Below are 54,826 nucleotides of genomic sequence, written 5' to 3'. Positions count from 1 at the left end.
GATGACATCACCCATGGTGTAGTTGCGCACATGGCCCATATGAATGCGGCCTGACGGATACGGAAACATTTCCAATACGTAATATTTTGGCTTGGATGGGTCGCGCTCTGCCTTAAACGTCTGCGCAAGTTTCCACGCCTCTTGCCATTTCGCTTCTATTGAGGTGGCGTCGTAACGTTGCATGAGTGAGTCCTTATTGCGCGAGGGTTGCGCCTGAAAATATCGTTGAAACTGTGATAGGCGATGCCCTTTAAAGGGTCCAGTACCAACACCCCCATCAAATCGCCATTGGCCTGCCACATTGGTGTTTCTATAGTGCTTTCAAAATACAAACGGGCTTTGAGCGATGCAGATTCTTATTATTCACCAGAATTTTCCGGGACAGTATAAACATCTAGCGCCGGCTTTGGTCGAACAGGGGCATCAGGTTTTCTCTCTGACACCGAAAGTTGAGAAGCGCACAGTTTGGAGAGGCGTGCAATTACTGCCCTATAAGATTGCGCGCGCGTCTTCCAAAGATGTGCATCCATGGCTCGCTGATTTAGAGACGAAGGTCATTCGCGCGGATGCGTGTTACCGACAGGCCCTTGCATGGAAAGAAAAGGGGCTGAATCCTGATGTGATCCTCGCGCATCATGGTTGGGGCGAGCCGATGTTTTTGAAAGACGTTTGGCCAGACGCAAAGATGGGAATTTATTGCGAGCTCTATCACCTCGATTCAGGGGACAGCGTAAATTTTGACCCTGAGTTTGAGACCAAGGATTTGCGCAGCAACGCGCTGCGACTGCGGTTGCGCAATCTTAACAACTCCTTGCATTTTGATGCTGCGGACGCAGGAATCAGCCCGACCGAATTTCAAGCAAGTACATTTCCAGAGCCGTTTCGCAGTGACATCAGCGTTATTCATGACGGGATCGATACAGAGCTTGTAAAACCCAACCCTGATGCTGTTCTGAAAATCTCTGATGATTTAAGCCTGACGCGTGATGATGAGGTGATTACATTTATTAACCGTAATCTGGAACCGTATCGCGGTTACCACGCCTTTATGCGCGCTTTGCCAAAGCTGTTGAAAGCGCGACCAAATGCGCAGGTTGTTTTGCTTGGGGGGGACGAAGTCAGCTACGGTTCCAAACCGCCAGCGGGCAAAACGTGGAAGCAAATCTACATTGATGAAGTACGCGATCAGATATCTGACGAAGATTGGGCGCGGGTGCATTACTTAGGGCGCGTGCCCTATGACACCTTCCTTGCCATGATGCAGGTCAGCCGTTTGCATATTTATCTGACCTATCCATTCGTGCTGAGTTGGTCACTGCTGGAAGCGATGAGCGCAGCGGCGGCGATTCTTGCCTCTGACACAGCGCCCGTACTGGAAGCGATCCGCGATGACGAAACCGGCGTGCTCACTGATTTCTTCGATGGCGATGCTTTGGTTGAGAAAGCGAATGCGTTGCTGGATGACCCAGATAAACGCGCGCGACTGGGCAAAGCAGCGCGTGAGTTTGTTCTCAAAACCTATGACCTCAAGACGCATTGCTTACCCAAACAACTTGAATGGGTTGCTCGGCTTGCTGCTAAGTAACTTGGATTAAAGACGACCGTCCGCAATACGCAACTGGCGCGCACGGGCGAGAATGGCATCTTCAACTGCGCGCGCGGTGCCAACACTTACGGGGCCGTTTCGCGTTTGCAATGCGACATTCAAAGACCGTGCTTCGAGCGCGACGTCATTCACTAGGATCGTCGCACGATATGCGCGGCCACCACCAGGTGGGCGACCATAACCGGTTGTGATGACGCCAGAGAATGGATCAACTGATTCTACTGGCAAAAAGCTCAAAACATCGAGCGACGCATTCCAGATATATTTGTTAACGTGTACATTTGTATTTGCGTCGGGTCGGCGAAGGACATCCCAGATAGAAGAGGTGTTTTCCAGACCGTCACCGTCATTCGCTGCAGACGCAGCGCTTGAAGACAGACCGCCGCCAGAACCAATGCCACCGCCGCACGCGGACAGTGCTGTACAGGTTGCTGCAATTATAAAAAGTCGAGCGGAGCGAATGGGTGTCATTTTCCTGCCTGCGTCTTTGTTTTCTTTGTCCTAAACGGCGAAACAATAGGGAGCAAGTGTTTTTGCTTCTATAATACTGTCTGTTAGGCGCTGGATTGCCGAGGTGGCGCACCCACAAGCGCGGTAAGACTTGTCTGTTGAGGGGACTTTTAAGTCGATGACATCACTGTGGCAAAGCTGCACCATTTTGCAGGCCTTTCTCGAACCATGATTTCGCAGGCTTGCAAAGCGACCCCGAAAAGAGCGAAACACCAATCAGACCTAGTACGGATTCCCCGGGCTAGGCACGAGAATAGAAACCCCGAGGTAAAAACAATGAAAAACGTTCTTTTCGCTACAACAGCTCTGATCGCAGCCGCTGGCGTTGCATCCGCTGACGTAACAGTAGGCGGCAACGCATTCATGGGCGTTATATACAACGCCGGTGACGCAACTACCGTTGCTTCAACTGACGTTGCACACAGCGTGCGTGTAACATTTGGTGCATCTGTTGAGACAGACGCTGGTGTAACATTCGGTGCGTCTTCGCGTATCACAGAGTCCAACAATGGCAACAACGGTCAGATGGAACACGGTCAGGTCAACATGTCCTCCGGTGGCTTCACATTGCGTGTTGGTGCAACACACGGTGCGATGCGCAACACAGCTCGCGTAACAACGTATCTCGGCTTCAACCGTGGTGGTGTTGTTGGCAACGACAACTCAACTGCTAATACACAGACCGACGGTGGAAACAACGTTTTGGTGATGTACAGCATGGGTGATTTGACTCTTGCAGCATCTACTGATGCAGCTGGTAACGCCCAAGAAGTTGGTGTTGCATACACTATGAATGGCTTTACATTGGGTCTAGGTGCAAACGCTGATAATGATGCAGCTACAGACACCGAGTGGATGTTCAAAGCTGGCTACAACGGTGGCAACTATGCGGCTAACATCGGTCTAAACAGCGACAATGATGCCGTAGTCACATTCTCTTACGACATCTCTGATGCTACTGCCCTAGCAATCGGTGCAGAGTTTAGCACAGCTAACGGTACGACAACTACAGATTACATGGGTGTTCAGGTTTCACATGATCTTGGTGGTGCAAGCCTCGTTGGTACTCTAGGTCAGAACAACAGCGTAACAGTTGCTGGTCTTGGTGTAAGCTTCGGCTTCTAATCCACTTCGGATTTAGAGTAACGGAAAGAGCGGGCCTTGGTCCGCTCTTTTTACGTTTTGGGTATGACTTTGTGTAAGAGCGGCACTAACTCTCCAACTACAGCCGTATACTCAGCTACATACAGTACGGTAATAAGTGCGCTCGGTGCTGTTGTGATGTGCTTCGTCTACGAGCTACTCAGCGCTCACGCCCTGCTGAGCAGCACAATGCTCACAGCTGTATTGGGTAACGCAGATCAACTGTTAACTATATAAGCTCCACTGCCTGTGCCAACTGAGCGTCATTTACATCAATATAACGCTGCGTGGTTGAAATGTGTTGATGACCAGCGAGCGCTGCCAACAAGCGTACATTGATGCCTGTGTTGGCCAGTTTTGTAATAAATGTTCTGCGTCCACTGTGACTGCTGGCTCCTTTGAGCCCAAAGTCAGAGTATATGTTTAGAAACAGCTGGCACATTGTGTTGGCTGAGAAGCTGCTGTGCTGCTGTGTGAGGAACAGGGGTGCATCAGCTGTGCGACCTGATACACAGGCGTGATAGTGTGTTAATACACGCTTGAGCTTGTTGCTCACATATATAGCTCTGGTGTTGCCGCCTTTGGTCTGTGTGCCTGTGATGTTGAACTGACTGCGCACTGCACCAGAACTATCATACACATCAGCAACAGTCAGCGCTGCTATCTCCATAGCACGTAGTCCTGCCAGAAAGCTCATATGTATGATGGTCTGATCACGCAGCGTGTGTTTGCGTGAGCTGCAGAATGCAATCACTTGTCGGTACTGTGTGTCTGTGAGTGTAAGGGCTTGTTTCATATGCGTATCTCTCAGCTAATCTGTGTGTACAGCATAAGTTCTGAGACTATGGATGGGCGACCGAATATGTGATCAACTGCAAGCTCAATGATCACAGTGGGTTAGGGCGATATGTCAGCATATACTTATTATGTGAGAACTGATCTGCTGAGCATAAATCGTTGAGAAACGCAGAATATATCGCGCTCAGTTTTTTTACGGAGATAGCACAGAGTGGATAAATAACTGTGTAAGGCAAAACAGGCATTTTTTTCGATTTAGGGTAGGCACTGCACAACGCAACTGCACCAGAACTTAGGCACACAAGGCAAATACAAACTGGATTAAGGTTAGCACGCCGACTGAGATAGTGCTGCAAATCCGTTCTGATGTGAGACGGTGAGCAAATGTAGTGCCAGTTATACGCTTCAATCAACTACCCCATCCTCGTAGGTGGGATGCTTTAAGTGGCGAAGGTATAAATGTTCAACCAGCCTGCCGCTTTGATTGTCGTAATAGTGTGGTGAATGAAGCTGCTGACGTGTGAGCGTTGGTGAGCTTCGCAAGTGAGATGGATGACAACCTCGTAATGAGATCCATCAATGTGTAAGGTAGCCTGTCTGTATGGGTCTTACATATGCGTGTGATATGCCAATAATAGAGATGATAGCAAAACCTGCTCTTCCAGCAATGGTTTGGTAGTACAGACTAACACAGCGACGCGAATGCGTGAGTGTTTTGATCAGCGCCTTAGGGGGCGTTGATCTAACTGCTCTGCGAATGAGCTTAGATTATAGCTTATAAATCATTAACAAGACATCGACAGATCACCAAGCACAGCGAGCTGAGTGAGAACGAAGTGAGATGTGTGAAGGTGATACACAGACACGAAGTGGATGTGTTGAAGCAATCAATAATCATACAAGCACACAGCAACTGACTGCGTTGATAAATACATCACACGAGGAGATATGTGATGGGACTACAGGTATTGCAGGAAATACGAGATCAACTAAAGCAATGCCGAGCTGTGAGCAGTGAACGTGAGTTCTGCGAGCAATGGCTTGGCAAGAGCGAGTGTTATATGCGCACATTAAAGTATGGCGAGCTGACACCAAGTGCTGATGCTCTAATGACCTGTGCAAGCAAGCTCAGTTGGTATGCAGGTGAGCTGGCGAACAGCACTCAAGCACATCATAGGCATTGGGCTGAGGTGTTTGAGCGCTTGCGTATGCAATGCGTGAACACAGTTGAGCTGCAGGCACAGCACAACTGGCAGAGCAGATCAAAAGGGTCTGCAGCTGAATGATTTATCTGCGCAGGAATCTTGTGGTGGAGTACTTATCAAAGGGGGGTGGTGATTTAGTAACCCCAGCTGCAGGTATGAGCCAATGACAGCTATCACAGACATACAGCGCTCATTGAATGCTATACGTGCTATAGAGCGAGACAGTAGTGTTGATGTGAGACTTGCAGCACTGGCACTGATTACAGCGACAAGTGCTGATATTGCCAAAGAGCTGCGCGGTGCAGAGCCAAAGTCAAAACGCAAGCAAGCACCAGCTCCAACAGCAAATAAGGCTCCAAAGCCAGCTGTAGCTGCACCACCGCCACAACCACAAACACCAGATGTGCGAGAGCCGCGTCCATTTACAGAGCCAGAGTTAGTCCAAAAGCGAGACTGAGTGCTTGACATAGCTGTGAGTGTTTTTAACCTTTGTAAGTATCATTGTGTAACAAAGGAGACAGCAATGCCAACGCTTGACGAACTACTTAAGAAGTACAACATCGATGCAACTGTAAACCCACAGAGCGGTCCACGTGCAAAGCTACTGTCACAAGCAAATCGTATGCTTGAACAGCTGGCCAAATATAAGACTGAGCAAGAGCTTGATGGTGTGACAACGCAATACTGGTGGGCACCACAAAGTGTTGATGGCAAGCGTAGAGTATCAGCACGTTACAGTGGCAAGGTGGTTGAGGGTATGGCTGTGTATGCAGACAACACACTTGAGGCTGTCAAAGCTGCTGTCGACACGTTCCGCAAGCTGATTGAAGATAGTGACGATGCGACTTGGGCACACGAAGAAGAGCGCCGCAAAAAAAAGTAATAAGACGTGTTGTTAGAATGTATGAGCAAGTGAACACTGGTCCACTTTATGACGAAGTGGTCCAGTGGATGAGTACCTTTAGATCACTAACAGCACGTATGGGTGGGGCGAGATACAGCACACAAGTCAAGTTGGACCGTACGCTTGAACGACTGGGGGAGCGTATAGATGAGCGCTTAAACGAGCTAACAGCTCAAGAACTGTCAGCGCTTGAGTGTGTGAAGGATGGCATACTGCCTGGCACATATGAGATGGATAGAGAAGCGCTGATGGAGCGGCCTTACTGCAGTATAAGATTGATACACCGATGGGATGAAGAATACGATGTGGAGGAACGTCGACAGCAAATACGAGATGCAAAGAACAGCGCTAAAGACCCTAATAGTAGTGGGGAGCTGCGCAAGTTCCTTGATAGCTTATACAACGACGACCTATAAGCGCACACACGGCACCATCTTTGTATCTATGAACCAAGCACTGCTCAACACATCATTGATGCGTGTATGCGTGTTTTAAGCGGTATATCCACAGATAATACGTGTTTGCGTTTGTGCTTGCAGAAGTGACTGACAGGCATAGTGATGCTGGTATCAAATACTATTGCGTGTAACCACAGCACTCATCAGCTCAGTGTGCTCGTGCAGTCTATTAGGTTCAAGATGTGCGTAGCGCTGTGTCATCTGTAAGCTGCTGTGTCCCAACAGCGTCTGTACTTCATACAAGCTCACACCATTGTTAATAAGTGTACTGGCATAGGTGTGACGTAAATCGTGTATGCGCAAGTCTTCAAGCTCAGCCAAGTCACGTGCTACAAACCAAGCCGCATAGAAGCTTTGATAGGCAGTTTGAGTGCGCGGATTTGTAAACACATAGCACTCTTGTGTTGTTGGCAGGTTCAACTGTTCAGCTCGTGTGCGCACATCAAACAATACACCCACAGCTGCAGCACTGAGCACGATGCGGCGTGAGCGTCCATTCTTGCTGCGTGGCACAGTCCAAACACGCTTGTGCAAGTCAATGTCACGCCAACGTGCAAGTCTTGCTTCGCCTTTGCGAGCACCAGTGAGCAACAACAGCTGTACGAACAGATACAAGAAAGGATGGCGATTGGCACGGCAAGCTCTGATCAAGCGCTCTATCTCAGGCTCACTTAAAAAGCGCTGTGTATAGTCACCAATGCTCAAGCGCTTGATGTTCTGCTGGTATGCGTTGTGGCTGTCTATATGTCCCCAGTGCCGTGCCAAGTTCAGCATTCTGTTCATAAGATAGATGTGCTTGTTGATGGTGCTGTTCTGGTACCCTCGCAACACCTGCTCACGCACCCAAACGTCAAGCACAGGGTTGGTGAGATCAGCTAACAAGTATGATCCAAGCTGTGTGCGTAGATGAGTGTTGTAGATGCTCCAGTCGTGATGTGACTGTCGCTTACTGACTTTTGCGTGTGGGAAGTAATGCTCATCAAAGAACAGATTAAGCGTTAAGTGCTGTACGTTGCTACGATGCTTGTATTTGTGGTTTGCGCTGTGATTGAAGAATGAAAACACGATTAGCTCCAGTATTGTAGAGCCAAACAGTATTGTCACTTGAGCACGTGGACGAGAGCCAAACTATCGCCAAGCTGTCGTTGTATGCAGACATCGACTGTGGCTCTTTGTAAGAATAAGGTCGTGTTTTCGCTACAACAGCTCTGATCGCAGCCGCTGGCGTTGCATCCGCTGACGTAACAGTAGGCGGCTACGGCTTCCTAGGTGTCAACTTTGACGGCTCCGCAAACACAACAACAGTTGCTCACGCAACGCGTCTGACATTCAGCGGTTCCGTGGAAACAGATTCTGGTATCTCTTTCACAGCGTCGTCACGTATCACGATCTCTGACAACAACGACAACGGTCAGCTTGGTCACAACAAAATCACTATGTCTTCCGGCGGCCTGACATTGGCAGTTGGCGCGACACACGGTGCGATGAAAACAACGGCACGTATCGCTACGTTCCACGGCTTCAACGACGGTGGCCTTTACTACACAGCTGGCGGCTCAGGCGTTGACAACAACATCTCCACGCACAACGACTCCGGCAACAATGTATTGATCAGCTACGCAGCAGGCGACTTCAAAGTTGCAGCATCTGCTGACGTTGCAGGCACAACGCAAGAGATCGCGGCGTCCTACACATTCAACAGCTTCACAATCGCAGCTGGTGTTGACTCCTCCGCGGGTACACGTTGGATGCTTGGTGCGAAGTACAATGGCGGCAACTGGAATGTTGGTCTTGGTACAAACAGCAACTCCGACATCGTTCTGACAGCTGGCTACGACATCTCCGACGCGACATCCATCGGCTTCGGTGTTGACGCGGCTTCCGGCGGCACAATCAACGCTGTTGGTCTTCAGGTTAAGCACGACCTCGGTGGCGCGAACCTCGTTGGCGCAGTTGGCCAGGTTGGCGGCAACAACACAGTTGCTTCCTTGGGCGTAATCTTCAGCTTCTAATTTTCGAAGTGAAGCACTGCTTAAGAAGGACGGATCCCTCGGGGTCCGTCCTTTTCTTTTTGGGCGATGCGTACTACCTGATATAAAAATCAGAGGGTCACAGAATGTCGCTTCAAGAGATTCAAGAAAAATTTGCCAGAGCTGAAAAAGATGCGGGTCGCTCCGTCGGAAGTGCACAGCTTATCGCTGTGTCCAAAGTCCAGCCGAATGAGCGCGTTCATGCGGTTTTGGCTCAAGGACATCGGTTGTTCGGCGAGAATCGCGTGCAGGAAGCCGCTGGCAAGTGGCCGACATTCAAAGAAGAATTTCCTGACGCTTCTGTTCATTTGATCGGTCCTTTGCAAACCAATAAAGCGCGTCAAGCGATGGAATTGTTTGATGCGATTCATACGCTAGACCGTTCAAAGTTGGCGAAAACAATTGCGCGTCTTGCGCAAGAATTGGGATATTGTCCTGAGTTGTTTGTGCAAGTGAACACGGGCGAAGAAGAGCAAAAGGCTGGCGTCGCCCCGCAGGATGCAGACGCGTTTATCGCTGACTGTCGCGCGCTAGATTTGCCGATTCAGGGACTAATGTGCATTCCTCCTGCGGATGAAGAGGCGTCATTGCATTTTGCTTTGCTTGGAAAAATTGCCGAGCGTAACGGTTTAACAGGTCTCTCGATGGGCATGAGTGGCGACTTTGAGCGCGCGATTGCGCTGGGAGCGACACATGTGCGTGTCGGATCAGCTATATTTGGTCAGCGCGCATACGAACTGTAGAACGGGGGCTTGCCCCCGAACCCCCAGGATATTTGTAGAGAGAGGAAACGCTCAGTCAGCGTACGATTAGGCGTGTTTGGGGTGTGATCCGAGCCGCAATTTGATGCAGATGATCGCGCCTGAAAGCAATGCACCCTTCAGTTGGATAGCCTGCTCGCCGCCATTGATGGATGAAAATTGCTGAACCTTTGCCTGGCGTCGCGTGTGGCCAATTCCAGTCTGTGACGAGAATCAAATCATAAAGTGGATCAGCGCGGCGCAGCCTTTCATGGCTATGCAGGTAGGGCGCGCCGACAAGCTGGTTGTAGTGTTTATCCTTGGCATCATCAGACCAAAGATCGCGGGGACCAATCTGTACGGCCTTTGCGTTCGGGCATTTAATTCGATCAGGCCGATAGAGCATTCCGACAATCTTGTGAATGCCACGGGGCGTTGCGCCATCACCTTCCCGCTTATTGCTTGTGATGCCCCCTTTTCCGATGCTGCAAGGAAACACCTGTCCGGCAAATCGGACGCCCAGTGGCGTCACTACCATATCATCGGGAGTCACAAGAGATGCCCTGATTTGTCAGCCTTTGTCTGAAGGTAGTCCTTATTGAACCGGTTTTCACCCACTTTCAAAGCGACCCGTTCGCTGACGGTGATGCCTGTTTTTTGCATCATATCAATCTTTGCAGGATTATTTGTCAGTAGGCGGACCCCACTAATATTCAGTTGTTTTAAGAGTGCAGCACCGATGCGGAAGTCGCGTTCATCATCCTCAAAGCCTAGGCGATGATTGGCTTCAACCGTGTCGAACCCTTGGTCTTGTAGGGAATAGGCGCGCATTTTATTTGCAAGTCCAATGCCGCGCCCTTCTTGGTTCAAGTAGAGCAACACGCCAGCCCCCTCTGCACCCATCTGCGCTAGGGCACCGCGCAATTGAGGACCGCAATCGCATTTGAGTGATCCCATAAGATCACCTGTGAAACACGCTGAATGAAGGCGCGTGAGTACAGGTCTGTTCCGATCAGGCGTGCCGATGACAATCGCGTAGTGTTCTTCGCCGCCATCATTGGGGCGGAACACATGCAATTTGCCAGTCTCGCTGACCTCCATAGGAAGGCGGGCATGTACAATATCGTTGTAATGGGCAGATTTGCCCAGCAAAGGTGCGATTTGCGCGGTGAACAACAGGGTCAACTGATGATCTCGAGCGAAATGCACAGGGTTTTCGAGCTCTGTGATCAACGCGGATGGCAGCAGTCGCGCGTCTTTGGTAAGCTGCAGGGCAATACGATGAGGAACTATGTTGCCGTCACGTGCAGATTTGAGCGGCCCTTTCATAGGTGTGCGCAAGTCATCGGACGGGTCAGCGAGCGCTTTGATCCAACGCAACTCAGCATCATTTGGTACGATAATTCGGGCGAGATCACCATCATATGCGCGTGCTTTGAGCGTTTCGGCGCGGCGGGATGTGATCGTTAGAACGCTTTCGCCGACAAGGGCGCGCGCAGCATTTGCACGTTCGAGTGTCAGGGTTTCAGTGGCAAGTACCAAAACCCCTGACGTTCCATCGAAAATCACAACAGGCACCCCCATACGTAAATCACCGCGCGCGCGGGCGATTTGTTCGGAGGGATCAGGTGCAAAGCTCATGATGTTGGGACCGCTCTTTGAAACACTTTGTTGATTTAGCCCCTCAAAAGGCGGCGAATATGAAACATTACACCGCTCGATAACACATGGACGTGAGGGAGTGCCACAAAACTTGTCTCAAGCGCCTTAGCGTCACATCTCTAAACCAAGCAACAAAGTGGAGAAGATCCAATGGCCCAGTTAAAGAATATCCTTCTTGTCGATGATGACGATGATCTGCGCGAGGCTTTGTCTGAACAACTTGTAATGACAGAGGATTTCGAGGTTTTCGAAGCCGATTGCGGTGCTCAAGCGATGGAGCGGATCAAAGATTCGCTTTATGATCTGATTATTCTGGATGTGGGCCTGCCCGATACGGATGGGCGGGAATTGTGTCGCCTCATGCGCAAACAAGGCGTTAAGAGCCCGGTTCTGATGCTGACGGGGCATGACAGCGATGCGGACACGATCCTTGGCCTAGATGCCGGCGCGAATGATTACGTGTCCAAACCTTTCAAATTTCCGGTGCTTCTGGCCCGCATTCGCGCGCAGTTGCGCCAGCATGAACAGTCCGAAGATGCAGTGTTTGGCCTTGGCCCCTACACATTCAAGCCGTCGATGAAGATGTTGATTACAGAAGAGGACAAGAAAATTCGTCTTACAGAGAAAGAGACGAACATCCTGAAGTTTCTCTACCGTTCATCCGAAGGCGTGGTGCCGCGCGATATCCTTTTGCATGAGGTCTGGGGTTACAATGCTGGTGTTACTACACACACTTTGGAAACACACATTTACCGCCTTCGTCAAAAAATTGAACCAGATCCGTCAAATGCGCGCCTTCTTGTGACCGAATCTGGTGGCTATAGATTAGTGGCTTAAGCGTTAAAAACTCGTGAAGCGCGTCAATTTTGATCCAAATCAAGGATTAACGTCGTATTCATAGTTAGATGATTAAGTAAGGTACCCGCGCATATTCGGGTTATGATATGCACCTCCCTGTTGGACTGGCCCGGGCTTTGCCCGGGCATTTTTTTATGTTTCTTTTTGCATCGAAATAATTGGCCCAGTCCCGCGTTGGGACAGTTTATCCTCTGGATTATAAAGCGCACAGGCATCGAGCGAGAGACAACCGCATCCGATGCATCCGTCAAGACTGTCGCGCATGCGTTCCAGCTTAGCGATCCGCTCATCAAGGTGGATACGAAGCCCCATAGATATGTGTGCCCAATCTTTTGCGGTTGGTGTTCTATTTTCTGGTAACTCATCCAGTACCGCTTTGATTTGTGGAAGCGTCAATCCAAATTGCTGAGCAATCAAGATGAATGACACGCGCCTCACTTGTGCTCGGGCGAACCGGCGATGCCCGCCGCGATTGCGGTTGGCTGTAATGAGGCCTTCTGTTTCGTAAAAACGGATTGCAGAGACGGCAAGTCCGGTGCGCTTTGCCATTTGTCCGATGGTGATTTCAGAATGTTTGCTGTGCATCAAAAAACCTCTTGATCTAAAGTTAACTTTAGAAATTACAAAGAGGTTAGATCAAGGACAAAGGAGAGATCTCATGGCAAAATTAGAGCATGCGAATATAAACGTCAGCGACGCTGGAAAAACTGCAGCATGGTTTGGCCGCGCGTTTGGTTGGCGCGTGCGGTGGGAAGGCAGCACCTTTGACGGGGCGGGCTACACCATGCATGTCGGAGCAGACGACAGCTATATTGCGCTGTACGAGCCCAAGGCATCGAAAGCTGGCGTTGAAAGGGACTACAAAACGCAGGGCCAATTGAACCACGTTGGAATTGTCGTGGACGATTTAGCAGCTGTGGAAAATGCGATCCGAGCTGAGGGGTATGAACCGCATTCTCATCAGGACTATGAACCCGGAGAGCGGTTTTACTTTAAGGATGAAAATGGCGTTGAATTTGAAATCGTTGCATATGATTGAGAGGGGTTCGGGGGCTAGCCCCCGTCGCCTATAGCGGCGACTCCCCCGGAGTTTTCTCGGAAAAATGAAGAATTACGTTGCGGCGAAGTGGGTTACCTTGCTTCGCCGCAAAGGCCATGCTGGGTGAATATTTCACAGGAGCGTTGAGCATGTCTAACACAGTAAAACAGGTCGTTTACTCTGAATTTGGTGACCCCAGCCAAGTTTTGCGCGTGGAAGAAGTTGCGCGCGCTGATTTGGGCGAAGGGCAAGCCCGTGCTGATGTTTTACGAGCACCGATAAATCCTTCTGATGTGATACAAGTTGCTGGAAACTACGGTGTGCGTCCGCCTTTGCCAGCGATTGCAGGGAATGAGGGCATAGGGCGCATTACAGAAATCAGTGGCGATGCGCGTGGGCTTCAGGTTGGTCAGCTTGTATTGCTGCCTGCGGGCGCGGGAACTTGGCGCAGCGAGGTCGTTGCATCCGCAGGCGCGTTTGTTCCAATGCCCGAGGGTGATGTTGATCAACTTTCGATGATGATGGTGAACCCTGCAACCGCTCAGCTTTTGTTGACGGATTTTGTAGAGCTAGCTGAAGGGGATTGGATCATTCAAAGCGCTGCGAACTCTGCCGTGGGTACATATATTGTGCAGCTCGCCAAGACGATAGGCGTGAAAACCGTGAGCATCGTGCGCCGTGAAAGTGCGGTGCAAGGGTTGCTTGATCAAGGCGCGGATGTTGTTCTGGTCGATGGCCCTGACTTGGTGAAACGCGTCATTCAAGCGACGAACAAGTCCAAGATCAAGTTGGCCTTGGATGCAGTCGCGGGGGAGACATTTGGCCGTTTGGCGGATTGCTTGGAGGTAGGCGGAACGCTTGTGAATTATGGCGCGATGTCCAATGAATCCGCTTCGATGCAAGCGGGCGCTATGATCTTTCGCGACATCCGCGTGCGTGGCTTCTGGTTGGTGAACTGGTTTGAACGTGCAAGCAAAGAAGAGCGCATGGCTGTATACGCAGCACTTACCAAAGCGGTGGCGACAGGTGCGTTGCATGCACCTATCGACCGTGTCTTTGCGCTTGAGGATGTAAGCGAAGCTGCGCGTTATACGATGGCTGGAGAGCGCACCGGCAAAGTGCTGCTTGCGCCGAACGGCATCTAGGCTAGTTTGGCGCGATCTAATCTCGAAAAGGACGCGCCATGAGCTTCACTCTTGCCACTTGGAACATCAATTCAGTGCGGTTGCGCGCGCCAATCGTGTGCAAATTGCTCGAAGAGGAAGCGCCCGATGTGCTGTGCTTGCAAGAATGTAAATCCCCTGTCGAATTGATCCCGATGGAAGCGTTCGCGGCGCTTGGCTACACCCACATGGTTGCGCGTGGGCAAAAGGGGTACAACGGTGTTGCGATCTTATCGAAACTGCCAATCAAAGAGGTCGGTGCAGAGGACTTCGCCAGCCTTGGACATGCGCGCCACATTGCGGGGCAGCTAGAAAATGGCGTGACGATCCACAATTTCTATGTGCCCGCAGGCGGCGACGTGCCGGACCGCGAGAAGAACGAGAAGTTCGGTCAAAAGCTCGACTATCTGACCGAGATGCGCGATTGGTTTAAGGCCACTCCTCCGAAAAAATCGATCCTCGTGGGGGATCTCAACATCGCGCCACGCGAGGATGATGTTTGGGATCACAAGAAGCTTTTGAAGATCGTCTCGCACACCCCGATTGAGGTGGAGCATTTGGATGACGTCATGCAAGCAGGCGATTGGGTTGACGTCACGCGCGCGGATAGTCCTGAGGGCAAGCTTTATAGCTGGTGGTCCTACCGCGCGAAGGATTGGGATGGGGCTGATAAAGGCCGCCGTTTGGATCATGTCTGGGCGACCGGGGATATTGCTGCTTCAGCGCATTCTTCGCGAGTTTTAAGGGATGCGCGCGGATGGGAGAAACCTTCCGATCATGCGCCTGTGTTTGCGACGTTTGATTTGTAGGAACCTAGCACCCAAGCAGTGTCCATTTTTTTAACGAAACACTCCGGTTGCTATGCCTTTTCTAGCTCCTACCGCTGGAGCTGTTCTCGCGGGGCAACCTGGGCCCGGGCAGTCGTCAAATCGCAACCCACCCGAGCTTTTACGAGCAGGGTTTGACGCTGCGCGCCTACCACTCGTTCGTTTTGCTTTTATGGACCCAATCGGATTTCTTACAGACGGTTTAGGCCGCGTTTTGCAGGTGACAGGATTACTGCGTAGTATCTCAACCAGTTCATCGACTGGGGTTTGGCTTGTCACCTTCGCGCTTGCGGGAGCAATCGCGATGTAATGTGACAATGCGCTCCGCGAAGCGGGTCCCCAAGCGCCATCGACAGCCAGATTGTAGCACTTGTAGTCCTTCAAGACGGTCTGAAGTGCGCGTGCATTTTCTTTAGGCACAACAATTTTTAACGGTTTCGCGGGTTTCTTTTTCTGGCGTTCCAGACCCGATTTCGGGGCAACGTTCTTCACAATGTTACCTGCAGACACTTGCGCCTGAGTACTGGTGCAGATCACTAGCGCAAGGATTGTTGCGAGACTGCTAAGAGCTTTCTTTCCCATAGTCGCCAATCCTTTAAAGTGGGTAAGTCTTCTAGACTTTTTGTAACCTGAGCCTCGTCCCATCTCAAGTAGTCTTCAATTATAGATTGTTCATTTTCATCGCAGTACAATCGACAGCGAGAGAGAGAGCTGTGCAGCTTGTCTCTGCAAACATTTCGACTTTCAGCAAATGTCGCCATACGTTCTGCACAGGCGTCAAGCTCTGCTTCAGCGGAAGGAGAAAGGTTACCGTCACTTTCCTCAAGCAATTCGTTTTGACGCTGGTGTGCATAGTTCGCAGTATCAACAAGTCGTCGCCATGACGTAATATAGGTGTTCATTTCAGCGGCTATATCTTCGGCAATGAGGCTTTTGCGTTCCGTAAATGCCTTTTTCCTAAGATAACGATCTTGTACTCTTGGATAAATGACATTGGCAACAAACCCGCCAACGATGACGAGAACGCTAGGAAACACCAAAAAGCGAAGTGAGATGTAGGCCAGAGAAGTTTGCGTCGAAAGATCACTTAGAAACATGTCCAAAGGTGCTTTCCTTAGATGGAATCTGGGTCGTTATGATGATAGATTGAAAATGGTTGGTAATTCTAGCATAGAGCCCAGTTTTTGAGCATTCATAGCTTGGAAGTTAGGACCGAGACGTTCATATGTCTCATAAACGACACCTTTACGGAGTAACGAATGATTGAACTAGGCGGGGGCGCACAGGCGCCAGTGGGTGATTTGATCAAGGACGTGGATGAAAGCAATTTCATGAAAGACGTCGTGGACGCCAGCCAAGAGGTTCCTGTTATCGTTGATTTTTGGGCACCTTGGTGTGGTCCTTGCAAAACGCTTGGTCCTGCCTTGGAAGCAGAAGTGACTGCGGCAAACGGCGCTGTGAAGATGGCAAAGATCGATGTGGATCAGAACCAGATGATTGCAGGGCAGATGCAAATTCAATCTATTCCTGCAGTGTTTGCCTTTTACAAAGGACAACCGATTGACGGGTTTCAGGGTGCTTTGCCACCCTCTGAAATTAAGGCTTTCGTGGACCGTGTTATCGAGGCTGGGGGCGGTGATCCCTCCGGTGGATTGGACGACGCGATTGAGGCTGCAGCCATGATGCTTGAAGAAGGCGATGCGAGCGATGCAGCGCAAACCTTCGCGGCGATTCTTGAAGAAGATGATCAATGCGTTGCCGCTTATGCAGGGCTTGCGCGGTCCTATTTGGCGATGGACGAAATGGATCAGGCAGAGGCCGTTTTGAACGGCGTTCCAGCGGAAATTTCTTCTGATGCAATGATTGAAGCCGCCTTTGCTCAACTCGCTCTTGCGCGACAGGCGGCTCAAGCTGGGCCCTTGGCCGAACTCACTGCTGCAGTTGAGGCCAATCCTGATGATTTACAAGCACGCTTTGATCTGGCGACCGCGCTCAATGCCAACGCTCAAACGCAAGAGGCTGTAGATGCGCTACTTGAGATTTTCCGTCGCGACCGCGAATGGAATGAAGGTGCGGCCAAAACCCAGCTCTTCACGATTTTTGACGCGCTAGAAGCGAAAGATCCAATTGTCCTTAATGGGCGTCGCAAATTAAGCTCGATGATATTTGTCTAACGCGGCACACGGGCTACGTCATCTAACATGATAAAAATCGGTGATCTCCCGGACATGCTTCCGGCCTTTCCTCTGCCCGGTGCGTTGCTTTTGCCGCGCTCGCGCTTGCCCTTGCATATTTTCGAGCCGCGGTATCTCGCGATGATCGATGATGCGCTTAAAACTCAAGGGCGGCTCATTGCGATGGTCCAGCCCAATCCAGGACGTGCTGGGGATGATAAGGGTCTTCACACTATCGGGTGTGCAGGTCGCATCACCCAGTTCTCGGAGACAGAGGATGGACGCTATATGCTGACGCTGTCAGGTGTGTCGCGCTTCCGTCTTGTCGGTGAGGTTGACGGCTTTGCTCCGTATCGTCGTATCGAAGTGAACTGGGACGGATTTGATCAAGACCTGAAAGCGTCTGAAACAGATGTTGCATTTGATCGCGAAAAATTCCTGAACCTGCTCTCAAAATATTTCACATATCGCGATCTAAGTGCGGATTGGGAAACCTTGAAAGATGCTGATGACGAGTTGTTGGTCAATTCACTTTCGATGATGCTTGATTTTGAACCCGAAGATAAGCAAGCGCTTTTGGAAGCGCCAAGCCTATCGACGCGTCGCGAGACGTTGGTGACATTGATCGAGTACTTCTTACGTGGTGGAGATGCAGAGGAAATGATGCAATGACAGATCACCCGATCTCTGCGTTCGATCCGCATATGCTAGAAGCATTGATTTGCCCGCAAACGCAGGGCCGTCTTGAATATGATGCAACTGCTCAAGAGCTTGTTTCGAAGAAAGCAGGGCTTGCTTTCCCTATTCGCAATGGCATTCCCGTTATGCTGATAGACGAGGCGCGTCGGCTCGATTAAAGCGCGCGCCCTGTCATCAGTTGGGGGAGATCACCGGTCAAACCAGCGGCTTCGCGCATGAAGTTGCGACGCAGACTAGGGACGGAATTGATTAAGCCCATACCCAGATCACGACCCATTCGCAGAAGTGGGTTATCGTTTGAAAACAGCTTGTTAAAGGTGTCCGTCGCCACCGCGAGCGTAGCCGTGTCGAAGCGGCGCCATTGCTGATATCGCTCTAACACCAAAGGCGATGCAATATCTTCACCGCGGCGAGCGGCCATCGTCATGACTTCAGCCAGTGCAGCAACGTCCCGCAAACCAGCGTTCAACCCTTGTCCCGCAATTGGATGTACGCCATGTGCTGCATCACCGATCAGCGCGAGACGTTCACCGATAAAGCTATTCGCGATCGTTAAGTTCAAAGGATAGGTAAAGCGCGTGCCTGTTAGTTTGATTTCCCCCAGAAAATCTCCAAAAGCAGGGCGAAGCGCGTTCAAGTAATCTGCGTCATCTAAACCATTGATGCGTTTGGCGTTGTCTTCAGTTTCACTCCACACGATAGAGCTGCGATTGCCTGTTAGTGGCAAAATCGCCAAAGGCCCCGAGGGCATAAAGAACTGATGCGCAATGCCGCCGTGTGGTTTTTCATGCTCAATCGCGCAGACCAGTGCTGTTTGGCCGTAGCCCCACCCTGTGCGCTTGATCTTTGCGCGCTCTGCTGTTCCTGAGCGCCGCCCGTCCGAGCCAACCAGAACGCGCCCTTTTAGCACCTCTCCGGAAGCCAATGTGACCGATGCGGCTTTTGTCGTGTCCTGAGCGACGACTGTTTCGCTATGGCGCAAAGTGATCAATGGCTCCGCCTCCATCGCGTCTAAAAACGCGCGGCGCAGATAACGATCCTCAACCAAGTAACCCATGGGTCCTTCTTCGATCTCTGCGTGATCAAAGTGCAGGAAAAATGGCGATGGGCCTTCGCCTGCGCGCCCGTCGGTGACCTTGATTTCCAACATTGGCTGCGCGTTCGTTGCGAGGCCATCCCACAGACCAATCGCATGCAGCAATCGTTGTGACGCAAGCGCAAGCGCGTAAGAGCGCCCATCGAAGTCGTGCGCTTTGCGATTATCCACCGGCAATGCGTCGATGACAGTGCTGCTCAAGCCCCCTTGAGCCGCTGCAAGCGCCAAAGCAGGGCCGTTTAAGCCGCCACCAACGATGATCAGATCACTATCAAATTCCATGAGTTTCAATATGGGTGCGCGCGCAGGATTGTCCATGCGCGTCTCTGTCGCTACCCTAGCATCAAAGGGAGAAATACGATGCAAGAATGGTTAAAGATGAGCGCAGCTGCGCTGGGTCGTGGTATTGAAGCAGGTCAGATTGACCCTGTTGATTTGGCGCAGACATATCTTGATGCCGCTGCTGCACATCCCTTGAGCACTCGAATCTATGCCCGCCTTACGCCAGAGCGTGCGATTGCTGAAGCGACTGCAGCTAGTACGCGTGCAAAAGCAGGGCAGCGTTTGTCACCGCTTGATGGGGTGCCGATCAGTTGGAAAGATTTATTCGATACTGCAGGGATTGTGACCGAGGCAGGCAGCGCGTTGCTAAAAGATCGCGTGCCAAGTGAAGATGCAGAAGTCTTGCAGGCTGCAACCATGATGGGCACAGTTTGCATTGGTAAAACTCATATGAGCGAACTGGCGTTTTCGGGCCTTGGGTACAATCCGATCACACAAACCGCTCCTTGCTTGCATGATCCTGATGCTGTCTCTGGCGGGTCGTCATCAGGTGCTGCGGCTTCGATTGCCCATGATATCGCGCCGCTTGCGATTGGCTCAGACACGGGTGGTTCTGTGCGCTTGCCTGCGGTTTGGAACGATCTGGTGGGTCTGAAAACCACGGCTGGGCGGGTATCACTCAAAGGTGTCGTGCCTTTGGTGAAAAGTTTCGACACTGTCGGCCCCTTGGCGCGCACTGTTGAAGATGCGGTAGTTGCCTTGAGCGTATTGGAAGGGCAACGCCCAGCCGATTTACGCGGTGCAACGCTGAAGGGCGCACGTTTTGCGGTGCTCAAAACGCTGGCGCTAGACGAGGTGGAACCGCAGCCGCTGGCAGCCTTCCAAGCGGCTTTGGTGAAACTAGAAGCGGCAGGTGCTGAGCTCATTGAAATTGATGCGCCTGAAGTTGTTGAAGCGATTTCGCACGCTGGTCCACTTTATCCGGGCGAAGCTTATGGGATGTGGCGCACCGAAATCGAAGCGAAGCCGGATGTGATGTACGCGCAAGTTTTGGGTCGTTTCCGTGCAGGTGCCAACTTCTCCGCACCTGATTTCGTTGCTGCTTGGGAAACCTTAAGCGCCCTGCGCGAGATTTGGGACGCGCGGATCGCTGGATTTGATGCTGTGCTTATGCCGTCTTGCGCAATTATGCCGCCGAAAATCACTGATCTTGAGGCAGATGAGGCATTTTATGTCGAACGTAATCTTGCAGCACTCCGTAATACACGCATCGGTAACCTCATGGGATGTTGCGCTTTAACGCTTCCGACAGGGGTGCCGAGCTGCGGAATCATGCTCAATACATTGCCAATGCAGGAAGAGCGTTTGCTACGCATCGGCGCGGCAGCGGAAGCAGCGCTGGCTTAAATGCCACAAGTTGTTCTGAAACTTGCGATTTTTATTGGACGCGAGGCACAGCCTTAGGTTACTTTACTCTCAACGGGGCGAAAATGATCCCGACATTGAGGCAGTTACCTATGTTTCCCGAGCGGTTCTCGAACCTTCCGGCATACGCGTTTCCGCGTTTGCGTACGCTTTTGGACCATCACACACCGGGCGGTGATGTGGTGCATATGACCATTGGTGAACCAAAACATGCTTTTCCTGACTGGGTTTCTGGCATCATTGCTGAAAATATAGCTGGCTTTAACAAATATCCCGCGAACGACGGCAGCCCTGAATTGCTAAGCTCTATCGCGGGTTGGATGAAACGCCGTTTTGATGCGGATGTTGATGCAGACACGCAAGTTATGGCGCTGAATGGCACGCGAGAGGGGCTTTATAACGCTTCGATGGCGCTTTGCCCTGAGACGAAAAATGGCGCACAGCCGCTCGTTCTGACGCCAAACCCATTTTATCAAGTCTACATGGTTGCGGCTATTTCGGTCGGTGCCAAGCCACACTTCGTGAACGCGACTTCTGCGTCTCATCATCTACCCGATTTTACGTCGTTGTCTGAAGACGTACTAAAGCGCACTGCGATTGCTTACATGTGTTCGCCCGCGAACCCGCAAGGGGCTGTTGCGGATGAACAGTTCTGGCGTGACTTGATCGGTCTTGCCGAACAATACGATTTCCAAGTTTTCGCAGACGAGTGTTATTCCGAAATTTACCGCGATGCTCCGCCAACGAGCGCGATAAAAGTCGCGCAAGAGATGGGTGCCGATCCTGAGCGGGTTGTTGTGTTTCATTCACTCTCCAAGCGTTCCAATTTGCCCGGTCTGCGTTCTGGCTTTGTGGTGGGCGGTCCTGAGAGCATCAAACGTATCAAGCAATTGCGCACCTATTCCGGCGCGCCGCTTCCTTTGCCTTTGCAAAAGGTGGCAGAGCGCGCTTGGGCAGATGACGCGCATGTCGATGAAAATCGCGCTTTGTACCAAGAAAAGTATCGCATCGCTGATGAGATTTTCGCCAATGTCCAAGGCTACCAAGGGCCAGAGGCGGGCTTTTTTCTATGGCTTCCAGTCGACGACGGTGAAGAGGCCGCGTTAAAGCTTTGGAAAGAAACAGGCGTGCGCGTTCTACCGGGCGCATATCTAAGCAAAGACACAGATCAGGGAAACCCTGGCAAAGAATATATCCGGGTCGCCATGGTGGCCCCAAAAGCCGAAATGCAGCGTGGATTGATTCAAATCCGCGACTGCCTATTCGCATAAAAACGAGGAACGGGAATGGCATATCAAGCACGGGGACGCGATCCGCTTTTGGATAGTAACATGCAGGCCATGATTGAAAAGCGTGGCAAAGAAATGATCGGCGCAGCGCTGATTGTTTTTGGCATTTTGGCTGCAATGGTTGTTGGATCTTACACGCCAACTGACCCAAGCTGGTTGTCCGCGACAGATGCGCCCGTGCAAAACTGGCTTGGCCAAATGGGCGCGTCTATTGCTGCGCCATTGTTTATGATCGTTGGTAAGGCCGCTTGGGTTATTCCTATTGTCGCGATTTCTTGGGGCGTTCGCTTTGTTTTGCACTTTGGTGCAGAACGTGCGCTGGGCCGGATCATTTTCCTCCCCATCGCTGTTGTCATCTGCGCTGTCTACATGTCCTCGCTTGTTCCCGGCGCGGCATGGACACACACATTTGGTCTTGGTGGATTGTTTGGTGACACTGTCCTTGGCGCTTTCCTTACATTCTTGCCGTTCAGCGCGGCATTCGGCTTGAAGTTTGTGGCTTTCTTCCTTGCGATTGCGACAGTTGTGATGCTCGCCTTTGTGCTTGGCGCGACCCGTTTTGAAGTGAAAGAAAGCGCGCGTTTTCTCGCGATTGGCGTTGTTGTGACGTATATGATGGCGATGCGTTTGATCGGTAAGGGGGCAAAAGGGGCTGTTGGCGCTGCGAGCACGATGCAAGCGCGACAGACTGAGAAGCGCGAAGCCTTGCGCGCCGAAGAGGAAGCCCGTGCTGCGCGCCGTCTCGCCGATGAACCAAGAATGACCCATGTTGTGCCCGAGCCAGTTCTGGAACCTGTGTTCGAAGAGCCAGAGCAAGCACCTGAAAAAGAAAAGGTCGGTTTGCTGGCGCGTATGCCGTCCTTGATCAAACGTGCAGATCCGATGCCAGAGCCTGAATTAGTAGAGCAAGAGGCGCTGGAAAACTATGCGGAAATGCCAACTGATGATCGCATCAAGAGCAAAATTTCCAACGTTATCAAAAGCCGTGCGCGCAATCATATGGTTACGCAGCCACCTGTTACGTCGCATCCCGCCAAGGCTCGTAACCGTGGCCCTATCCCGCTCGTAGTGGATACCACTCAGCCAAACATGCGTGTGGAACCCCCTTTGAGTGCGACTTTGGTGGCTGAACCGCCTTTAAACGCAATGGCTGAACCAAGTGCGCTGGCCTTTACATCGGCACGTATGGAAGCAGTATCCGAGCCGGTTGAAGCGCCTCTTATGCAAGAGCCGGTTGCGCCTGCGCCCGCCTTTTTGAGCGCGTCTTTTCAAACTCAACCACCGCTTGAGCAGCCTGTGCCGCAAGAGCCAATGGCCTATGTTGCTCCGTCAGTTCCTTCAGCAACTGCGCCTGAACCTGCGCCAGCACCGACCCCCGTGACAGATTTTGATGCGATGCCAACGGAGGATTTGCCAACTGCAACTCCTATTGATGCGCCAAGCTTTGAAAGTGCGCCGCAGGTGAGCGAAGAAGAGGTCGCAGCATTTGCACCTGTTCCCGATCCGATACCGACACCTGCCCCCAAAAGCGTTGTGCAACATACGCAACGCAAGCCTGTTCAACCCTCAACGCGTGCAAAGGCCGAAGCACAGCCGACGTTGAAATTCGCAGACAGCGCGGAAGCGTTCGAGCTTCCTCCGCTCAACTTGCTTGAAAGCCCGGCAACAGTGCAACGCCATCACTTGAGCGATGAAGCGCTTGAGGAAAATGCGCGTATGCTTGAGGCGGTTCTCGATGACTATGGTGTTAAGGGCGAAATCGTTTCCGTCCGTCCAGGCCCTGTTGTCACTATGTACGAACTAGAGCCCGCGCCGGGCTTGAAAGCGTCCCGAGTGATTGGTCTATCAGACGATATCGCGCGTTCCATGTCAGCTTTGTCTGCACGTGTGTCCACCGTTCCGGGCCGCTCTGTTATTGGTATCGAATTGCCAAATGAGAATCGTGAAAAGGTTGTCTTGCGTGAGATTCTCTCAAGCCGTGATTTTGGCGATGGTCAGCAAAAACTGCCGCTCGCACTTGGAAAAGACATTGGTGGTGATCCTATCGTGGCAAATTTGGCCAAGATGCCCCACCTCTTGATCGCGGGTACAACCGGTTCCGGTAAATCTGTCGCAATCAATACGATGATCTTGTCGCTGCTTTACAAGCTGACACCGGAAGAGTGTCGCTTGATCATGATCGACCCTAAAATGCTCGAGCTTTCCGTTTATGACGGCATCCCGCATCTTCTGAGCCCTGTTGTGACAGACCCGAAAAAGGCTGTTGTCGCCCTCAAGTGGGTCGTCGGCGAAATGGAAGAGCGCTATCGCAAGATGTCCAAAATGGGTGTGCGTAACATTGATGGCCATAACAGCCGTGTTGCGGATGCGCTGGGCAAGAACGAAATGTTCTCGCGTACGGTGCAAACTGGTTTTGATGATGAGACGGGTGAACCGATCTTTGAAACCGAAGAGACGCAGCCAGAGAAAATGCCTTATATCGTCGTTGTTGTTGACGAGATGGCAGATCTGATGATGGTCGCGGGCAAAGAAATCGAAGCCTGCATTCAGCGCCTTGCGCAGATGGCGCGTGCGTCTGGTATCCACTTGATCATGGCGACGCAGCGTCCGTCGGTTGACGTCATCACAGGTACGATCAAAGCGAACTTCCCAACGCGTATTTCGTTCCAAGTGACCTCTAAAATCGACAGTCGTACAATTCTTGGTGAGATGGGTGCAGAACAACTGTTGGGTATGGGCGATATGCTCTACATGGCGGGTGGCGCGAAGATTACGCGTTGTCATGGCCCCTTTGTTTCTGACGAAGAAGTCGAAGAAATCGTCAACCATCTCAAGGCCTACGGTCCACCCAATTATATGAGTGGCGTTGTCGAAGGTCCGTCAGAAGAGGCTGCCAGCAGCATCGACACGGTGCTTGGTCTTGGTGGTAACACGGATGGCGAAGATGCGCTTTATGACACTGCAGTTGCGATTGTGATTAAGGATCGTAAATGTTCGACCTCCTACATCCAACGCAAATTGGCGATTGGCTATAACAAAGCCGCGCGCTTGGTTGAGCAAATGGAGGACGAGGGCCTTGTTTCTCCTGCAAACCATGTGGGCAAACGTGAGATACTCGTACCAGAAGCGCAATAACGGCAGTCCTTCGCCGCTCTCTTATTCGTGAGAGTGGCGTGGGGTGTACCTGTGCGTTGGAATGGTTAAATAGGTCTTATGAATATTAGAACACTCCTTCCCGCTGCCGCGATTATGATCGCTACGGCCATTCCAGCCGCTGCACAGCAGATTTCGCTGAATGCAATATCAAATTATCTGAACAATCTTCAGACCGCCAAAGGCGCGTTCACACAGGTGAATGATGACGGTACGATTTCTACGGGAACGATCTTTATCAAGCGGCCAGGGCGCATTCGGTTCGAGTATAATCCGCCTGATAAGCAGCTTGTTCTCGCAAGTGGTGGCGCGGTTGTGATTTATGATCCTAAGACCAATGAACCGCCCGAGACATACCCGCTCGCGCGTACACCCCTGTCGATTATTCTTGCGAAAAACGTGAACCTGTCACGCGCACGGATGGTTGTCGGTCATACAAGCGATGGCAAATCCACGACAGTTAAAGCGCAAGATCCAGAGCATCCGGAATATGGTAACATCGAGCTGGTGTTCACCGCGAACCCTGTTGAGTTGCGCCAGTGGGTGATCAATGATGATGGCGGAAATCGCACAACCGTTATTTTGGGTGAGTTGGATAAAAAAGCGCGGATGAACAATTCCTTGTTCAATCCTGATTCCGCGCTTCCAAGGGGTGTTGATCGCTAAACGCGACAGCCGCGAAGCTGGTTTTTATATTTAAACGAGCGTTCGTCGATTTCACCTGCAACACGCATCAGCCAGCTTTTGCCATAAAAGCTTCCGCGCTTATAGCCGGTGTGACCCTCGTGATAGGCAAGATACTGATTGCGCGCATCGCTCAAAGAAATGCCGTTACGATCGCGTGATAGGTTCATATACCAACCCATAAAGTCGGTCGCATCCTCAATGCGATCGCGCCTTGCAGAACGCTTGCCTTGATCAACTTGATACTCTTTCCAAGTCGCATCAAGAGCCTGCGCATAGCCGAACGCGGAACTTTGGCGCCCCATCGGAATAACGCCAAGCGTGTATTTAAGCGGCGTGCGCGCATCGCCAATAAATTTGCTTTCTTGATACATCGCAGCCATCTGCACATGAATAGGAACGCCCCATTTGCGCTCTGCCTTGCGAAAGGCTTTCATGTAAGCAGGTCGCTCTTTCGCGATACTGCATGCGTTATCAAGGTTTCGGGGAGCAGAGAAATTTCCTCCGCCTCCACCGCAAGATGCGACCAAGCTCAAAATCACCAGGGCGCGAAAGAATCTGCTCATTGGCCTCTCGCTTTGTTCTATTTTTATGTTTTCCCTATAGTAGCGCAAATTGCTGCGATGCAAAATGACTTTCGCTTGAGGTTTGCACGCTAAAGCAGAAACGTCAGCAAGAGCGGTATTGCGGCAACGGACATCAAGGTCGATACGACGACGAGCCCTGCAACTGCCTCTGAATCCCCACCATATTTTTCCGCAAGCAAGTAAGCTGTGACTGCGACGGGCGTCGCCGTCTGAAGAATCAAAACAGCCAAGGGAATTTCGCTTAGTCCAAGTGCGCGCCCAATCATCAGCGCGATACCGGCACACACAACGTATTTCACGAATGACAGAACGAAGGCTTGGGTAATACGTCCGGGTTTGAGCCGCGCAACTGCAACCCCAAGTGTGATCAGCATAAGCGGAATCGCCATTTGGCCGATCAGATCAAGCGTATTGGTAAGAACATCAGGGGTGCGCCAGCCTTGCCACAAAAACAAAGTTCCAAGCAACGTTGCACCGACCATCGGTTCTTTCAGCGCTTTCATCAGACTGCCACCGCCTGACACGACCCAAATCCCAAACGTGAAAGAAAAGATCGCGGAAACAGCGAATACAATCATCGCAAAACTTAGCCCTTCCGCCCCAAACGCGAATAAAGAAAGTGGGAGGCCGAGGTTGCCTGTATTTCCGAAAGTGAATGGGGCGAGATAGGTTTGTTGACGCATGTTCAACGCCCAAAACCCAAGTGCGCCAATTGCTGCAATCGCAACATGCGCGGCAATACTGGCGATCAAGAGTGTCGTAAGAGCGCTTGGATCAATTTCGGTCTTCATCAAAGCTGTGAAGATCAGACAGGGCACAGCAAGAGTCATGGCAAGGCGTGTGACGAACTCAACGCGGTACTCGAAACCAAGTTTCACCCAGCTAAACCCAATCAGGGCCAACAAAAACACGGGCGCTACAATCTCCAGCACTGTCACAAAGATGATCACAAACTGTTTCCCTGAAAAATGGCCCAAAAATTGGACAAGGCACCCTTGAATTGGGTACTAACCAAATGTAGGAGCTGCAATGCAATGATGATCGCGCACTCAAAATATCACCTCGGACAGATTGTCCGACACAAAAAGCACCCGTTTCGCGGAGTGGTTTTTGATGTTGATCCAACATTCAGCAACACTGAAGAATGGTACGACGCGATTCCCGAAGATAGCCGCCCTAAGCGCGAGCAGCCGTATTATCACCTGCTCGCGGAGAACGACCAAAGCTATTATGTGGCTTATGTGTCAGAGCAAAATCTGATCGCGGATTATTCGGGCGAACCAGTAGATCACCCCGATATCGAGGACCTGTTCGGCCCCATCGAAGATGGGACCTACCCGTTGCATTTTCAGCTAAATTAATAGCCGAGCGCACATCCGTCTTTTCTTGGATCGGATGCGCCAACCAACACACCATTGTCGCTTATCTTGATTGCTTGTGCGCCACCTATGGGACCGCTCGGCACTTCGACCTTATGCCCAAGCTCTGTTAGCTCTGAACGCACCTGTTCGCTGTAGCCCTTTTCGACCTTGAGAACGTCGCCTTCTGCGAAAGAGCGAGGCGCGTCAATGGCACTTTGTGCGTCCATTCCGAAGTCTTTCAAGTTCGAAACAAAGCGCGCATGTCCATTAGGCTGATATGCGCCACCCATCACGCCAAATGGCATACTCGGTGTCCCGTTTTCAACCAACATCCCTGGAATAATAGTGTGCATGGGACGTTTGCCTGAGCCCAGTTCATTTGGATGCCCTTGTTCCAAGTTGAAACCAGCTCCGCGATTTTGTAGCAAAATTCCAAATTTTTCAGAGGCAATGCCAGAGCCAAACCCATGAAAAATAGAATAAATCAACGAAACAGACATCCCATCGCGATCTACGGCAGTGATGTAAATCGTATCCTTGTGCACTGCTTCGCTGAGTTTTGTCGCCGAAGCCATAGCGCGCGACGGATCGATCAATGCGGCAAGTTGCGCTGCGGTTTCGGAAGAGAGCATGTGCTCAAGTCTGGCTGTGTGATCCGGATCGGCAAGGAAGCGATTGCGCGCATCATAGGCAAGTTTGGTTGCTTCCGCTTCGATGTGCGCACGCTGGGTTCCGAGTGGATCCATCGCAGCAATGTCGAAGTGCTTTAGAATGTTAAGCATCAAGATCGCTGTCGCGCCTTGGCCGTTCGGTGGATGCTCGAATAGGTCTGTGCCCTTGTAAGTGCCACTTATTGGATTTGTTTCGTTTGAGCTGACACCTGCAAAGTCGCTCGCAGTGTGAACGCCACCAAGTGCGTTCAATGCGCTAAGCATGTCATCCGCAATTTCACCCTCGTAAAACGCCTTGATGCCGTCTTTTGCAACGCGCTTGAGAACCTCTGCCTGCCCAGGTGCGCGGAAAATTTCGCCTGCTTTGGGAACTTTACCATCAACCAAGTAGTGCGTTTTGCCAGCGCCTTGCAGGGCATTTGAGGCATCAAGCCAGTCAAAAGCCACGCGTGGCGCAACCGGGATACCTTCTTCAGCGTAGTGGATAGTTGGAGCAAGGAGCGCGTCTAATCCGAGCTTCCCCCATTTCTCGCTAAGTTGAGAAAATGCGTGCATCGCTGTTGGGATTGTCACGGCTTCTGGGCCATATAGCGGGACAGTTGTGTGTCCTTGTGCGCGTAGAGTTTCGGCGCTGCTCGCTGCAGGTGCGCGACCTGATCCGTTGTAAGCGTGAACTTTGTTTGAACCCGAGGGTGAGACAAGTGCGAACAAATCGCCACCGATTCCTGTCATTTGTGGTTCGCAAATACCGAGCACCAAAGCACCTGCGATGGCAGCGTCCATCGCAGTGCCGCCGCGTTTGAGAATGTCGATGCCAATAGCAGCACCTAATGGATGCGAAGTGGCACACATACCGTTGCTCGCATAAACTTCTGAACGGCCGGGGAAATGAAAATCGCGCATATCGCCTCTCTTAGTTAGATAAGACAAAGCATAGGGCGGCTTATCTAACTTGCCAATGAATCAACTTACTTGGAAGGAGGTTCCCAGCGTCGCGCACTGGGTGGGGGCAATTAACACGCGACGCTGGAATGAAGCTATATGCAGCTACAAGGATAGGTATGACTATAGTTCGGGGCCGATCTTTGGTGCGAATGAGGCCACATTGGGTCATTCGATCGAATACGACAGCTATCTACTACTTTTGACGGGCGTGATGTATGGTGTGCAGTCTTTGATTGTGGATGTCGCGCCAAATTGTTTGATTCTTTTGGGCGAAGAATTCGGCAAGAGTCGCTCATGAATCAGACTAAATGGTAGCGAAAGCGACGCTAAATCGAAGGATGTTGCGATCCTCGTCGCGCTTATACATTAGCATTGACGTCATATCGCTAATTAGGCCCCAGCCAAACCCTCCCTCTGGGAGATGGTTCATCTCGGCGTCTAGATTGTGATCCTTTTTAGGGGGAATCTCGCCCCCAGGCAGAATTTTGCCCCGATCACTCACTTCAAATCGCAGCCCTTGTTCTGTTTTGCTGCAAGATAGGGTTACTGTACCGCTTTCATTCAACGGGTATGCATGTTCGACAATGTTGTTCGCCACTTCGGCAAGAACGATCTCAACCAAACCGATTGTCAGCTCATCAATTGCGAGCGCTTTGAGCGAAGCGCGCAAAGACAACAAGGCGCGCCGCACAGACACTTCTGTCGCAGGGAAAACCAAATGAATATCAGGCGGTGCAGAAATATTGGGCGTGCCATGCATAGGTTCTATGAAAGAGCCATCAGGCACTTCTTGCCTGATCAATTTGTACGGCTTCCATGGGTGAACTAAAGATTCTAAAAACGCGCTCCATCCGTGTTAGCGCAAATACTTTTGCCACAATCGGCTTTAATCCGGCTAGGTGCAAAGGGCGGTCTTTGCCCAGGTGCTTCATTGACGCGACGATTGCGCCAAGTCCACTAGAGTCAATGAAATCGACCTGAGATAAATCAAGCACAACCGCCGTTTCTTGATCAGCTGTGAGCTCACGTACAGCATCTTTGAACTGGATGGCTGCGACTGCATCAATGCGCTGTGCATGGACGGTTAGAATTTGAAGCTCGCCGGTCGTTTCACTTGTAATGTTCATCTGTATCTTGCCTGTTCTGGAAAACCTGCGATCACAGCTAAGAGCAATTGGTTACGATTCGGTGAGTGCAATGACTGAAATAAATTACAAAGATCTGCGCTCGGCGATCTTGTCTTTGACAAACAATGAGACCGATGAAATCGCTTTGATGGCCACGTTTGTGTGTGAGCTGCACCACAGCGATTCGCGGTTTGATTGGACTGGTTTTTACCGTGTGACCGAGCCTGAACTTCTTAAAATCGGGCCATACCAAGGGGGACACGGTTGTCTCGTTATTCCGTTCAATCGTGGCGTTTGCGGCGCTGCTGCACGCACACTTGAAACGCAATTGGTCGCCGATGTGGAAGCTTTTGAAGGCCATATCGCATGTGCCAGTTCGACCCGCTCTGAGCTGGTTATTCCAGTTCAAAATAATGCCGGTCGACTGATCGGTGTGCTCGATATCGACAGTGATCAGCCAGATGCTTTCACGCAGGAAGATGCAGAAAATTTAAATGATCTTTTACGCGACGTGTTTGCGCATGTTCCTTAGATCGCGCAACCAAAGTTCATAAATCGCGCCAGCCCGTGAAAAAAACCTTTGATTTTTCATGAAAGTTGAGGCTTTGTGAAAAACAGGAAGATTTTTTCACGAAGGTTGCGAACAGGACATGATCCAATCGGACTTGACCAAAACCAAAAGTCTCGGTGCAGACCTTCGGGCGTTGCGCAAATCGCGCGGATTGACTTTGAGCGATTTGGCCGGCGCTTTGGAGCGTTCGGTTGGATGGGTGTCGCAGGTCGAGCGCGATTTATCAGAACCATCAGTCTATGATCTAAAGCAGATCGCAAAGACATTGGATGTGCCAGTATCGATCCTTTTCGGACAAGCGCAAACGCCTGCACAGGAGGCGGGCCTTGTCGTGCGCAAGCATGCGCGCCGCCCGATTGGCTCGAAGGAACAAGGACTTGTGGAGGAGCTACTCTCCCCGGATCTCACCGATGATTTCGAGATGGTGCATTCAACTTTCGATCCTGGTGCAAAGATGGATGACGCCGTTACACGGCCGACCCAAGAGGTTGGGTATTTGGTGTCTGGCAGGCTTGATCTGATGATTGATGGGCAATTCTTCACGGTTAGCGCTGGTGATAGTTTCCGTATTAGAGGCATGTCCTATAAATGGGCAAATCCGTATGCTGAACCGGCTGTTGCGATCTGGGTTATCGCACCACCAGTGTATTGAGGATGCGAGAATGAGCTTCGAAGCATGGACGGTTTTTGTGCTCTTCTGGATCGTGTTTGTGACCACGCCAGGGCCAAATGCAGTGAATTGCATCACCAACGGCATGCACCTTGGCTTTGTGCGCAGTCTCTGGGGTGTGGCGGCTATCTTGACCCAAGCGAGCCTATTTCTGTTGCTTTCAGCATTGGGGGTCACCGCTCTGATTGCGGCTTCTGAGACAGGGTTTCTGATTGCCAAGTACATTGGTGCAGGATGGTTGATCTGGCTTGGTATCAAAGGTTGGATTAACGCCAGCAAGCCTGCTCCAACGCTCGCACCGAGTACTGGTAGCATTTATGGCCGTGCACTTGCGATTGCAGTGATCAACCCAAAAAGTGTGGCGGGCTATCTTGCTGCTTTTAGCCAATTTGTGCAGCCCAGCGTGCCGATCTGGGATCAAATGACAGTTATCGTGCCGACAGCACTTTTCCTCACGACACTTAGTTATTGCGGATTTACAGCGCTGGGCGCGGGCATTGGACGCGCAGCCTTGGGCGCTGTCTTCAACGTTTGGGTGCGCCGCATCTTGGCACTTTGTTTTGTTATATACGGCGTCCTATTGGGCAGCACTTCTTTGGGAAGAAACGCATGAAACAAGGAAGTTGTCTTTGTGGTGGCGTCACATTCGAGCTCACCGGTGAGCTGCGGCCCTCAGTGGCGTGCCATTGCATTCAGTGTCGCAAGACCAGCGGGCATTATGTGTCGGCCACACAGGTCGGGCCGGATCAGCTCAACATTACCAAGGCCTCAACGCTTGCGTGGTTCCAATCCACACCAGAGGCGCAGCGCGGGTTTTGCAATACCTGTGGATCATCGCTTTTCTGGAAGCATAACGCCGACAAAGGTGCCGTCTCTGTCATGTCTGGCACGATTGATGGCGCGACGGGCATAGACACAGCGAAACACATCTTTACCGCCTTCAAAGGCGATTATTACGATATCGCGGACATCATGCCGCAAAGCGAAAACTAGGGAGCGAACATGTCAGATTTTCCAACAACGGCCCGTGTGGTCATTATCGGTGGCGGTGTTATCGGAACGTCCACATTGTATCATTTGGCGAAAGCGGGCTGGAGTGACTGCGTGTTGCTCGAAAAGAACGAGCTGACAGCAGGGTCTACATGGCACGCGGCTGGCAATGTTCCGAATTTTGCAGGCTCTTGGGCGGTGATGAACATGCAGCGCTACGGGGCAGCGATGTACCGCACGCTGGGTGAGGACGTGGACTACCCGATGAATTACCACGTTACGGGTTCGATCCGTCTCGCGCATTCAAAAGAGCGTATGCAAGAGTTTGAGCGTGTTGCGGGGATGGGCCGTTACCAAGGTCTGCAAATGGACATTATGACGCCGAAAGAGATGCAGGAATTGCATCCTTTCATGGAAACGCATGATCTTGAGGGTGGTCTTTGGGATCCATTGGACGGCGATATTGATCCTGCCCAATTAACCCAAGCACTTGCCAAAGGCGCGCGCGATGCGGGTGGGCGGATTGAACGCTTTTGCCCTGTCACTGGTATCGACCGTGATGGCGATGAGTGGATCGTAAAGACGGACAAAGGTGATATTCGCTGCGAAAAGGTCGTGAATTGTGCAGGCTACTATGCGCAGCGCGTCGGCGAGATGTTCAAGCCCTTTGGCGGCCGTACTGTTCCGATGGTTGTGATGTCTCACCAGTATTTTTTGACAGGTCAGTTGCCTGAGTTAGAGGCATGGACAAAGGAAAAAGGTCACAAGGTCCCGCTGCTGCGCGATGTCGATATCAGCTATTACCTGCGACAGGATAAAAACGGCCTGAACCTTGGCCCATACGAACGTAATTGCAAAGCGCATTGGGTCACGCCAGAAGATCCAATGCCCGAAGATTTCTCTTTCCAGTTATACCCTGATGATCTTGAGCGGATTGAATTCCAGATTACCGACGCGATGGAGCGGGTCCCGCTTCTGGGCGAGGGCGGGATCGAGCGCAATATTAACGGACCTATCCCATATGCGCCTGATGGTTTGCCGATGGTTGGCCCGATGCCCGGTTGCCCGAATGCGTATGAAGGGCATTCTTTCACCTTTGGCATCGCCCAAGGGGGCGGCGCGGGCAAAGTGCTGTCCGAATGGATCATGCATGGTGAAACGGAAGATGACATGTGGGCGGCTGACCCGCGTCGCTATACCGATTATACGGATCACGATCACTGCCTCGCTAAGGCGCTGGAAACTTACGGCCATGAATACGCGATGCATTTCCCGCATCATGAATGGCCAGCAGGTCGTGACAAGAAGCTCTCGCCTGTGGACGCGAAAATACGTGCAGTGGGTGGCCAAATGGGGGCGTTCAATGGGTGGGAACGCGCGAATTGGTTCGCCAAGGACGGCGATGACACATCTGAGGAAAGCACACAAACATGGGAGCGAAATGGCCCATGGGAGCAGCGTATCAAAGAAGAAGTTGAGGCAGTATGCGACGGTGTTGGCGTTCTTGATTTGCCCGGTTTCTCTCGCTTCAATCTAAGCGGAGCGGGTGCCGCCGAATATCTACGTGGGTTGATCGCAGGCGCTTTGCCTAAAGTGGGCCGCATGAACCTTGCGTATTTCGCTGACAGCAGAGGGCGTATTTTGACAGAGATGTCAGTGATGCGGCATGGTGAAGATGAGTTCACGCTTATCACTGCCGCACTTGCACAATGGCATGATTTTGACGTGCTTAACAAAAATCTGCCTGCGGGTCTGACATTGACAGACCATACGACAGAGTATTCCACGCTCATCGTTACTGGCCCGAAGTCACGCGACTTGTTTGAAACGATTGGCACGGATGCGGACCTGTCCTCTGGTTGGCTTACACATCAAGCAGCAACTGTCGCTGGAACAGCTTGTGCGTTGAACCGCGTCAGCTTTGCTGGTGAGCTTGGCTGGGAAATTCACGCGAAGATGGCAGATATTCCAGCGCTTTATGATGCGGTTATTGGTGCCGGTGCGACGCCCTTCGGGATGTATGCATTGAATTCCATGCGCATTGAAAAAGGCTATCGCGCTTGGAAGGGGGATCTTTCCACAGACTACACCCTGCTTGAGGGCGGGCATGAGCGTTTTATCAAGTTCGACAAACCACAGGATTTCCCGGGCAAAGCAGCGTTGCTGAGCGAAAAGCAAACCGGCCGCAAAAAGGGCTTTGTCACACTGACTATCGATGATCCCTGTGATTTTGATGCGCCCTACATGTCCACAATTTGGAATGGCGCAGAGGTTGTCGGCGAAGTTACATCCTCTGCGATGGGCTACCGCACAAACAAATGCATTGCCCTTGGTATGTTGCGCGCTGATTTGCTCGAGCCCGGTACAAAGCTGGAGGTTGAGATCTTTGGTGGGCGTTACAGTGCTACTGTTCAAGCAGATCAACCTATGTGGGATCCTGCAAACGAAAGATTGCGTGCATGACCCATACGGCAGACAATATTGACTGGCACGACAGCTTGCTGTCGCGCTCCTTTCTTTGGGTAAAGATCGCCGCGACGCTCTATGTCGTTGGCATTCCAATCAGTCATTTTGTTCTGCCGCACAGCTATATTTGGAGCATCGCGCTATTCTTCTTGATTGCGATGCTCTTTACCTATCCTGCTGCTGCCTTGCGAAGCGGGAGCCACTTTACCCTCGAAGCCCGCGTTGCCGCTGTATTAGCGTTGATTGGGTGTGTGGGGTTTGTCACAAGTCCTTGGCTCATCATCTTTGGCATCTTTGGCCATGGTGTTTGGGATCTGATGAAACATCGCGGCCATGGCACCCCCTTTTTTGGTTGGTACGTTAGTGGTTGCGTTGTCGTGGACTGGTGCTATGCGGCGGCTCTGACATTCTTCTTGCTGACAGGACCAATCTGATGACTGAAATAACCCTTCTTGATGGTGGCATGGGCCAAGAACTTGTTCATCGTGCTGGCGATAAGCCGACAGCGCTTTGGTCCACACAAGTGATGATGGATCGCCCGGGGCTCGTCGCTGAAGTTTCGAGTGATTTCTTTGCCGCAGGGGCAACGATTGCAACATTGAACAGCTACGCAGTTCAGCGTGACCGCCTTTCGGTTGCGGGGATTGAAGAAAAGTTTGACACATTGCACGCGATGGCACTGCAAGAAGCACAAAACGCGCGTGCAACGCATGGGTCTGGCCGCATTGCAGGCAGCTTGGGTCCACTCGGTGCGAGCTACCGTCCTGATATTCATCCAGGGCCGGATGTTGCCGTACCGATCTATTCTGAAGTGGCGGCTAAATTTGCGGGAAAGACGGATCTGGTGATTTGTGAAACGGTCGTTTCACTCGAGCATACGCGCTGCATCATCGAAGCCGCTAGATCGGCAAATATGCCAATATGGTGCGCCTTTTCGGTCAGTGATGAAGATGGCAGCATTCTACGATCTGGCGAGCCGCTAGAAGAAGCTGTGATGATTGCAAAAGACATGGGCGTTGAAGCGGTTCTTGCGAATTGCTCTACCCCAGAAGTCATTCCTGAAGCGTTGTCACATCTTGCAAAGGCTGACTTGCCCTATGGGGCTTATGCAAATGGCTTCACAAAAATCACAGATGGTTTTTTGAAAGCAAACCCGACTGTTGATGCCCTTAGTAAACGCCATGATTTCACGCCTGAAAGCTATGCTGATCACGTGATGAAATGGGTCGATCAGGGTGCAACCCTTGTGGGCGGATGCTGTGAAGTCAGCCCTGCGCACATCGCTGAAATTGCCAAGCGTCTGCGTGCCGCTGGCCATACAATCGTCTAAAGGAGCCTTGCCGATGTCTCTTCCTGAAAAAGCGCGTGTCGTCATTATTGGCGGTGGTGTCATTGGGTGCTCTGTTGCCTATCACTTGGCCAAACTGGGTTGGAAAGACATCGTTCTCCTTGAACGCAAACAACTAACGTCAGGCACGACGTGGCACGCAGCGGGCCTTATTGCGCAGCTGCGTGCGACCAAAAATATGACGAAACTGGCGAAGTACTCGCAAGAACTCTACGGCAATCTCGCAGCTGAAACGGGTGTGGAGACTGGTTTCAAACGCTGTGGCTCAATCACTGTTGCTTTGACAGAAGAGCGTTTAGAAGAGATCAATCGCCAAGCTGCGATGGCACGGTCTTTTGGCGTTGAAGCAGAGCCGATTTCACCTGCTGAGGTGAAAACAAAGTACGAGCATCTCAACATCGATGGTGTCAAAGGGGGTGTCTACCTACCGCTTGATGGGCAGGGTGACCCTGCCAACATCGCGCATGCTTTGGCAAAAGGTGCGCGTCAGAACGGTGCTTTGGTGAAAGAGGGTTATCTTGTCACGGATATTCAAAAAGACGGTCGACGGGTTACTGGCGTAACGTGGGAAGACAAAAACGGTGAGACAGGACATATCGCAGCAGACCACGTCGTAAATTGTGGCGGCATGTGGGGTCACTCCATCGGCCGCATGGCGGGTGTGAACGTACCACTTCATTCATGTGAGCATTTTTACATCGTGACTGAAGCGATCGCGGGCTTGACGCAAATGCCTGTGCTGCGTGTGCCGGATGAGTGCGCATACTACAAAGAAGACGCGGGCAAGATGCTTTTGGGCGCGTTCGAACCCGTGTCCAAGCCTTGGACATTGGACATCCCGAAAGACTTTGAGTTTGATCAACTTCCCGAAGATTTTGATCATTTCGAACCTATCTTGGAAAACGCTGTAGAACGCATGCCAATGTTGGCAGAAGCGGGAATTCACACGTTCTTTAATGGCCCGGAAAGCTTTACGCCGGATGACGCTTACCACCTAGGCCTAGCGCCTGAGCTGGACAATTTCTGGGTCGCGGCAGGTTTTAATTCCATCGGTATCCAATCCGCAGGTGGCGCGGGTTCGGCACTCGCGCAATGGATGGATGAGGGCGCTAAACCTTTTGATCTCGGCGATGTCGATATTTCCCGTATGCAGCCGTTCCAAGGCAATAAAACCTATCTCTTTGAGCGCTCTAAAGAGACGCTTGGTCTCCTCTATGCAGACCACTTTCCCTACCTTCAAAAGAAAACGGCACGCGGTGTACGGCGTACCCCATTTCATGCGCAGCTTTTGGAGAAAGGCGCGGTCATGGGCGAAATCGCGGGTTGGGAGCGCGCGAACTGGTTCGCGCGTGAAGGCCAAGAGCGCGAATATAAGTACAGCTGGCAGCGTCAGAATTTCTTTAACAACGTGCGCGATGAACATATGGCCGTGCGCACAGGAGTCGGCATGTATGACATGTCGTCTTTCGGAAAAATCCGCGTTGAAGGGCGCGATGCGGAGCAATTTCTAAATTACATTGGCGGCGGTGATTATTCGGTGCCTGTGGGCAAGATTGTTTACACGCAATTCTTGAACCACCGTGGCGGTATTGAGTCCGATGTGACCGTGACGCGCTTGTCCGAAACAGCCTATCTCGTTGTCACGCCTGCGGCGACACGCCTTGCGGATGAAACATGGATGCGTCGTCATCAAGGTGACTTCAACGTGGTCATCACCGATGTTACCGCTGGTGAAGGCGTACTGGCGATCATGGGCCCCAAAGCACGTGAGTTGTTGCAAGCCGTTTCTCCGAACGACTTTACCAATGCTGTGAATCCGTTTGGTACCGCGCAAGAGATCGAGATTGGTATGGGCCTTGCGCGTGCGCACCGCGTGACCTACGTGGGCGAGCTTGGATGGGAGATTTACGCATCCGCTGATATGGCGGGCCATGTGTTTGAGACACTTTATGCCGCAGGGCAGGATATGGGTCTGAAATTATGTGGTATGCATATGATGGACACTTGCCGCATGGAAAAAGGCTTTCGCCATTTCGGGCATGATATCACCTCTGAAGATCATGTGATGGAAGCGGGTCTCGGCTTTGCCGTGAAGAAGGACAAAGCGCAGTATATCGGGCGCGACGCAATCGAGGACAAGCAAGAGAACGGTCTGGATATGCGCTTGTTGCAGTTCAAGTTGAGCGATCCAGAACCGCTTTTGTATCACGCCGAACCAGTGCTGCGAGATGGTGAGATTGTAAGCTATCTGACGTCGGGCGCTTATGGTCATCATGAGGGCGCTGCGATGGGTATGGGCTATATCCCGTGCAAGGGTGAAAAGCTTGCAGATGTTTTGGGATCAACGTTTGAGATTGATGTGGCCGGGACACGGGTGCGCGCGGAAGTATCGTCAAAACCATTCTACGATCCGAAGTCTGAGCGTGTGAAGGTCTAAGCGGAGGGTGCGTGGTTTCACGCACCTTACGTAAGGTGTCGTTCTTTGAACGCACCCTTCTTTCCATTGGCCAAGTAGTGCAGTAGCACTTCATCATGACACAGCGCGAAAACGTAGACACCCCACAAGGCCTTGCCTTTGCTCTTACAGCCTATTTCTTGTGGGGGTTCTTACCGCTCTACATTAAGGTGTTGGCACATATTCCACCTGTCGAGATTATCGCGCATCGCATTATTTGGTCAGTGCCCATTGCCGTGCTTGTGCTGCTTTTCTTGCGCAGAACCGAGGATGTAATCACTGCTTTAAAAACTCCGAAGATGCTTGGCATGGCCTGTGTCACGGCTGCTTTGGTGTCGCTGAATTGGGGCATTTATGTATGGGCTGTTACTGCGGGTTACGCGATGGAAGCAGCGCTGGGCTATTACATGAACCCGCTTTTTAGCATTGCGCTGGGTGCCCTGTTGCTTGGTGAAAAACTGAGCAAAGCGCAGCTGATCGCAATTGGCTTGGCGGCCACGGCGGTTTTAGTTCTGGTGATTGACGGGGGGGGATTACCTTGGGCTGCGCTTGGCATGATGTTCACGTGGGGCTTTTATGCGCTTGGCAAGAAGCAGTTGCCGATCGGCCCCAACCAAGGGTTTCTATTGGAAGTTCTAATCTTGCTCCCCTTCGCGCTTGTCTATGTGGCTTATCTCAGTGCGCAAGGCACATCTCATTTTGATTCCACGCTTAGCACAGACACTTTGCTTCTTCTGGGATGCGGGGTGATTACGGCGGTGCCGCTGATGATTTACGCGAATGGCGCTAAACTCTTACGGCTCTCAACCATTGGAATTTTGCAATATATTGCGCCAACGATCATCTTTTTGATCGCTGTTTTTGTTTTTGATGAACCCTTCGGACGCGCACGTGCGATTGCCTTTCCGCTGATTTGGCTCGCGCTTATTGTCTACACCACCTCCATGATCCGTCAGATGCGCAAAACTTAGCTTAGTGCGCTTTTGTGTTTCAAGAATGCTGGGTCTTTCATCACGCGCGCGTTCATAGCGTCGCGCAGAGCGCCGATGCTTTTGTGAGGGCGCATGACAACTTCAAATGTCTCAATAAGCCCGTCGTCATCCAGTGTAATCAAGTCAACACCAACCGCATTAAGATCACCAATCTTGCATTGAAACTCCAGCGCCCAGTCCTTGCCAGCGCCCATGACGCGGCGATATTCAAAATCGCTGAAAACCTGCCCAACGTGCCCCAAGACAGCCGCGACAGCAGCGCGTCCTGTCCATGTTGCGAAATACGTCGGTGGAAGGAACTTCACCTGTTGCGCGAGCAGTGGTGCGATCTTTGTCTGGTCACCTTTTGCGACGACCTCTTGCATGGTGATGATTGTGGGGTGCATGGCGAACTCCTTTGCGGATAGCCTAGGCGCAAGATGTCGGCTTGAAAAGACGACGCGCATCTGAGACGAGGGCGCATGAGTTCCGCATACAATCCCCCGAATGATCCCTTGGATATCATTCACGACGATCATGAACTTTTGATCGTGAACAAACCTGCGGGTTTGTTGTCGGTGCCGGGGAAGGGGGAGGAATTGGCGGATTGCTTGATTGCGCGTATCCAAATGGTGTTTCCGCAGGCTCTGCTCGTGCATCGGTTGGATCGCGATACATCGGGCGTCATGGTCTTTGCGCTGACCCGTCATGCGCAGCGTCACTTGGGGCTGCAATTTGAGAAACGCATGACCCAGAAGACCTATGTGGCGCGTGTTTCAGGGTTGTTGGAGCCAAAAACAGGCGCGGTTGAATTGCCGCTTATTGTCGATTGGCCCAAGCGTCCTTTGCAAAAGGTCTGTCATGAGACAGGCAAGAACGCGCATACGGATTACCGCGTGATGCGTTACGGCGAGAATGAGACTCGCGTGCGCTTGACGCCAAGGACAGGGCGTTCGCATCAGCTTCGCGTGCATATGTTAGCGTTGGGGCATCCGATCTTGGGCGATCCGTTTTATGCCTCTGGCGCTGCTTTGACGGATCATGCGCGGCTGATGCTGCACTCAGAAGAGCTGCGCGTGAAGCATCCTGACGGCGGTGCGACGCATAAATTCCGCGCCAAAGCACCTTTTTAAAAATAATTTCGCGAAAACTGTCGGTTTCGTTAAGCTTCGTTCGTCTAGTATGTACAGACGTGTTTTGCGTCTGCTGCAACACAAAGGAAATACCATGCAATTTATGTGCCTCATCTATTCTGATCCCGCAAACGAGCCTGCTCACGGAACGCCTGAGTTTGGCGAAATGATGCAGGGGTACGGTGCGTTCACCAAACATGTGCAGGACACCGCTAAATTCGTCTCTGGCGATGCTTTGCAAGGGACGGAAACGGCGACGACAGTGTCAGTGCGTGGCGAAAAGACTGAAACGATGGACGGTCCCTACATGGAAACGAAAGAAGTGCTGGGCGGGTACTATCTGCTCGAATGCGCTGATCTGGATGATGCGATCAAGACTGCGGCAATGATTCCGACGGCAAAGTTCGGTCGGATCGAAGTGCGCCCTGTTGTTGTCTGGGACAATTAAGGGTTTCGCTGCGAAATGAGCCCTTCACTGACGTCTAAGGACGAGATCGAGCGCGTTGTTCGGGAAGAGTGGGGGCGCATTTTGGCCAGTTTGGTCAAGACGCTGGGCGACTTTCAAATGGCGGAAGATTGCTTGCAAGACGCGCTTATCAGTGCTTTTGAGCATTGGGAACGCTCTGGCTTGCCGAATTCACCTGCCGGTTGGCTGCTGAAAACGGCGCGGCGCAAAGCAATTGATCGCATCCGACGTGACCGAGGTTTCGCGGCGAAACTTCCCGAGTTGACCTATCTGTACGAGCTGGAAAACGTCATCGATGACGCGGAGGAGAGTGCCGTGATTCCTGACGAGCGTTTGCAAATGATCTTCATCTGCTGTCACCCCGCTTTGGCAGAAAAGTCGCGCGTCGCGTTAACGCTTCGTTCACTTGGTGGGCTAAGCACCGATCAAATCGCCGCCGCTTTCCTTGATACGGGCGAGGCGACGCAGCGTCGGATCACGCGCGCGAAGGTGAAGATCAAAGGCGCTGGGATTGCCTACAAAGTGCCAGATCCAGAAGATTTGCCTGCGCGTTTGGACTCGGTTCTGCGCACGCTCTATCTGATCTTTAATGAGGGCTATTCTGCGAGTTCTGGTGATGCTCTCACAAGGGTTGATCTATCCGACGAAGCGATCCGTTTGGCGCGGATCACGGCGGCTTTGATGCCTGATGAATGCGAAGTTCAGGGGCTTTTGGCACTGATGCTTTTGCACGATTCACGTCGCTCTGCGCGCGTTGGTCCTTTGGGTGAGGTGGTCACTCTGGAGCATCAAAACCGCGAGATGTGGGACCGTGGTAAGATCGAGGAAGGTACAGCAATCTTGCAAGCGTGCTTGCCGCTAAGGCGAACAGGTCCCTATCAAATCCAAGCGGCGATCAGCGGGGTTCATGCTCATAGCGACGCTTGGGAAAGGACGGATTGGGCGCAGATTGTGGACCTTTACTCGGCGCTTTTGCAATTCGAGAACACGTCAGTTGTGCGTCTGAACCAAGCGGTTGCGACGTCTATGGCTGGCGATGTTGAGCAAGCTTTGAGCGCCTTGAATTTATTAGATGACTTAGAGAGCTATGCGCCATTTCATCTTGCGCGCGCAGAAGTTTTTGGCAGGCTAAAGCGTATGCCAGCGGCGAAAGAGGCGCTTGGTTTGGCGCTTGAGCACACGCAAAATGCAGGCCAAGCGGAGTTCATTCGTAAAAAGTTAGGATATTTGCATTAGCCAAAGAAAAATGCGCCAGAACAGGTCCGGCGCATTTTTGAATTTGAGAGGTCTAAAATGACTTAGCTTTTGCCATTCCAGCCAGAGACCGCCTTGATTTCCAGGAACTCTTCGAGGCCGTAGATGCCGCCCTCACGTCCATTGCCTGACTGCTTGTAGCCCCCGAATGGGGAGCCCTGCGCAAAGCCCTGTGCGTTGGTTTCGACCATGCCAGAGCGCAAACGCCGTGCCACACGGCGACGTTTTTCATCGTCAGGTGTTTGCACGTAGTTAGTTAAACCGTAAGGCGTGTCATTGGCGATTGCGATTGCCTCTTCTTCTGTATCGAAAGGAATCATCGCAAGCACGGGGCCAAAGATTTCTTCCTGCGCGATGCGCATGTCGTTAGTGACGTCTTTGAACACAGTTGGCTTAACGTAATAACCACGGTTCAAACCGTCTGGACGACCAAGCCCGCCTGCAACCAGATCCGCTTCGCCCATGCCGACTTCGATCAGACCTTGGATCTTGTCGAATTGCGCTTTGGATACGACTGGCCCGATGTGCTTGCCCTCTTCAGATGCGGGACCAACGTGGGTGTTGTTCGCGGCCTCTGTGACGACCTCAACGGCGCGGTCATATACGGAACGCTCAACCAACATGCGGGTTGGCGCGTTACAAGACTGGCCTGAGTTGCGGAAGCAACGATCCGCGCCGTATTTCATCGCCTTTTCACCCGCGTCTGCGAAGATGATGTTTGCGCCTTTACCACCTAGCTCTAAGCTAACGCGTTTAAGGCTATCTGCAGCTGCTTTAGAAATCAGAATGCCTGCACGGGAAGATCCTGTGAAGCTAACCATATCTACGTCTGGGTGCACTGAAAGTTGCGAACCAACGCCGACACCGTCACCGTTGACCAAATTAAACACGCCCGCAGGGAAACCTGCTTCATGCATAAATTCCGCAAACAGAACGCCAGAAAGAGGGGCAATCTCGGAGGGCTTCAGAACAACGGTACAGCCTGTCGCAATCGCTGGAATCGCCTTCAGTACGATCTGATTCATCGGCCAGTTCCAAGGCGTGATACAAGCGACGACACCGATTGGCTCTTTGAGCGTCATCTCGGTTTTTGTGTACTCTGAATCAAACTCGAAATCGCGGAAAGCTTTGATGAAACCATCAAGATGCCAGCTGCCTGCACCTGTCTGTTGTGCACGACTTAAGTTGATCGGCGCGCCCATCTCAATTGACATGGCTTGCGCCATCTCTTCCTGACGTGCGTTGTAAATCTCAAGCAGTTTTTCCAAAAGCGCAATGCGCTCTTCCTTGGAAGTCTGGGACCACGTTTCAAATGCAGCTTTTGCTGCTGCAACAGCCGCGTCTGTATCCGCTTGTCCACCTAAAGAAATGACAGCGCAATTTTCCTCTGTAGAGGGGTTCACCACGTCGAAGTCGTTTGCAACGACAGGGTCGACCCATGCGCCGTTGATATAAAATTGACGGTGTTCAAGCATCAGAAGGCTCCTTTGAAATTCATGCATGCGCGGCGTTGCCACGCAAATCAGCGGCACTCTGTCACTCTCGTCAGCTTGGTGCAAGAGAGGGGATGTAAGTACGTTCAGTCACACTCCTCTTGAGCGAGAAATGAGTTGGAAGAAAATAAGGGGAGGCCTGTGTATGATTGAAGTGGTTCTGTCTTTTATGGCGCAGACAGATCAACGCATGATCCTGTTTTCGCGCCCAAAAGATGCTACGTCCGTCCGCAGAACTGGGTTTGGGGCGTCCGAAACTGTATTGCCGTATTAACGTAACGCGCAACGGCCCAAATAGAACAAGACTTAAAAGTGGAAAGAGCCCAGCAAAACGCTGAGCTCTTTTTTGATTATTCTATCGATATCTTAGAAGAGGTAGGATGCTGTGATTGCGATATATGGATAAACGCCGAACTGTGACAGTTCATCATTAATGTTTTGGACTTCAGCCGCAACATCATTAGCAGGCGCGGCTGGTGCAGTGAGGCTGACATTCAAACCACCCATCGCAATAGCTCCAATTTCACCGCTTAGCGTAAAGCGGCGTCCAATGTCCCAATCATACCCGAGAGTCGCCATTGGCGACACCTTGCGCTTGAACGCGACAGACGCATTAGCTGTTTCGCCGCCATTAAATGTAGCTGTACCAATTGTAATTTGGTTGTTTGGGCCAGCAGTTGTTGAACCGCTGAAGCTCGTGTTCGAGATGAATGCACCACCTGAAACGCGGAATCCTGAGCTGCCTGTGTAATAGTCGCCCAACAGTGCAAAGCCACCAAGCTGACCGCTGGTGTTGTATGTAACGCCATCAATCGTTTGAGTGCCGCCGCCGCCAAGATTTTTGGTGCTGATGCCACCAGACAATACACCGCGTACCGCCCAATTTTGGTTGATCCGATATGCGCCTTCTAAATTAGCACCAAGTGTCGAAATTCCGAGGCCAAAGCGTAAGTTGCTGTTCTGTGCGAGAGCGCTGTTTGCAAACAATGCGAACGCTGACGTGGCAATTAAAAGTAATTTCATGTCTATTCCCTACTCATTAATTCTCCTTCGTTTTTCTTTGAGAATTTTTTGTGGGTCAATAGTTTGAATTTTTCTTTTCTCTTTGGCGCAGGGATGCAACAACTCTAGGTGGAAAGCCCCCACCACAATCTCAGCGTGGCGGGGGTTGCGTGGCGCAATCCGTGAGTGAAGGCACCGACAATAGCTCCTCTTTGCCTTGTGCTGAAAAATTAAAAACGGGGAAAAAGCAACGCTTTTGCCCCCGCTTTTTTATTCTGCGTCGAGCAAGCCTGAGCGGAACAAGACGCCAGCGGCGATTGCGCCGATGATTGGTGCAACGATGAACAACCAAAGCTGTGCAATCGCTGTGCCGCCAACGAACAGTGCTGGCCCGATGGAGCGTGCTGGGTTCACAGAAACGCCTGTGACGTTGATACCGACCAAGTGGATCACCACAAGCGCGAGACCAATCGCGAGACCCGCCATTGCAGAGGGTGCACCAGCGCCTGTGGCGCCAAGGATGACGACGAGGAACAAGAAGGTTGCGATAACCTCAAAGACGAACGCCGCAGCCATTGTATATTCGCCCAAGTAGCCAGCGCCCCAGCCGTTCTGGCCAAGACCGTTTGCGGCAACTGTGTAATCTGCTTTACCCGATCCAATGATCATCAAAACAAGCGCGCCAGCGATACCGCCTGCGACCTGTGCGATCATGTAGGGAATAGCTTCACCAACGCACATGCGGCCGGATGTTACAACGCCAAGTGTGACTGCTGGGTTAATGTGGCAGCCCGAAACGGAGCCGATGCCATATGCCATACCAATCAACGCGAGGCCGAATGCGAAGCTAATGCCAGTGAGGCCAATGTCGCCGCCTGCGATAACAGCAGCGCCGCAACCGAATAGAACGAGTGTGAATGTACCGATGAATTCTGCGAGAGGTTTTCTCATGTCGTGGCCTTTTATTTTATTGTGAGGGAACGTTAGGTGCAAAACTACGGGCTTGAACGGGGAATAAGCGCAATAAAAAAGCCCCAGTGTTTCCACCGGGGCTTTTCTAATTCGAATGTGACAGACCTTAGTCGTCAGATTTCTCTTTTGCTTCTGGCTTCACTTCTTCGCCAGTTTCCTGATCCACAACCTTCATGGACAGGCGCACTTTGCCGCGATCATCAAAGCCCAAAAGCTTGACCTTCACGTCCTGACCTTCTTTGAGAACGTCGGATGGGTGATTCAAGCGACGGTTCTCAATCTGAGACACGTGCACAAGACCATCGCGTTTGCCGAAGAAGTTCACGAAGGCACCAAAATCAACGATTTTCACAACTTTACCGTCGTAAACCATGCCCTCTTCGGGCTCGGCCACGATGGAATAAATCATGTCGTAGGCTTTCTTGATGGACTCACCATTTGGAGATGCAATCTTGATGATGCCCTCGTCATTGATGTCCACTTTCGCGCCAGAAACTTCAACAATCTCGCGGATCACTTTACCGCCAGACCCGATGACTTCACGGATCTTGTCTGTTGGAACCTGCATTGTTTCGATGCGAGGTGCGTGTACAGAGAATTCCTGTGCGCCATCAATGGCTTTGCCCATTTCACCAAGGATGTGCATACGGCCGTCTTTGGCCTGCTCCAGAGCTTTTTCCATGATGTCAGGCGTGATGCCTGCGATCTTGATGTCCATCTGAAGGGACGTGATACCGTTCTCAGTACCCGCAACCTTGAAGTCCATGTCGCCGAGGTGGTCTTCGTCGCCAAGGATGTCGGACAGGATCGCGTAGGAGCCGTCTTCTTCCATGATGAGACCCATCGCAACACCAGCAACCGCAGACTTCAGCGGAACACCCGCATCCATCATCGACAAGGAGCCACCACAAACAGACGCCATAGAGGAGGAGCCGTTGGATTCAGTGATCTCAGATACAACGCGAACTGTGTATGGGAAATCAGTCGCCGCTGGCAGAACCGCCTGAAGTGCGCGCCACGCCAGTTTACCGTGACCGATTTCACGACGACCGGGAGGGCCCACACGACCCGCTTCACCTACAGAATAGGGAGGGAAGTTGTAATGCAGCAGGAAGTTGGATTTGAAGTTGCCGTGCAGTGCGTCGATGAACTGCTCATCGTCTCCGGTACCGAGTGTCGTGACAACAAGACCCTGCGTTTCGCCACGTGTGAACAGGGCTGAACCGTGCGTACGTGGGAGAATGCCTGTCTCAGAAACGATCGGGCGGATCGTTGTCGTGTCACGACCATCGATACGCTTGCCCGTCTTAACAACGTCACCACGCAGAATGCCTGCTTCCAGACCCTTCATTGCGGAACCAAGGTTCGCATCGGCCAGCTGCTCTTCGCTCAGAGCGGCTTGGATGTTCGCACGCGCGGCAGCGACTGCTGCAGTGCGCTCTTGCTTGTCAGTAATCGCAAATGCTGCGCGCATTTCTGTCTCACCAGCAGCGGCAACAGCAGCGGACAAGTCAGAGTAATCCGCAGGTGCGAAGTCAAACGGCTCTTTCGCGCAATCCTCTGCCAGATCAACGATCAGATCGATCACAGGCTGGAAGGACTGGTGCGCAAAGTTTACAGCACCAAGCATCTCAGCTTCGGAAAGCTCATATGCTTCGGACTCAACCATCATGACGGCGTCTTTTGTGCCGGCAACAACAAGGTCAAGACGCTGCTCTGGGTTCAAGCGCAGGTCCTGCATGTCGTCAACTGTTGGGTTCAGCGTGTATTCGCCGTCAACGAAACCAACGCGTGCACAGGCGATTGGACCCATGAAAGGTGCGCCAGAAATCGTCAGAGCTGCGGAAGCCGCGATCATTGCAACGATGTCAGGGTCGTTGTCGAGATCGTGGGACAGAACAGTACACATCACCAAAACTTCGTTTTTGAAGCCAGGGACGAACAGCGGGCGGATCGGGCGGTCGATCAAACGTGCTGTCAGTGTTTCTTTTTCAGTCGGGCGCGCTTCGCGCTTGAAGAAACCGCCGGGCACTTTACCCGCAGCGTAATATTTCTCTTGGTAGTGGACGGTCAAAGGGAAGAAATCCTGACCCGGCTTTTGCTTTTTCGCAAAAGTAACAGCCGCCATAACGGATGTTTCACCAAGTGTGGCGATGACACAGCCATCTGCCTGACGAGCAACCTTGCCCGTTTCGAGTGTCAGCGTTTCGTCGCCCCACTCCATCGTTTTCGTCGTTACGTTAAACATGTATCGTTTCCTAGTTGGAAGCACTCCCGGCGTTCCGGGTCTTCCGTTCAATTAGTGGCCCCATTGCCACCGGCCCATTTCATCATGTGTGCGCCTAGGCCAAAGCGTCACGTCTCAGATAGCGCGCGCATATAGGAAATTCGTCTCTTTGGGAAGGGCTTGTGGGTGTAGAGAGCATCACTGCGTGAATTCAGCGCAACTCTCTTGAAAGAAGCATGTTTCGGATGAATAGTTCGGCACCACGGAAAGGATATTTTATGCACATGAAGCAGATCACACCGTTTGTTCCTTGTACGTCTTTGGCCAAGCAGCTTGCTTTTTATACGGGCTCTTTGGGGTTCAAGGTTGGGTTTGAAACGGAATTTTACGCTTTCATATACCGCGATGATGTTGCCATTCGTTTGGTGCAGGTAGATGCGGATGTGGATCTCAAAAACCCAGAACGCCAGACGTCGTTTTACATCGATGTTGATGGCATCGACAATTTATATGCACATATGAAGAACGACTTGGCGCAGCTTGATCCGGCGCGTGTGCGTGCTCCCTTTGATCAGGACTATGGCCAACGCGAATTTCATGTCGCGGATGAAGATTGCACATTGGTGTTTTTCGGGCAGACGGCTAGTTGAGTTTCAGATCTGAAGGCGCATAGACATGCCGCCCGTTTGCTGAACGAAGTGCGATTTTTAGTGCCCAAACCCTGCGCACATCGTCTATGCCAAGGTTTGGATTGTCCGCAAGAAAATCGCGTGTGTATTGGTTGAATTGATTGTGAGGTGCGATCTTGGATTGGAAATTTGGATCCGCTTCACGCTGTTTCATGGCGCGATATTCTGTGCAGGCGTCAGCGAGCGTCCTGCCCTCATTCGATTTCAACCACGCCATGAATTCGATGTTAAATTTGAATCCCTCGCCAAGTTGGCTTTTGAAGAAACGGCGCACATTTTGCGTGTTCTTGTAGCTGTTCGTGAGAAGCGTTTCAGGTGTGAGCGTTTCGCAGTGCCAATCAAACTTTGAGCGTTTGATTCGGGGCTTTGGGATCTGAGCCTCGGCTTCACCCGTATCCAAGAAATGAGCGATGCGGTTTAGGATATCGAACTTCGCGCCGCTGGTTTTGAGACCGCGTCGTTTGGCCTCTGCGATGAGATCAGATTTGAGCCAATACCATTGTTTTAGTTCAGCTCCGGTCGTGATGGTCGCAATCTTGGGTTTCTTTGGTGTTGTCATTGGCAAAGCATAGCGAGGCCCGCACAAAAGAAAACACCCGCCTTTTAACAAGACGGGTGCTTCAATGTGCGTGAATTTTCTATAAAATTCGAGCTTAGCGACGCAGGCCGAGACGCTTGATGAGGTCTTGGTAACGTGCTTCGTCTTTGCCACGTGTGTAGTCCAGAAGCTTGCGGCGCAGAGCCACCATCTTCAAAAGACCACGACGACCGTGGTTGTCTTTTTTGTGTGTTTTGAAGTGCTCTGTCAGCGTCGCGATGCGCGAGGACAAGATAGCAACTTGTACTTCTGGGGATCCTGTATCGCCTTCTTTGGTGGCGAACTCTTTCATCAGACGTGCTTTTTCTTCAGGCGTAATCGACATCGGGGTCTCCTTTAAGAGATAAGAGTGAATGGCGCAGGCCGGGATATCGTCCAGCAAGGCCCATGGAGAATCGTCCGATTTTGAGGTCGGACACGCGCAACTAAGTCAGATCGCGCGTGAAAGAAAGTAAAAACGTCAATGTTTAGGTGCGTTCGACCAAGCTGATGTCCGAAAGTGTCGGGGCATCGCCCATGACAGTGGCCAAGACGGTGCCATTTGAATGGATCAGCCATTGGCCTAATTCGCGCTCATCTGGCTCAATATTGATTTCAGGCACGCCATTCGCAGCATCGAGGAAAAGAACCAAAGTATCCTCATTCGCCTCAAAATCCCAAATCTGTGCGCTTGCATCCGCATCACCATTGAGGACCAAAGTATCGGCACCTAACCCGCCTGAAACGTGATCCCCTTCACCTGCGAAAATCGTATCATTGCCATCACCGCCATTTAGATAGTCAGCGCTTTGTTCATCGGCGTCCCAGCCGTTCAGTGCGTCATTTCCAATACCGCCATTGAGCAGATCGCGACCTTCCCCACCATCAAGTATGTCATTGCCGGAACTTCCGATCAGCGTGTCGTTCTCTAAACCGCCCCAAAGGGTATCATCCCCTTCGCCGCCATAAAGACTGTCGTTGCCGGAGCCACCATTCAGCTGATCATTATCACCATTGCCACTAAGCGTGTCGTTTCCGTCGCCGCCATACAGAGCATCATCGCCCAAATTACCAAACAGCGCATCGTAACCGCCATCACCGTTCAGAGTGTCCGCACCGCCATTCCCATGAACCACATCGCTGCCAGCGCCTCCGCTGATGGTATCGTCTCCGCCACCTGCCATGATGTTGTCAGCGCCCAAATCACCAAAAATTTGATCCGCAGAGTTGGTGCCAAATAACATATCGTCACCGGGTGTTGTTTCATTTGGCTCAACCTGCGTTTCGCCGTTTTCATCAAGGAAAGAGAATAGTCCATCCGTCACATCGCCGAGCTGCACTGCGTCAACTTCGGCAGCGGTTGCATCCGCAAATGGATCGTCTTCATCGGTTGTCTGGCCCTCTGATGTTTCAAAGAACATCATTGACCCGATCGCGAACATTCCCAAAAGACTTGCCAGAATAAGCATCACACACCTCAAATTCTCGCCCCATCGGATGTGTCGCAAGCAGTGTGTGTTTAAGCAAACTTATTTAAAACTTTTAGTTAACGCCCACGCGCGTTTGAAACGGGAATTTCAATCCATTCAATCAGCTGTTTAGCAAAGTCACCGATGATCGGAATGAACTCGAACTGAGAAAGCCACCACACAACCAGTGATACCAAAATAGACGCACCAAGAACGGATCCAAGGCCGAATGCCAAGCCGCGCGTGAATTGGAAAAGTATGAGCCGCCATAAAGAGTTATGCACGCGGATGAAGCGATGCTTGTTCAGTGTTTCCAGCTCTGCCGTGAGCTTGTCGAGGCGTGCTTCGGTGTCATTGTTCATTTGGCAATTCCCAGATCTGGGGTTGTTCTGTGTAAGAGATATAGAGCGGATGTTTGGGGTGCCCCGCTTTGCTAAGACCAAGGTGAAAAAGTGGTTTACCAAGAGTTGTTAAAAGTGTCTGAACTGCTGCGCCGCGCGAAAGATGGGCACCGTGCGTGCCCCAAGCTGCGATGATTTGGTCTGCTGTCGCACTGGCAGATAGAATCGCCTGGTCATTGTCAGGTCCTATCGGATCAGCGGCAGCTTTCATCTTGCGTGGATCCGTATCGCGCCATGCAAAGATGTTTGTCACCGTAAAACTACCGAACCCAAGGGCGCGCGCGCGTCGCTCGCAACGCTCAACCGTTGGATCATTTTGAACTTCTGTCGCGGTGGAGGGGTTGAGCATAACAAAACAGACATGCTTGCCAGCCGTGTCCCAAACACGGCTGAGCGAATAGCGGTAACGTTCACAATCGGAATACACCGCAGTCGAGGGCGCATCGCCTTTGATATGAGTTCGCGTGATCATAGCCGCGTTATGCCTGAAACGTGCGAGCGTGCAAATCTGTGCTAGGCTATGTGAGGCAACAGAAAGGATATGATATGCAATTAGGGGCTTTTTCTGTCAGTTTGGCAGTCCGCGACTTATCAAAGTCGATTTCATTTTATGAAGACTTGGGGTTTGCGCATTTTGGCGGAACGGTCGAGCATGGATATGCAATCATGAAAAACGAAGAAACGTTGATCGGTTTGTTTCAAGGCATGTTTGAGGCCAACATGCTGACCTTCAATCCTGGATGGGATCAATCAGCGGGCGAAGTAGATTCGTTTGAGGACGTGCGAAACATAAAGGCGAAGATGATCTCAGCCGGCCACACGATTGAACATGAACAAGGTGGCGAAAGCGGGCCTGCGAGCTTCATAGTTGTTGATCCGGACGGAAATCCTATCTTGATTGATCAACACCGTTAAGCAGAGCGTACGAAAACACGCGATGGGTGCAATTCGCCAGCTTTGTAAACACCAACTGCAACGGCTTCACCATTCAGGGACGCCCAAGCCTCATCGCCGTATTCCACGCCCTCTGCGGCAAAGACCATACCGGGATTACCGTTGCGCAGCTTTGTAGCGCCTTCTTCAGTGCACCGCAGTTCAGTCAAATCATCAAGGCCAACCTCAAGGGGCTGAATGTGATCATCTAGCGCTGGTGTGCGTTCAAGCTCTTTGATCTGAGCCATGCTTAGACCATCGGCAGCGTCAAAGGGGCCTGACCAGATGCGGCGCAGTTTTAACACATGTCCATAACAGCCCAAAGCCGCGCCAAGATCACGCGCGATAGAGCGGACGTAACCACCTTTGCCACATGTCATTTCAAGCTCTATGTGATCCGCATCGGGGCGATCTACGAGCAAAAGCCCTTCAACCCAAAGAGGGCGTGCAGAAAGTTCGACATCTTCGCCATCGCGCGCGAGTTTATGGGCGCGTTGACCATCGATTTTGACTGCGGAAAATTTTGGCGGAACCTGCTGGATGTCGCCAATAAAGGTACTGAGGGCTGCGGTGATGTCTACATCCTCTGGGCGCGTGTCACTGCTTTGAATGATTTCGCCTTCGGCATCATCGGTGTTCGTTGCTTGTCCCAAACGCACAGTGAAACGGTAGGCTTTCAAAGCGTCAGTAATGTACGGCACAGTTTTTGTTGCTTCGCCAAGGGCTACAGCTAAAACACCAGTCGCTTCGGGATCAAGCGTGCCAGCGTGACCTGCTTTCTTCGCATCGAGCGCCCATTTCACTTTGTTTACAACAGCTGTGGAAGTGATACCCGCTGGTTTATCAACCACAATCCAGCCAGAAATATCGCGACCTTTGCGTTTACGTGCCATGTGCGTGTCCTTTGGGGTGTTTCAGCGCGCCGCCTAGCCAATCCGCGCGCGACCGTCAATTACTCTGCAGGAATAACCGTTCCAACGATGGGTCCTAGCTTGTTCCAGCCAATACCAGAAGATCCGATTTGAGGCGCATATAGCCGCGAGATATTTCCATCGAAGAAAAGCGCATTCGGCGTATTTAGAACATCGCGAAAAAAGGAACCAAACTCGTGGAACGTCACAGTGTTACGCGAAATGACGAAGGTAGCGATGCTGCCATCTTTGTTTGTCCCAACGCCATTTCGGATATATCGCGACGTGCTGTCGATCAGGAAACGCGGGTGCAGCGCACCGTCGATCACGAGCATAGGGCCAGATTGGCTGGCGTATGTGCATTCTGGCGCGCGGCGCGCGAATTTGCGGGCTTCAATGACATCTGCGCGGTTTTCACCGATGCAAAACACGCCATTGGGAAGCAGCCCAAAATTACCGGGACCATCTGATGTGATGATGCGCTGTTCTTGCGCGCCATTCTCAAGATAAAGACCAACAGGCGCGCGATCTTCATGATACATACCAGCGTTCATCGCAAAGCTGAGCTTTTCGCCACTTTGTTTGAGCTGTGCGTTCACAGAAGAAAAGTAGCCAAGCACTTCGCCCGCGTCATCTTTGAGAAAAAGCCGCAGATCCTCGCTGGTGAGGTCCACATCGCAAACGACAAAGCGATTGTCTTGATAGGTTTGCTCGCGACATTCTGCTGCGGCCAACGGTGCCGCGAGACAGATCAAAAGGGCGCAGAGCCAGTGCTTCATTCTTCCTCGTCGTCACGCTCGGACGCGCGCTCGATATCTTTGCGCACATGTTCTTGCTCAAACATGCGGCGTGTCTCGTCCATCTTGTCAAAGGTTTCATCCAAGCGAAAGCGCATGTCTGGCGAATGCTTAAGAGCAAGCTTTTTGTTGATCAGATGGCGCAGCTCCCCCTTGTTCTTGGCGAGCAATTGGATCACGTCATCCTTGCCTTCACCACCAAGCGGGAGTGCGTAGACTGTTGCGACGCGCAAATCTGGAGAGACGCGCACCTCGCCGATTGTTACGGACAAACGGTTCAGATCAACGTCGTGCAGATCGCCACGTTGCAAGATTTCGGACAGACCGCGGCGGATCAATTCACCAACTCGAAGTTGGCGCTGCGATGGGCCGGAGCCGCTGGAGTAAGATTTCTTAGCCATGTGCTTCACTTATGCTCTATCGGTGCCTTTGCCAAGCTACTGTGCGCGGGTTAAGAGAGAGCAACGAGATAAGGAAATGTACGATGACTGAAACACCTGGGATTGTTGTGACTGGCGCCTCTGGCCGTATGGGACAGATGTTGATCAAGACTATTCAAGAAAGTGACGCGGCGCATCTTGTCGGGGTTTTGGAA

At 51.7% G+C, this 54,826-nt stretch carries 61 protein-coding genes (2 of these 61 cut by a window edge); 33 read left to right on the top strand and 28 right to left on the bottom strand.

Annotated features, from left to right (window positions below; all coding sequences use genetic code 11):
* Positions 1-183: the 5' end (the start) of a leucine--tRNA ligase gene (gene leuS, locus ACTG3Z_RS12255; protein ID WP_439143353.1), read on the bottom strand. 2,379 nt of this gene lie to the left of the window's left edge; the window shows 183 of its 2,562 coding nt (coding positions 1-183); it begins with the start codon at positions 181-183; its stop codon lies beyond the left edge, outside the window.
* Between the two features lie 163 nt (positions 184-346).
* Here leuS and ACTG3Z_RS12250 point away from each other — a divergent pair, with 163 nt between their 5' ends.
* Complete coding sequence (locus tag ACTG3Z_RS12250; protein ID WP_439143352.1) at positions 347-1,585, top strand: glycosyltransferase; 1,239 nt, start codon at positions 347-349, stop codon at positions 1,583-1,585.
* Positions 1,586-1,591: 6 nt separating this feature from the next.
* Here the strand turns inward: ACTG3Z_RS12250 and ACTG3Z_RS12245 are convergent, their stop codons facing one another.
* Entirely contained in the window at positions 1,592-2,077 is a 486-nt protein-coding gene (locus tag ACTG3Z_RS12245; RefSeq protein WP_439143351.1) for a DUF3576 domain-containing protein, read from the bottom strand.
* A 315-nt stretch (positions 2,078-2,392) separates the two neighbouring features.
* Here ACTG3Z_RS12245 and ACTG3Z_RS12240 point away from each other — a divergent pair, with 315 nt between their 5' ends.
* Positions 2,393-3,241, top strand: coding sequence for a porin (locus tag ACTG3Z_RS12240; RefSeq protein WP_439143350.1), 849 nt, complete (start codon positions 2,393-2,395; stop codon positions 3,239-3,241).
* A gap of 247 nt (positions 3,242-3,488) precedes the next feature.
* On the opposite strand, the gene ACTG3Z_RS12235 is transcribed toward ACTG3Z_RS12240, so the two are convergent.
* Positions 3,489-4,055, bottom strand: a complete 567-nt coding sequence (locus ACTG3Z_RS12235) for a tyrosine-type recombinase/integrase (protein WP_439143349.1) — start codon at positions 4,053-4,055, stop codon at positions 3,489-3,491.
* A 955-nt stretch (positions 4,056-5,010) separates the two neighbouring features.
* Between ACTG3Z_RS12235 and ACTG3Z_RS12230 the strand changes: the two genes are divergently transcribed.
* Positions 5,011-5,343, top strand: coding sequence for a DUF6626 family protein (locus tag ACTG3Z_RS12230; RefSeq protein WP_439143348.1), 333 nt, complete (start codon positions 5,011-5,013; stop codon positions 5,341-5,343).
* Positions 5,344-5,522: 179 nt separating this feature from the next.
* Here the strand turns inward: ACTG3Z_RS12230 and ACTG3Z_RS12225 are convergent, their stop codons facing one another.
* A complete protein-coding gene (locus ACTG3Z_RS12225; RefSeq protein ID WP_439143347.1) occupies positions 5,523-5,684 on the bottom strand; it encodes a hypothetical protein in 162 nt (53 codons plus the stop codon).
* 101 nt (positions 5,685-5,785) lie between these two features.
* Between ACTG3Z_RS12225 and ACTG3Z_RS12220 the strand changes: the two genes are divergently transcribed.
* Complete coding sequence (locus ACTG3Z_RS12220; RefSeq protein ID WP_439143346.1) at positions 5,786-6,145, top strand: hypothetical protein; 360 nt, start codon at positions 5,786-5,788, stop codon at positions 6,143-6,145.
* Between the two features lie 590 nt (positions 6,146-6,735).
* Here the strand turns inward: ACTG3Z_RS12220 and ACTG3Z_RS12215 are convergent.
* Positions 6,736-7,689, bottom strand: coding sequence for a tyrosine-type recombinase/integrase (locus tag ACTG3Z_RS12215; RefSeq protein ID WP_439143345.1), 954 nt, complete (start codon positions 7,687-7,689; stop codon positions 6,736-6,738).
* 143 nt (positions 7,690-7,832) lie between these two features.
* On the opposite strand from ACTG3Z_RS12215, the gene ACTG3Z_RS12210 reads away from it, so the two are divergent.
* Positions 7,833-8,636, top strand: coding sequence for a hypothetical protein (locus tag ACTG3Z_RS12210; RefSeq protein ID WP_439143360.1), 804 nt, complete (start codon positions 7,833-7,835; stop codon positions 8,634-8,636).
* Positions 8,637-8,740: 104 nt separating this feature from the next.
* Entirely contained in the window at positions 8,741-9,397 is a 657-nt protein-coding gene (locus tag ACTG3Z_RS12205; protein WP_439143344.1) for a YggS family pyridoxal phosphate-dependent enzyme, read from the top strand.
* A 55-nt stretch (positions 9,398-9,452) separates the two neighbouring features.
* On the opposite strand, the gene ACTG3Z_RS12200 is transcribed toward ACTG3Z_RS12205, so the two are convergent.
* Both ACTG3Z_RS12200 and ribA read right to left on the bottom strand, forming a co-directional pair.
* A complete protein-coding gene (locus ACTG3Z_RS12200; protein WP_439143343.1) occupies positions 9,453-9,947 on the bottom strand; it encodes a L,D-transpeptidase family protein in 495 nt (164 codons plus the stop codon).
* Positions 9,944-11,035 (bottom strand): GTP cyclohydrolase II, encoded by a 1,092-nt coding sequence (ribA, locus tag ACTG3Z_RS12195; RefSeq protein WP_439143342.1) that lies wholly within the window; start codon positions 11,033-11,035, stop codon positions 9,944-9,946. The genes ACTG3Z_RS12200 and ribA overlap by 4 nt, the downstream gene beginning before the upstream one ends.
* A gap of 171 nt (positions 11,036-11,206) precedes the next feature.
* Here ribA and ACTG3Z_RS12190 point away from each other — a divergent pair, with 171 nt between their 5' ends.
* Entirely contained in the window at positions 11,207-11,893 is a 687-nt protein-coding gene (locus ACTG3Z_RS12190; RefSeq protein WP_439143341.1) for a response regulator transcription factor, read from the top strand.
* A gap of 153 nt (positions 11,894-12,046) precedes the next feature.
* On the opposite strand, the gene soxR is transcribed toward ACTG3Z_RS12190, so the two are convergent.
* A complete protein-coding gene (gene soxR / locus ACTG3Z_RS12185; protein ID WP_439143340.1) occupies positions 12,047-12,499 on the bottom strand; it encodes a redox-sensitive transcriptional activator SoxR in 453 nt (150 codons plus the stop codon).
* Between the two features lie 73 nt (positions 12,500-12,572).
* Here soxR and ACTG3Z_RS12180 point away from each other — a divergent pair, with 73 nt between their 5' ends.
* The 3 genes from ACTG3Z_RS12180 (at position 12,573) to xth (ending at position 14,925) form a co-directional block, all read left to right on the top strand.
* Entirely contained in the window at positions 12,573-12,953 is a 381-nt protein-coding gene (locus ACTG3Z_RS12180; RefSeq protein ID WP_439143339.1) for a VOC family protein, read from the top strand.
* Between the two features lie 149 nt (positions 12,954-13,102).
* Positions 13,103-14,098, top strand: a complete 996-nt coding sequence (locus tag ACTG3Z_RS12175) for a zinc-dependent alcohol dehydrogenase family protein (RefSeq protein WP_439143338.1) — start codon at positions 13,103-13,105, stop codon at positions 14,096-14,098.
* A 38-nt stretch (positions 14,099-14,136) separates the two neighbouring features.
* Positions 14,137-14,925 carry an exodeoxyribonuclease III gene (gene xth / locus ACTG3Z_RS12170; RefSeq protein WP_439143337.1) on the top strand — a complete coding sequence of 263 codons (789 nt, stop codon included), beginning with the start codon at positions 14,137-14,139 and terminating at the stop codon, positions 14,923-14,925.
* Between the two features lie 554 nt (positions 14,926-15,479).
* On the opposite strand, the gene ACTG3Z_RS12165 is transcribed toward xth, so the two are convergent.
* Complete coding sequence (locus tag ACTG3Z_RS12165) at positions 15,480-16,046, bottom strand: hypothetical protein (RefSeq protein ID WP_439143336.1); 567 nt, start codon at positions 16,044-16,046, stop codon at positions 15,480-15,482.
* A gap of 156 nt (positions 16,047-16,202) precedes the next feature.
* Here ACTG3Z_RS12165 and ACTG3Z_RS12160 point away from each other — a divergent pair, with 156 nt between their 5' ends.
* From ACTG3Z_RS12160 to ACTG3Z_RS12150, 3 genes are read left to right on the top strand one after another with little or no spacing between them, the layout of a single operon-like run.
* Positions 16,203-17,117: a tetratricopeptide repeat protein gene (locus tag ACTG3Z_RS12160; protein ID WP_439143335.1), complete on the top strand. Its 915-nt coding sequence runs from the start codon at positions 16,203-16,205 to the stop codon at positions 17,115-17,117.
* A gap of 27 nt (positions 17,118-17,144) precedes the next feature.
* Entirely contained in the window at positions 17,145-17,789 is a 645-nt protein-coding gene (locus ACTG3Z_RS12155) for an LON peptidase substrate-binding domain-containing protein (protein ID WP_439143334.1), read from the top strand.
* Positions 17,786-17,974, top strand: a complete 189-nt coding sequence (locus ACTG3Z_RS12150; protein ID WP_375266946.1) for a Trm112 family protein — start codon at positions 17,786-17,788, stop codon at positions 17,972-17,974. Before ACTG3Z_RS12155 ends, ACTG3Z_RS12150 begins: the two co-directional genes overlap by 4 nt.
* On the opposite strand, the gene ACTG3Z_RS12145 is transcribed toward ACTG3Z_RS12150, so the two are convergent.
* Positions 17,971-19,230, bottom strand: a complete 1,260-nt coding sequence (locus ACTG3Z_RS12145; protein ID WP_439143333.1) for an FAD-dependent monooxygenase — start codon at positions 19,228-19,230, stop codon at positions 17,971-17,973. The genes ACTG3Z_RS12150 and ACTG3Z_RS12145 overlap by 4 nt on opposite strands.
* Positions 19,231-19,272: 42 nt before the next feature.
* Here ACTG3Z_RS12145 and ACTG3Z_RS12140 point away from each other — a divergent pair, with 42 nt between their 5' ends.
* The 4 genes from ACTG3Z_RS12140 to ACTG3Z_RS12125 all read left to right on the top strand — a co-directional run bounded on the left by ACTG3Z_RS12140 (position 19,273) and on the right by ACTG3Z_RS12125 (position 25,727).
* Positions 19,273-20,601, top strand: a complete 1,329-nt coding sequence (locus ACTG3Z_RS12140; protein ID WP_439143332.1) for an amidase — start codon at positions 19,273-19,275, stop codon at positions 20,599-20,601.
* A 110-nt stretch (positions 20,602-20,711) separates the two neighbouring features.
* Positions 20,712-21,890: an aminotransferase class I/II-fold pyridoxal phosphate-dependent enzyme gene (locus ACTG3Z_RS12135; RefSeq protein ID WP_439143359.1), complete on the top strand. Its 1,179-nt coding sequence runs from the start codon at positions 20,712-20,714 to the stop codon at positions 21,888-21,890.
* 15 nt (positions 21,891-21,905) lie between these two features.
* Positions 21,906-25,043 (top strand): DNA translocase FtsK 4TM domain-containing protein, encoded by a 3,138-nt coding sequence (locus tag ACTG3Z_RS12130; RefSeq protein WP_439143331.1) that lies wholly within the window; start codon positions 21,906-21,908, stop codon positions 25,041-25,043.
* Positions 25,044-25,121: 78 nt separating this feature from the next.
* The gene (locus ACTG3Z_RS12125; protein WP_439143330.1) at positions 25,122-25,727 is read left to right on the top strand and encodes a LolA family protein; all 606 of its coding nucleotides are present in this window, start codon (positions 25,122-25,124) and stop codon (positions 25,725-25,727) included.
* On the opposite strand, the gene ACTG3Z_RS12120 is transcribed toward ACTG3Z_RS12125, so the two are convergent.
* Complete coding sequence (locus ACTG3Z_RS12120) at positions 25,724-26,311, bottom strand: lytic transglycosylase (protein ID WP_439143329.1); 588 nt, start codon at positions 26,309-26,311, stop codon at positions 25,724-25,726. The genes ACTG3Z_RS12125 and ACTG3Z_RS12120 overlap by 4 nt on opposite strands.
* Positions 26,312-26,400: 89 nt before the next feature.
* The gene (locus ACTG3Z_RS12115; RefSeq protein WP_439143328.1) at positions 26,401-27,282 is read right to left on the bottom strand and encodes an AEC family transporter; all 882 of its coding nucleotides are present in this window, start codon (positions 27,280-27,282) and stop codon (positions 26,401-26,403) included.
* An 84-nt stretch (positions 27,283-27,366) separates the two neighbouring features.
* On the opposite strand from ACTG3Z_RS12115, the gene hspQ reads away from it, so the two are divergent.
* Entirely contained in the window at positions 27,367-27,693 is a 327-nt protein-coding gene (gene hspQ / locus ACTG3Z_RS12110; RefSeq protein WP_375265927.1) for a heat shock protein HspQ, read from the top strand.
* Here the strand turns inward: hspQ and ACTG3Z_RS12105 are convergent.
* The 3 genes from ACTG3Z_RS12105 to ACTG3Z_RS12095 form a co-directional block, all read right to left on the bottom strand.
* Positions 27,690-29,267, bottom strand: a complete 1,578-nt coding sequence (locus ACTG3Z_RS12105; protein ID WP_439143327.1) for a gamma-glutamyltransferase family protein — start codon at positions 29,265-29,267, stop codon at positions 27,690-27,692. The two genes, hspQ and ACTG3Z_RS12105, sit on opposite strands and share 4 nt — an antisense overlap.
* A 346-nt stretch (positions 29,268-29,613) precedes the next feature.
* A complete protein-coding gene (locus ACTG3Z_RS12100; protein WP_439143326.1) occupies positions 29,614-30,111 on the bottom strand; it encodes an ATP-binding protein in 498 nt (165 codons plus the stop codon).
* Positions 30,089-30,436 (bottom strand): STAS domain-containing protein, encoded by a 348-nt coding sequence (locus ACTG3Z_RS12095; protein ID WP_439143325.1) that lies wholly within the window; start codon positions 30,434-30,436, stop codon positions 30,089-30,091. Before ACTG3Z_RS12095 ends, ACTG3Z_RS12100 begins: the two co-directional genes overlap by 23 nt.
* Positions 30,437-30,506: 70 nt before the next feature.
* Between ACTG3Z_RS12095 and ACTG3Z_RS12090 the strand changes: the two genes are divergently transcribed.
* From ACTG3Z_RS12090 to rarD, 9 genes are all read left to right on the top strand, one after another.
* Positions 30,507-30,968 (top strand): GAF domain-containing protein, encoded by a 462-nt coding sequence (locus tag ACTG3Z_RS12090; RefSeq protein ID WP_439143324.1) that lies wholly within the window; start codon positions 30,507-30,509, stop codon positions 30,966-30,968.
* A gap of 118 nt (positions 30,969-31,086) precedes the next feature.
* A complete protein-coding gene (locus tag ACTG3Z_RS12085) occupies positions 31,087-31,659 on the top strand; it encodes a helix-turn-helix domain-containing protein (RefSeq protein WP_439143323.1) in 573 nt (190 codons plus the stop codon).
* A gap of 10 nt (positions 31,660-31,669) precedes the next feature.
* A complete protein-coding gene (locus ACTG3Z_RS12080) occupies positions 31,670-32,290 on the top strand; it encodes a LysE family translocator (protein WP_439143322.1) in 621 nt (206 codons plus the stop codon).
* A complete protein-coding gene (locus tag ACTG3Z_RS12075) occupies positions 32,287-32,670 on the top strand; it encodes a GFA family protein (protein ID WP_439143321.1) in 384 nt (127 codons plus the stop codon). The genes ACTG3Z_RS12080 and ACTG3Z_RS12075 overlap by 4 nt, the downstream gene beginning before the upstream one ends.
* Positions 32,671-32,679: 9 nt before the next feature.
* Positions 32,680-35,130 (top strand): GcvT family protein, encoded by a 2,451-nt coding sequence (locus tag ACTG3Z_RS12070; protein WP_439143320.1) that lies wholly within the window; start codon positions 32,680-32,682, stop codon positions 35,128-35,130.
* The gene (locus ACTG3Z_RS12065; RefSeq protein WP_439143319.1) at positions 35,127-35,567 is read left to right on the top strand and encodes a hypothetical protein; all 441 of its coding nucleotides are present in this window, start codon (positions 35,127-35,129) and stop codon (positions 35,565-35,567) included. The genes ACTG3Z_RS12070 and ACTG3Z_RS12065 overlap by 4 nt, the downstream gene beginning before the upstream one ends.
* On the top strand, positions 35,567-36,463 hold the full coding sequence (locus ACTG3Z_RS12060; RefSeq protein ID WP_439143318.1) for a homocysteine S-methyltransferase family protein: 897 nt from the start codon (positions 35,567-35,569) through the stop codon (positions 36,461-36,463). The genes ACTG3Z_RS12065 and ACTG3Z_RS12060 overlap by 1 nt, the downstream gene beginning before the upstream one ends.
* Positions 36,464-36,476: 13 nt before the next feature.
* Entirely contained in the window at positions 36,477-38,918 is a 2,442-nt protein-coding gene (locus tag ACTG3Z_RS12055; RefSeq protein ID WP_439143317.1) for a GcvT family protein, read from the top strand.
* A 95-nt stretch (positions 38,919-39,013) separates the two neighbouring features.
* Complete coding sequence (gene rarD / locus ACTG3Z_RS12050; protein WP_439143316.1) at positions 39,014-39,907, top strand: EamA family transporter RarD; 894 nt, start codon at positions 39,014-39,016, stop codon at positions 39,905-39,907.
* Here rarD and ACTG3Z_RS12045 read toward each other — a convergent pair.
* Positions 39,904-40,314 (bottom strand): nuclear transport factor 2 family protein, encoded by a 411-nt coding sequence (locus ACTG3Z_RS12045; protein ID WP_439143315.1) that lies wholly within the window; start codon positions 40,312-40,314, stop codon positions 39,904-39,906. The genes rarD and ACTG3Z_RS12045 overlap by 4 nt on opposite strands.
* Before the next feature lie 75 nt (positions 40,315-40,389).
* On the opposite strand from ACTG3Z_RS12045, the gene ACTG3Z_RS12040 reads away from it, so the two are divergent.
* The 3 genes from ACTG3Z_RS12040 (at position 40,390) to ACTG3Z_RS12030 (ending at position 42,742) form a co-directional block, all read left to right on the top strand.
* Entirely contained in the window at positions 40,390-41,040 is a 651-nt protein-coding gene (locus tag ACTG3Z_RS12040) for an RluA family pseudouridine synthase (RefSeq protein ID WP_439143314.1), read from the top strand.
* A gap of 94 nt (positions 41,041-41,134) precedes the next feature.
* Complete coding sequence (locus ACTG3Z_RS12035) at positions 41,135-41,488, top strand: YciI family protein (protein ID WP_439143313.1); 354 nt, start codon at positions 41,135-41,137, stop codon at positions 41,486-41,488.
* A 15-nt stretch (positions 41,489-41,503) separates the two neighbouring features.
* Positions 41,504-42,742, top strand: coding sequence for an RNA polymerase sigma factor (locus ACTG3Z_RS12030; protein ID WP_439143312.1), 1,239 nt, complete (start codon positions 41,504-41,506; stop codon positions 42,740-42,742).
* A gap of 62 nt (positions 42,743-42,804) precedes the next feature.
* Here ACTG3Z_RS12030 and ACTG3Z_RS12025 read toward each other — a convergent pair whose 3' ends face one another.
* The 4 genes from ACTG3Z_RS12025 to pnp all read right to left on the bottom strand — a co-directional run bounded on the left by ACTG3Z_RS12025 (position 42,805) and on the right by pnp (position 48,475).
* Positions 42,805-44,235, bottom strand: a complete 1,431-nt coding sequence (locus ACTG3Z_RS12025) for an aldehyde dehydrogenase family protein (RefSeq protein ID WP_439143311.1) — start codon at positions 44,233-44,235, stop codon at positions 42,805-42,807.
* Between the two features lie 384 nt (positions 44,236-44,619).
* A complete protein-coding gene (locus ACTG3Z_RS12020; protein WP_439143310.1) occupies positions 44,620-45,276 on the bottom strand; it encodes a hypothetical protein in 657 nt (218 codons plus the stop codon).
* Between the two features lie 249 nt (positions 45,277-45,525).
* Complete coding sequence (gene aqpZ / locus ACTG3Z_RS12015; RefSeq protein ID WP_439143309.1) at positions 45,526-46,206, bottom strand: aquaporin Z; 681 nt, start codon at positions 46,204-46,206, stop codon at positions 45,526-45,528.
* Positions 46,207-46,333: 127 nt separating this feature from the next.
* A complete protein-coding gene (gene pnp / locus ACTG3Z_RS12010; RefSeq protein ID WP_375265947.1) occupies positions 46,334-48,475 on the bottom strand; it encodes a polyribonucleotide nucleotidyltransferase in 2,142 nt (713 codons plus the stop codon).
* Positions 48,476-48,738: 263 nt separating this feature from the next.
* Between pnp and ACTG3Z_RS12005 the strand changes: the two genes are divergently transcribed.
* On the top strand, positions 48,739-49,104 hold the full coding sequence (locus ACTG3Z_RS12005) for a bleomycin resistance protein (RefSeq protein WP_439143308.1): 366 nt from the start codon (positions 48,739-48,741) through the stop codon (positions 49,102-49,104).
* Here the strand turns inward: ACTG3Z_RS12005 and ACTG3Z_RS12000 are convergent.
* The 5 genes from ACTG3Z_RS12000 to ACTG3Z_RS11980 form a co-directional block, all read right to left on the bottom strand.
* On the bottom strand, positions 49,097-49,702 hold the full coding sequence (locus ACTG3Z_RS12000; RefSeq protein ID WP_439143307.1) for a DUF6434 domain-containing protein: 606 nt from the start codon (positions 49,700-49,702) through the stop codon (positions 49,097-49,099). The genes ACTG3Z_RS12005 and ACTG3Z_RS12000 overlap by 8 nt on opposite strands.
* Positions 49,703-49,796: 94 nt before the next feature.
* Complete coding sequence (rpsO, locus tag ACTG3Z_RS11995) at positions 49,797-50,066, bottom strand: 30S ribosomal protein S15 (RefSeq protein ID WP_072628768.1); 270 nt, start codon at positions 50,064-50,066, stop codon at positions 49,797-49,799.
* A gap of 142 nt (positions 50,067-50,208) precedes the next feature.
* Positions 50,209-51,189, bottom strand: coding sequence for a calcium-binding protein (locus ACTG3Z_RS11990; protein WP_439143306.1), 981 nt, complete (start codon positions 51,187-51,189; stop codon positions 50,209-50,211).
* A 77-nt stretch (positions 51,190-51,266) separates the two neighbouring features.
* The gene (locus ACTG3Z_RS11985; RefSeq protein WP_375265952.1) at positions 51,267-51,551 is read right to left on the bottom strand and encodes a DUF5665 domain-containing protein; all 285 of its coding nucleotides are present in this window, start codon (positions 51,549-51,551) and stop codon (positions 51,267-51,269) included.
* Entirely contained in the window at positions 51,541-52,062 is a 522-nt protein-coding gene (locus tag ACTG3Z_RS11980) for a DUF1643 domain-containing protein (protein WP_439143305.1), read from the bottom strand. Before ACTG3Z_RS11980 ends, ACTG3Z_RS11985 begins: the two co-directional genes overlap by 11 nt.
* Positions 52,063-52,136: 74 nt before the next feature.
* Between ACTG3Z_RS11980 and ACTG3Z_RS11975 the strand changes: the two genes are divergently transcribed.
* Positions 52,137-52,505: a VOC family protein gene (locus ACTG3Z_RS11975; RefSeq protein ID WP_439143304.1), complete on the top strand. Its 369-nt coding sequence runs from the start codon at positions 52,137-52,139 to the stop codon at positions 52,503-52,505.
* On the opposite strand, the gene truB is transcribed toward ACTG3Z_RS11975, so the two are convergent.
* Genes truB through rbfA form a run of 3 tightly spaced genes read right to left on the bottom strand, consistent with a single transcriptional unit; the run spans position 52,502 to position 54,632 of the window.
* Positions 52,502-53,416 (bottom strand): tRNA pseudouridine(55) synthase TruB, encoded by a 915-nt coding sequence (truB, locus tag ACTG3Z_RS11970; RefSeq protein WP_439143303.1) that lies wholly within the window; start codon positions 53,414-53,416, stop codon positions 52,502-52,504. The two genes, ACTG3Z_RS11975 and truB, sit on opposite strands and share 4 nt — an antisense overlap.
* Positions 53,417-53,475: 59 nt before the next feature.
* Positions 53,476-54,213 (bottom strand): phosphodiester glycosidase family protein, encoded by a 738-nt coding sequence (locus ACTG3Z_RS11965; protein WP_439143302.1) that lies wholly within the window; start codon positions 54,211-54,213, stop codon positions 53,476-53,478.
* A complete protein-coding gene (rbfA, locus tag ACTG3Z_RS11960) occupies positions 54,210-54,632 on the bottom strand; it encodes a 30S ribosome-binding factor RbfA (protein WP_439143301.1) in 423 nt (140 codons plus the stop codon). The genes ACTG3Z_RS11965 and rbfA overlap by 4 nt, the downstream gene beginning before the upstream one ends.
* Before the next feature lie 83 nt (positions 54,633-54,715).
* Between rbfA and dapB the strand changes: the two genes are divergently transcribed.
* Positions 54,716-54,826, top strand: the beginning of a protein-coding gene (gene dapB / locus ACTG3Z_RS11955; protein WP_439143300.1) for a 4-hydroxy-tetrahydrodipicolinate reductase. 699 nt of this gene lie beyond the right edge of the window; the window shows 111 of its 810 coding nt (coding positions 1-111); it begins with the start codon at positions 54,716-54,718; the stop codon falls past the right edge of the window.

The sequence above is a fragment of the Planktotalea sp. genome (assembly GCF_965659345.1).
Classification (GTDB): domain Bacteria; phylum Pseudomonadota; class Alphaproteobacteria; order Rhodobacterales; family Rhodobacteraceae; genus Planktotalea.
The sequence above is the reverse complement of the archived record's forward strand: the minus strand, read 5'-3'. Positions and strand labels throughout refer to the sequence as shown.

Excerpts from the sequence above, each read along its gene's own strand:
- ACTG3Z_RS12175 (WP_439143338.1), top strand. The coding sequence starts at position 13,103 with ATGTCTAACACAGTAAAACAGGTCGTTTACTCTGAATTTGGTGACCCC.
- rpsO (WP_072628768.1), bottom strand. The coding sequence starts at position 50,066 with ATGTCGATTACGCCTGAAGAAAAAGCACGTCTGATGAAAGAGTTCGCC.
- rbfA (WP_439143301.1), bottom strand. The coding sequence starts at position 54,632 with ATGGCTAAGAAATCTTACTCCAGCGGCTCCGGCCCATCGCAGCGCCAA.
- ACTG3Z_RS11965 (WP_439143302.1), bottom strand. The coding sequence starts at position 54,213 with ATGAAGCACTGGCTCTGCGCCCTTTTGATCTGTCTCGCGGCACCGTTG.
- ACTG3Z_RS12125 (WP_439143330.1), top strand. The coding sequence starts at position 25,122 with ATGAATATTAGAACACTCCTTCCCGCTGCCGCGATTATGATCGCTACG.
- ACTG3Z_RS12245 (WP_439143351.1), bottom strand. The coding sequence starts at position 2,077 with ATGACACCCATTCGCTCCGCTCGACTTTTTATAATTGCAGCAACCTGT.
- ACTG3Z_RS12040 (WP_439143314.1), top strand. The coding sequence starts at position 40,390 with ATGAGTTCCGCATACAATCCCCCGAATGATCCCTTGGATATCATTCAC.
- pnp (WP_375265947.1), bottom strand. The coding sequence starts at position 48,475 with ATGTTTAACGTAACGACGAAAACGATGGAGTGGGGCGACGAAACGCTG.
- ACTG3Z_RS12180 (WP_439143339.1), top strand. The coding sequence starts at position 12,573 with ATGGCAAAATTAGAGCATGCGAATATAAACGTCAGCGACGCTGGAAAA.
- ACTG3Z_RS12085 (WP_439143323.1), top strand. The coding sequence starts at position 31,087 with ATGATCCAATCGGACTTGACCAAAACCAAAAGTCTCGGTGCAGACCTT.
- ACTG3Z_RS11975 (WP_439143304.1), top strand. The coding sequence starts at position 52,137 with ATGCAATTAGGGGCTTTTTCTGTCAGTTTGGCAGTCCGCGACTTATCA.
- xth (WP_439143337.1), top strand. The coding sequence starts at position 14,137 with ATGAGCTTCACTCTTGCCACTTGGAACATCAATTCAGTGCGGTTGCGC.
- ribA (WP_439143342.1), bottom strand. The coding sequence starts at position 11,035 with ATGAGCTTTGCACCTGATCCCTCCGAACAAATCGCCCGCGCGCGCGGT.
- ACTG3Z_RS12105 (WP_439143327.1), bottom strand. The coding sequence starts at position 29,267 with ATGCGCGATTTTCATTTCCCCGGCCGTTCAGAAGTTTATGCGAGCAAC.
- ACTG3Z_RS12045 (WP_439143315.1), bottom strand. The coding sequence starts at position 40,314 with ATGCACCCCACAATCATCACCATGCAAGAGGTCGTCGCAAAAGGTGAC.
- ACTG3Z_RS12035 (WP_439143313.1), top strand. The coding sequence starts at position 41,135 with ATGCAATTTATGTGCCTCATCTATTCTGATCCCGCAAACGAGCCTGCT.
- ACTG3Z_RS12235 (WP_439143349.1), bottom strand. The coding sequence starts at position 4,055 with ATGAAACAAGCCCTTACACTCACAGACACACAGTACCGACAAGTGATT.
- ACTG3Z_RS12190 (WP_439143341.1), top strand. The coding sequence starts at position 11,207 with ATGGCCCAGTTAAAGAATATCCTTCTTGTCGATGATGACGATGATCTG.
- ACTG3Z_RS12240 (WP_439143350.1), top strand. The coding sequence starts at position 2,393 with ATGAAAAACGTTCTTTTCGCTACAACAGCTCTGATCGCAGCCGCTGGC.
- aqpZ (WP_439143309.1), bottom strand. The coding sequence starts at position 46,206 with ATGAGAAAACCTCTCGCAGAATTCATCGGTACATTCACACTCGTTCTA.
- ACTG3Z_RS12060 (WP_439143318.1), top strand. The coding sequence starts at position 35,567 with ATGACTGAAATAACCCTTCTTGATGGTGGCATGGGCCAAGAACTTGTT.
- ACTG3Z_RS12155 (WP_439143334.1), top strand. The coding sequence starts at position 17,145 with ATGATAAAAATCGGTGATCTCCCGGACATGCTTCCGGCCTTTCCTCTG.
- ACTG3Z_RS12130 (WP_439143331.1), top strand. The coding sequence starts at position 21,906 with ATGGCATATCAAGCACGGGGACGCGATCCGCTTTTGGATAGTAACATG.
- ACTG3Z_RS11980 (WP_439143305.1), bottom strand. The coding sequence starts at position 52,062 with ATGATCACGCGAACTCATATCAAAGGCGATGCGCCCTCGACTGCGGTG.
- ACTG3Z_RS12145 (WP_439143333.1), bottom strand. The coding sequence starts at position 19,230 with ATGGACAATCCTGCGCGCGCACCCATATTGAAACTCATGGAATTTGAT.
- ACTG3Z_RS12135 (WP_439143359.1), top strand. The coding sequence starts at position 20,712 with ATGTTTCCCGAGCGGTTCTCGAACCTTCCGGCATACGCGTTTCCGCGT.
- ACTG3Z_RS12250 (WP_439143352.1), top strand. The coding sequence starts at position 347 with ATGCAGATTCTTATTATTCACCAGAATTTTCCGGGACAGTATAAACAT.
- ACTG3Z_RS12020 (WP_439143310.1), bottom strand. The coding sequence starts at position 45,276 with ATGAAATTACTTTTAATTGCCACGTCAGCGTTCGCATTGTTTGCAAAC.
- ACTG3Z_RS12000 (WP_439143307.1), bottom strand. The coding sequence starts at position 49,702 with ATGACAACACCAAAGAAACCCAAGATTGCGACCATCACGACCGGAGCT.
- ACTG3Z_RS12090 (WP_439143324.1), top strand. The coding sequence starts at position 30,507 with ATGACTGAAATAAATTACAAAGATCTGCGCTCGGCGATCTTGTCTTTG.
- truB (WP_439143303.1), bottom strand. The coding sequence starts at position 53,416 with ATGGCACGTAAACGCAAAGGTCGCGATATTTCTGGCTGGATTGTGGTT.
- ACTG3Z_RS12120 (WP_439143329.1), bottom strand. The coding sequence starts at position 26,311 with ATGAGCAGATTCTTTCGCGCCCTGGTGATTTTGAGCTTGGTCGCATCT.
- soxR (WP_439143340.1), bottom strand. The coding sequence starts at position 12,499 with ATGCACAGCAAACATTCTGAAATCACCATCGGACAAATGGCAAAGCGC.
- rarD (WP_439143316.1), top strand. The coding sequence starts at position 39,014 with ATGACACAGCGCGAAAACGTAGACACCCCACAAGGCCTTGCCTTTGCT.
- ACTG3Z_RS12025 (WP_439143311.1), bottom strand. The coding sequence starts at position 44,235 with ATGCTTGAACACCGTCAATTTTATATCAACGGCGCATGGGTCGACCCT.
- ACTG3Z_RS12070 (WP_439143320.1), top strand. The coding sequence starts at position 32,680 with ATGTCAGATTTTCCAACAACGGCCCGTGTGGTCATTATCGGTGGCGGT.
- ACTG3Z_RS12055 (WP_439143317.1), top strand. The coding sequence starts at position 36,477 with ATGTCTCTTCCTGAAAAAGCGCGTGTCGTCATTATTGGCGGTGGTGTC.
- ACTG3Z_RS12150 (WP_375266946.1), top strand. The coding sequence starts at position 17,786 with ATGACAGATCACCCGATCTCTGCGTTCGATCCGCATATGCTAGAAGCA.
- ACTG3Z_RS11990 (WP_439143306.1), bottom strand. The coding sequence starts at position 51,189 with ATGCTTATTCTGGCAAGTCTTTTGGGAATGTTCGCGATCGGGTCAATG.
- ACTG3Z_RS12075 (WP_439143321.1), top strand. The coding sequence starts at position 32,287 with ATGAAACAAGGAAGTTGTCTTTGTGGTGGCGTCACATTCGAGCTCACC.
- hspQ (WP_375265927.1), top strand. The coding sequence starts at position 27,367 with ATGATGATCGCGCACTCAAAATATCACCTCGGACAGATTGTCCGACAC.
- ACTG3Z_RS12005 (WP_439143308.1), top strand. The coding sequence starts at position 48,739 with ATGAAGCAGATCACACCGTTTGTTCCTTGTACGTCTTTGGCCAAGCAG.
- ACTG3Z_RS12230 (WP_439143348.1), top strand. The coding sequence starts at position 5,011 with ATGGGACTACAGGTATTGCAGGAAATACGAGATCAACTAAAGCAATGC.
- ACTG3Z_RS12225 (WP_439143347.1), bottom strand. The coding sequence starts at position 5,684 with ATGGACGCGGCTCTCGCACATCTGGTGTTTGTGGTTGTGGCGGTGGTG.
- ACTG3Z_RS12095 (WP_439143325.1), bottom strand. The coding sequence starts at position 30,436 with ATGAACATTACAAGTGAAACGACCGGCGAGCTTCAAATTCTAACCGTC.
- ACTG3Z_RS12205 (WP_439143344.1), top strand. The coding sequence starts at position 8,741 with ATGTCGCTTCAAGAGATTCAAGAAAAATTTGCCAGAGCTGAAAAAGAT.
- ACTG3Z_RS12160 (WP_439143335.1), top strand. The coding sequence starts at position 16,203 with ATGATTGAACTAGGCGGGGGCGCACAGGCGCCAGTGGGTGATTTGATC.
- ACTG3Z_RS12080 (WP_439143322.1), top strand. The coding sequence starts at position 31,670 with ATGAGCTTCGAAGCATGGACGGTTTTTGTGCTCTTCTGGATCGTGTTT.
- ACTG3Z_RS12140 (WP_439143332.1), top strand. The coding sequence starts at position 19,273 with ATGCAAGAATGGTTAAAGATGAGCGCAGCTGCGCTGGGTCGTGGTATT.
- ACTG3Z_RS11985 (WP_375265952.1), bottom strand. The coding sequence starts at position 51,551 with ATGAACAATGACACCGAAGCACGCCTCGACAAGCTCACGGCAGAGCTG.
- ACTG3Z_RS12030 (WP_439143312.1), top strand. The coding sequence starts at position 41,504 with ATGAGCCCTTCACTGACGTCTAAGGACGAGATCGAGCGCGTTGTTCGG.
- ACTG3Z_RS12220 (WP_439143346.1), top strand. The coding sequence starts at position 5,786 with ATGCCAACGCTTGACGAACTACTTAAGAAGTACAACATCGATGCAACT.
- ACTG3Z_RS12065 (WP_439143319.1), top strand. The coding sequence starts at position 35,127 with ATGACCCATACGGCAGACAATATTGACTGGCACGACAGCTTGCTGTCG.